General features: G+C 46.7%; 50 protein-coding genes and 2 pseudogenes (1 of these 52 running past the window's edge). 38 read left to right on the plus strand and 14 right to left on the minus strand.

What is annotated here, in order from left to right; translation table 11 throughout:
* Window positions 1-139: 139 nt before the first annotated feature.
* Window positions 140-592 carry a site-specific integrase gene (locus R2Q26_RS05185; protein ID WP_317535379.1) on the plus strand — a complete coding sequence of 151 codons (453 nt, stop codon included), beginning with the start codon at window positions 140-142 and terminating at the stop codon, window positions 590-592.
* 267 nt (window positions 593-859) lie between these two features.
* Window positions 860-1,153, plus strand: coding sequence for a DUF1840 domain-containing protein (locus tag R2Q26_RS05190; RefSeq protein ID WP_317535380.1), 294 nt, complete (start codon window positions 860-862; stop codon window positions 1,151-1,153).
* Window positions 1,154-1,205: 52 nt separating this feature from the next.
* Here R2Q26_RS05190 and trhA read toward each other — a convergent pair whose 3' ends face one another.
* Window positions 1,206-1,865: a PAQR family membrane homeostasis protein TrhA gene (trhA, locus tag R2Q26_RS05195; protein ID WP_317535296.1), complete on the minus strand. Its 660-nt coding sequence runs from the start codon at window positions 1,863-1,865 to the stop codon at window positions 1,206-1,208.
* Between the two features lie 566 nt (window positions 1,866-2,431).
* On the opposite strand from trhA, the gene R2Q26_RS05200 reads away from it, so the two are divergent.
* Both R2Q26_RS05200 and R2Q26_RS05205 read left to right on the plus strand, forming a co-directional pair.
* Window positions 2,432-2,929: a hypothetical protein gene (locus tag R2Q26_RS05200; RefSeq protein ID WP_317535297.1), complete on the plus strand. Its 498-nt coding sequence runs from the start codon at window positions 2,432-2,434 to the stop codon at window positions 2,927-2,929.
* Between the two features lie 185 nt (window positions 2,930-3,114).
* Window positions 3,115-3,321, plus strand: a pseudogene (locus R2Q26_RS05205) (transposase); the annotation flags it as partial.
* 113 nt (window positions 3,322-3,434) lie between these two features.
* Here the strand turns inward: R2Q26_RS05205 and R2Q26_RS05210 are convergent.
* The gene (locus R2Q26_RS05210; protein WP_317535299.1) at window positions 3,435-3,689 is read right to left on the minus strand and encodes a hypothetical protein; all 255 of its coding nucleotides are present in this window, start codon (window positions 3,687-3,689) and stop codon (window positions 3,435-3,437) included.
* A gap of 22 nt (window positions 3,690-3,711) precedes the next feature.
* On the opposite strand from R2Q26_RS05210, the gene R2Q26_RS05215 reads away from it, so the two are divergent.
* Window positions 3,712-4,908, plus strand: a complete 1,197-nt coding sequence (locus tag R2Q26_RS05215) for an SMP-30/gluconolactonase/LRE family protein (RefSeq protein ID WP_317535300.1) — start codon at window positions 3,712-3,714, stop codon at window positions 4,906-4,908.
* A 30-nt stretch (window positions 4,909-4,938) separates the two neighbouring features.
* On the plus strand, window positions 4,939-5,166 hold the full coding sequence (locus tag R2Q26_RS05220) for a hypothetical protein (RefSeq protein ID WP_317535301.1): 228 nt from the start codon (window positions 4,939-4,941) through the stop codon (window positions 5,164-5,166).
* Window positions 5,167-5,564: 398 nt separating this feature from the next.
* Here R2Q26_RS05220 and R2Q26_RS05225 read toward each other — a convergent pair whose 3' ends face one another.
* On the minus strand, window positions 5,565-6,293 hold the full coding sequence (locus R2Q26_RS05225) for a hypothetical protein (RefSeq protein WP_317535302.1): 729 nt from the start codon (window positions 6,291-6,293) through the stop codon (window positions 5,565-5,567).
* A gap of 230 nt (window positions 6,294-6,523) precedes the next feature.
* Between R2Q26_RS05225 and R2Q26_RS05230 the strand changes: the two genes are divergently transcribed.
* From R2Q26_RS05230 to R2Q26_RS05300, 15 genes and pseudogenes are all read left to right on the plus strand, one after another.
* Window positions 6,524-7,336: a hypothetical protein gene (locus R2Q26_RS05230; protein ID WP_317535303.1), complete on the plus strand. Its 813-nt coding sequence runs from the start codon at window positions 6,524-6,526 to the stop codon at window positions 7,334-7,336.
* 233 nt (window positions 7,337-7,569) lie between these two features.
* Window positions 7,570-9,333, plus strand: coding sequence for a diguanylate cyclase (locus R2Q26_RS05235; protein ID WP_317535304.1), 1,764 nt, complete (start codon window positions 7,570-7,572; stop codon window positions 9,331-9,333).
* Window positions 9,334-9,631: 298 nt separating this feature from the next.
* Window positions 9,632-12,751 (plus strand): bifunctional proline dehydrogenase/L-glutamate gamma-semialdehyde dehydrogenase PutA, encoded by a 3,120-nt coding sequence (gene putA, locus R2Q26_RS05240; protein WP_317535305.1) that lies wholly within the window; start codon window positions 9,632-9,634, stop codon window positions 12,749-12,751.
* 60 nt (window positions 12,752-12,811) lie between these two features.
* Window positions 12,812-12,982 carry a DUF2442 domain-containing protein gene (locus R2Q26_RS15475; RefSeq protein ID WP_411182321.1) on the plus strand — a complete coding sequence of 57 codons (171 nt, stop codon included), beginning with the start codon at window positions 12,812-12,814 and terminating at the stop codon, window positions 12,980-12,982.
* Complete coding sequence (locus R2Q26_RS05245; protein ID WP_317535306.1) at window positions 12,957-13,205, plus strand: DUF2442 domain-containing protein; 249 nt, start codon at window positions 12,957-12,959, stop codon at window positions 13,203-13,205. Before R2Q26_RS15475 ends, R2Q26_RS05245 begins: the two co-directional genes overlap by 26 nt.
* A 398-nt stretch (window positions 13,206-13,603) precedes the next feature.
* Complete coding sequence (locus tag R2Q26_RS05250; protein ID WP_317535307.1) at window positions 13,604-13,861, plus strand: hypothetical protein; 258 nt, start codon at window positions 13,604-13,606, stop codon at window positions 13,859-13,861.
* A gap of 31 nt (window positions 13,862-13,892) precedes the next feature.
* Window positions 13,893-14,786, plus strand: a complete 894-nt coding sequence (locus R2Q26_RS05255) for a hypothetical protein (protein WP_317535308.1) — start codon at window positions 13,893-13,895, stop codon at window positions 14,784-14,786.
* Between the two features lie 1,017 nt (window positions 14,787-15,803).
* Window positions 15,804-16,805 carry a protease SohB gene (gene sohB, locus R2Q26_RS05265; protein ID WP_317535309.1) on the plus strand — a complete coding sequence of 334 codons (1,002 nt, stop codon included), beginning with the start codon at window positions 15,804-15,806 and terminating at the stop codon, window positions 16,803-16,805.
* Between the two features lie 1,074 nt (window positions 16,806-17,879).
* On the plus strand, window positions 17,880-18,692 hold the full coding sequence (locus R2Q26_RS05270; RefSeq protein ID WP_317535310.1) for a hypothetical protein: 813 nt from the start codon (window positions 17,880-17,882) through the stop codon (window positions 18,690-18,692).
* Window positions 18,693-18,703: 11 nt separating this feature from the next.
* Window positions 18,704-19,315, plus strand: coding sequence for a hypothetical protein (locus R2Q26_RS05275; protein ID WP_317535311.1), 612 nt, complete (start codon window positions 18,704-18,706; stop codon window positions 19,313-19,315).
* Window positions 19,316-19,861: 546 nt separating this feature from the next.
* Window positions 19,862-20,053, plus strand: a complete 192-nt coding sequence (locus R2Q26_RS05280; protein WP_317535312.1) for a hypothetical protein — start codon at window positions 19,862-19,864, stop codon at window positions 20,051-20,053.
* A gap of 250 nt (window positions 20,054-20,303) precedes the next feature.
* A pseudogene (locus tag R2Q26_RS05285) lies at window positions 20,304-20,503 on the plus strand (hydrolase); the annotation flags it as partial.
* Between the two features lie 58 nt (window positions 20,504-20,561).
* A complete protein-coding gene (locus tag R2Q26_RS05290) occupies window positions 20,562-21,269 on the plus strand; it encodes a hydrolase (RefSeq protein WP_317535313.1) in 708 nt (235 codons plus the stop codon).
* Between the two features lie 125 nt (window positions 21,270-21,394).
* Window positions 21,395-22,270: a dioxygenase gene (locus R2Q26_RS05295; RefSeq protein WP_317535314.1), complete on the plus strand. Its 876-nt coding sequence runs from the start codon at window positions 21,395-21,397 to the stop codon at window positions 22,268-22,270.
* 10 nt (window positions 22,271-22,280) lie between these two features.
* Window positions 22,281-22,691 carry a lipocalin-like domain-containing protein gene (locus R2Q26_RS05300; protein WP_317535315.1) on the plus strand — a complete coding sequence of 137 codons (411 nt, stop codon included), beginning with the start codon at window positions 22,281-22,283 and terminating at the stop codon, window positions 22,689-22,691.
* A gap of 302 nt (window positions 22,692-22,993) precedes the next feature.
* Here R2Q26_RS05300 and R2Q26_RS05305 read toward each other — a convergent pair whose 3' ends face one another.
* Together R2Q26_RS05305 and R2Q26_RS05310 are read right to left on the minus strand one after the other, a co-directional pair.
* Entirely contained in the window at window positions 22,994-23,542 is a 549-nt protein-coding gene (locus R2Q26_RS05305) for a transposase (protein ID WP_317535316.1), read from the minus strand.
* A gap of 58 nt (window positions 23,543-23,600) precedes the next feature.
* A complete protein-coding gene (locus tag R2Q26_RS05310) occupies window positions 23,601-23,885 on the minus strand; it encodes a hypothetical protein (protein ID WP_317535317.1) in 285 nt (94 codons plus the stop codon).
* Between the two features lie 351 nt (window positions 23,886-24,236).
* Here R2Q26_RS05310 and R2Q26_RS05315 point away from each other — a divergent pair, with 351 nt between their 5' ends.
* Together R2Q26_RS05315 and R2Q26_RS05320 are read left to right on the plus strand one after the other, a co-directional pair.
* Entirely contained in the window at window positions 24,237-25,079 is an 843-nt protein-coding gene (locus R2Q26_RS05315; RefSeq protein ID WP_317535318.1) for a GNAT family protein, read from the plus strand.
* A 26-nt stretch (window positions 25,080-25,105) separates the two neighbouring features.
* A complete protein-coding gene (locus R2Q26_RS05320; RefSeq protein WP_317535319.1) occupies window positions 25,106-27,379 on the plus strand; it encodes a calcium-binding protein in 2,274 nt (757 codons plus the stop codon).
* Window positions 27,380-27,806: 427 nt separating this feature from the next.
* Here R2Q26_RS05320 and R2Q26_RS05325 read toward each other — a convergent pair whose 3' ends face one another.
* Window positions 27,807-28,331: a protein tyrosine phosphatase family protein gene (locus R2Q26_RS05325; protein ID WP_317535320.1), complete on the minus strand. Its 525-nt coding sequence runs from the start codon at window positions 28,329-28,331 to the stop codon at window positions 27,807-27,809.
* A gap of 180 nt (window positions 28,332-28,511) precedes the next feature.
* Between R2Q26_RS05325 and R2Q26_RS05330 the strand changes: the two genes are divergently transcribed.
* Entirely contained in the window at window positions 28,512-31,229 is a 2,718-nt protein-coding gene (locus tag R2Q26_RS05330; RefSeq protein ID WP_411182320.1) for a cation-transporting P-type ATPase, read from the plus strand.
* A gap of 69 nt (window positions 31,230-31,298) precedes the next feature.
* Window positions 31,299-31,817, plus strand: a complete 519-nt coding sequence (locus R2Q26_RS05335; RefSeq protein WP_317535322.1) for an endonuclease V — start codon at window positions 31,299-31,301, stop codon at window positions 31,815-31,817.
* A gap of 69 nt (window positions 31,818-31,886) precedes the next feature.
* On the opposite strand, the gene R2Q26_RS05340 is transcribed toward R2Q26_RS05335, so the two are convergent.
* From R2Q26_RS05340 to R2Q26_RS05355, 4 genes are all read right to left on the minus strand, one after another.
* Window positions 31,887-32,618 (minus strand): hypothetical protein, encoded by a 732-nt coding sequence (locus R2Q26_RS05340; RefSeq protein ID WP_317535323.1) that lies wholly within the window; start codon window positions 32,616-32,618, stop codon window positions 31,887-31,889.
* A 63-nt stretch (window positions 32,619-32,681) separates the two neighbouring features.
* Window positions 32,682-33,305, minus strand: coding sequence for a SagB/ThcOx family dehydrogenase (locus R2Q26_RS05345; RefSeq protein ID WP_317535324.1), 624 nt, complete (start codon window positions 33,303-33,305; stop codon window positions 32,682-32,684).
* A gap of 125 nt (window positions 33,306-33,430) precedes the next feature.
* Window positions 33,431-34,600, minus strand: coding sequence for a DUF819 family protein (locus R2Q26_RS05350; RefSeq protein WP_317535325.1), 1,170 nt, complete (start codon window positions 34,598-34,600; stop codon window positions 33,431-33,433).
* A 79-nt stretch (window positions 34,601-34,679) separates the two neighbouring features.
* Window positions 34,680-35,639 carry a 2-hydroxyacid dehydrogenase gene (locus tag R2Q26_RS05355; RefSeq protein WP_317535326.1) on the minus strand — a complete coding sequence of 320 codons (960 nt, stop codon included), beginning with the start codon at window positions 35,637-35,639 and terminating at the stop codon, window positions 34,680-34,682.
* A gap of 377 nt (window positions 35,640-36,016) precedes the next feature.
* Here R2Q26_RS05355 and R2Q26_RS05360 point away from each other — a divergent pair, with 377 nt between their 5' ends.
* Window positions 36,017-36,940, plus strand: coding sequence for a hypothetical protein (locus R2Q26_RS05360; RefSeq protein ID WP_317535327.1), 924 nt, complete (start codon window positions 36,017-36,019; stop codon window positions 36,938-36,940).
* Between the two features lie 191 nt (window positions 36,941-37,131).
* On the opposite strand, the gene R2Q26_RS05365 is transcribed toward R2Q26_RS05360, so the two are convergent.
* Window positions 37,132-37,314 (minus strand): hypothetical protein, encoded by a 183-nt coding sequence (locus tag R2Q26_RS05365; protein WP_317535328.1) that lies wholly within the window; start codon window positions 37,312-37,314, stop codon window positions 37,132-37,134.
* A gap of 651 nt (window positions 37,315-37,965) precedes the next feature.
* On the opposite strand from R2Q26_RS05365, the gene R2Q26_RS05370 reads away from it, so the two are divergent.
* The 3 genes from R2Q26_RS05370 (at window position 37,966) to R2Q26_RS05380 (ending at window position 38,634) form a co-directional block, all read left to right on the plus strand.
* A complete protein-coding gene (locus tag R2Q26_RS05370) occupies window positions 37,966-38,169 on the plus strand; it encodes a hypothetical protein (RefSeq protein WP_317535329.1) in 204 nt (67 codons plus the stop codon).
* A 6-nt stretch (window positions 38,170-38,175) separates the two neighbouring features.
* A complete protein-coding gene (locus R2Q26_RS05375) occupies window positions 38,176-38,412 on the plus strand; it encodes a hypothetical protein (RefSeq protein WP_317535330.1) in 237 nt (78 codons plus the stop codon).
* Window positions 38,413-38,511: 99 nt separating this feature from the next.
* The gene (locus R2Q26_RS05380; RefSeq protein WP_317535331.1) at window positions 38,512-38,634 is read left to right on the plus strand and encodes a hypothetical protein; all 123 of its coding nucleotides are present in this window, start codon (window positions 38,512-38,514) and stop codon (window positions 38,632-38,634) included.
* Between the two features lie 795 nt (window positions 38,635-39,429).
* Here the strand turns inward: R2Q26_RS05380 and R2Q26_RS05385 are convergent.
* The gene (locus R2Q26_RS05385; protein ID WP_317535332.1) at window positions 39,430-40,467 is read right to left on the minus strand and encodes an IS110 family transposase; all 1,038 of its coding nucleotides are present in this window, start codon (window positions 40,465-40,467) and stop codon (window positions 39,430-39,432) included.
* Between the two features lie 697 nt (window positions 40,468-41,164).
* Between R2Q26_RS05385 and R2Q26_RS05390 the strand changes: the two genes are divergently transcribed.
* Both R2Q26_RS05390 and R2Q26_RS05395 read left to right on the plus strand, forming a co-directional pair.
* Entirely contained in the window at window positions 41,165-41,413 is a 249-nt protein-coding gene (locus tag R2Q26_RS05390; protein ID WP_317535333.1) for an SEC-C metal-binding domain-containing protein, read from the plus strand.
* Window positions 41,414-41,512: 99 nt separating this feature from the next.
* A complete protein-coding gene (locus R2Q26_RS05395) occupies window positions 41,513-42,688 on the plus strand; it encodes a hypothetical protein (RefSeq protein ID WP_317535334.1) in 1,176 nt (391 codons plus the stop codon).
* Window positions 42,689-43,412: 724 nt separating this feature from the next.
* Here the strand turns inward: R2Q26_RS05395 and R2Q26_RS05400 are convergent.
* Window positions 43,413-45,038 (minus strand): formate--tetrahydrofolate ligase, encoded by a 1,626-nt coding sequence (locus R2Q26_RS05400; RefSeq protein WP_317535335.1) that lies wholly within the window; start codon window positions 45,036-45,038, stop codon window positions 43,413-43,415.
* 408 nt (window positions 45,039-45,446) lie between these two features.
* Entirely contained in the window at window positions 45,447-45,878 is a 432-nt protein-coding gene (gene tnpA / locus R2Q26_RS05405) for an IS200/IS605 family transposase (protein ID WP_317535336.1), read from the minus strand.
* Window positions 45,879-46,262: 384 nt separating this feature from the next.
* Between tnpA and R2Q26_RS05410 the strand changes: the two genes are divergently transcribed.
* The 7 genes from R2Q26_RS05410 to R2Q26_RS05440 form a co-directional block, all read left to right on the plus strand.
* Window positions 46,263-46,559 carry a DUF2325 domain-containing protein gene (locus R2Q26_RS05410; RefSeq protein WP_317535337.1) on the plus strand — a complete coding sequence of 99 codons (297 nt, stop codon included), beginning with the start codon at window positions 46,263-46,265 and terminating at the stop codon, window positions 46,557-46,559.
* A gap of 344 nt (window positions 46,560-46,903) precedes the next feature.
* Window positions 46,904-47,413, plus strand: coding sequence for an RNA polymerase factor sigma-70 (locus tag R2Q26_RS05415; RefSeq protein ID WP_317535338.1), 510 nt, complete (start codon window positions 46,904-46,906; stop codon window positions 47,411-47,413).
* A 231-nt stretch (window positions 47,414-47,644) separates the two neighbouring features.
* Complete coding sequence (locus tag R2Q26_RS05420; protein ID WP_317535339.1) at window positions 47,645-47,860, plus strand: MbtH family protein; 216 nt, start codon at window positions 47,645-47,647, stop codon at window positions 47,858-47,860.
* A 12-nt stretch (window positions 47,861-47,872) separates the two neighbouring features.
* Window positions 47,873-48,619, plus strand: coding sequence for a thioesterase II family protein (locus R2Q26_RS05425; protein WP_317535340.1), 747 nt, complete (start codon window positions 47,873-47,875; stop codon window positions 48,617-48,619).
* On the plus strand, window positions 48,588-49,286 hold the full coding sequence (locus tag R2Q26_RS05430) for a 4'-phosphopantetheinyl transferase family protein (RefSeq protein WP_317535341.1): 699 nt from the start codon (window positions 48,588-48,590) through the stop codon (window positions 49,284-49,286). The genes R2Q26_RS05425 and R2Q26_RS05430 overlap by 32 nt, the downstream gene beginning before the upstream one ends.
* Window positions 49,287-49,371: 85 nt before the next feature.
* On the plus strand, window positions 49,372-54,669 hold the full coding sequence (locus R2Q26_RS05435; RefSeq protein WP_317535342.1) for a non-ribosomal peptide synthetase: 5,298 nt from the start codon (window positions 49,372-49,374) through the stop codon (window positions 54,667-54,669).
* Window positions 54,670-54,671: 2 nt separating this feature from the next.
* Window positions 54,672-57,671, plus strand: the 5' portion of a protein-coding gene (locus tag R2Q26_RS05440; protein WP_317535343.1) for a type I polyketide synthase. It continues 1,683 nt past the right edge of the window; 3,000 of the gene's 4,683 nt are visible here — the first part of the coding sequence; the start codon lies at window positions 54,672-54,674; the stop codon falls past the right edge of the window.

Here is a 57,671-nt window from a genome sequence, read left to right on the forward strand (position 1 = left end):
AGCATTCATTACTTATCATAACCAGAATGCCCAACCGTTTAAATGGCGTAGGCCTGAAGTTAAAGGTAGTCAAATAAGAAATACAATAGCTAATTTACGCAATTAGACACTAGCATGAGCGCTTTATTGTATCAGGTGGATCACGCTGACTGCCTGTAGGAGTCCAGAAGCACGCGGAATGACATGGCAAGAAATTGATATCAATACCAAGACTTGGGTGATTCCATCCAGCAAGATGAAAGCAGGGCGAGAACATCGTGTGCCGTTAAACGATGAATGTACGGAGATATTAGCTAGGTTAAATCAATTTAAACCGGCTAGTGAAGATGGCATGGTGTTTCTACATCAACTCAGTGATGTGGCCGTTAGTAAAGCATTGAAGATCGTATCCTATCCTGAAGCTACCGTACATGGCCTGCGAAACTCATTTTGTGATTGGTGTGGAGACAATACTAATTTCCCAAGGGAGGTCTGTGAAGCAGCATTAACCCATGCAGTCGAGAATCAAACTGAAGCAGCCTATAGAAGAAGCGGTTTATTTGAAAAACGTCGTGATCTGATGATGCAGTGGGGAAAGTATTTGCATGGCTAAGCATTCCGGCATATTGATGTGAATTTCATGCGTGCTCATTAAACTATTAAAATTGTACCGGTTCAGTAATTTATAAGCAGTGGAGTGGTGGACTGTTAATCCGACGCTCACAGGTATGAGCCCTGATAGGAGGACCATTTATATGTAAGGCATTGTTTTATATAGAGGTGACTGAGCAGCTCTGATGCGTGAGCCTGAGTGACCGCCGAACTTATACTTTTGATGAATGTAGGGGTAGGCATTTATGATTCATTCGAGGAGGAATATATGCTTGTGACATTTAAAACTGATATTGGCGACATAACCATGTTTGGAGATGTTGCGCTTACCATGATTAAAATGATGGGACACAGCGCAACCATTCCAGGCGCTATTCTGGCGCGAGATGTTCCTATGGCGCTGAGCCGATTAAAAGCTAATATAGACGCAGAAAAGGCCTCACCGGCAGTTGAAGACGAGGATGAGGATGAACCGGTGGTGAGTATGGCTGATAGAGCACTGCCTCTGATTAATCTACTTACTGCTGCAGCAAAAGCTGAGTGTAACGTAATGTGGGAATAAATCGATATCGGAAGAAATAGGCTAAGTGGAAGGTCTATCCGCAGGAGCCATGCTAGGAGACTGCATACCAGAGCACAGCGACGTAATGGCATGAGGTACCCACCATTACAAACAAATGCCAGATGAAGTGACCGTATCGAAGGCGCGAATCTATCATAAAAAAAAACACGCCAACGGTGTAAGCCACGCCTCCTGCAACCAGCCATAGTAGGCCGGATGCAGGTATACGGGTATACAACGGATAAATTGAGATCAGAATGAGCCAACCCATAAGCAGATAAAAACTAACGGAAATGATGGGGTTGTGCATCTTATCAAACGCTTTCAGTACTACCCCGATTGCGGCAAGACTCCAAACGATCACAAGGAGTATCCAGCCCCACGCGTCACGAAGCACACCAAGCATGAACGGCGTGTAGGTGCCGGCGATAAGGAGAAAAATCGCGGAGTGTTCGATAATCTTAAACACACGCTTGGCCTTGCCTCGCGGCAAGGCGTGATAGAGCGTAGAAGCAAGATAAAGCAACACCATCGTTGCCACGAAGAGACTCGCACCGAGGATGAATCCCGTATCTGCGTGCTGCACTGCGTGCATAATAAGAAATGGAGTTGCTACAAGTGCTGCGACCAGCCCTATACCGTGGCTGATGCTGTTGGCGATCTCTTCCCCTCGGGACTGCTCACGTTCGGGTACTGCAAGCAATATGTTCACGATATTCCAATCTACGGTCTAACGCAGGTGTAGAAAACGACTTGATGGGTAAAACAATACCGTTTCCGGGAGGTACTTGAACTTGGTTTTTCGTCGATCGAAGATAATCGAATACACAGCATTTTGAGCTCTGTCGCATTAACCATCTGGTAACAAATTTGATATTCTAAGTTCCTTTCAACAAGGAAGTGTAATTCAATCTGCTCTGTCAATATCCCTGTTTCCATTTACTGTAACCTACATTGCATATTAATCCAATATATTATGCGCCTTACTCACTCATGGTTATTACTTTCCTTTATTTATATTGTCAGAGTTTAACAACCTATCCAGTTTTTTGGGTATCACTTCATTAAGTTCCATACCTGTACCTTAGTACACCTGTACCTTAGTACAATACTAAACATCATAGAGAATGTAGATACTCCGGCAGTAGCAATTTTTTTGCTACTGATTTTTTGCTACTGATTTAGTTTTAATGAATGTATTTTCCTATACGCTGACTGGTGCGTCTGGCATGACGCGGACGCATATAGCAGCATCAACCTTTTTGGAGAGAACGTCATATGAAAACTATCATTGCAAGGAGTTTTGTGGCCAAATTGGGCCGCTTGTGTGTGGCCGGAGGCATTACCGGCGCCGTCCTGCTCACCCCCGCCGCGGTCAATGCCGGTGCACTATTGAAGACGGACCTTCAGCTTGTCGCCGGCGAAAACCCCAGCCTGCCGAAGTGCGATCCGGTGGTAGCGGAGACTTGCGCCGCGGGCGATGCGCGTTTGCTCAATGGGCCGATCGTTAGGGTTACCGTTGGGAACCTGAACCCGAACCACTTCCCGGCGGGTCCCGCGTGCAGCGCGGATATCGTTGCTGGAGGCATCCACGTCACAGGGCTTCATTTGGTTGCGGACGTTGCGCCAGACGGAAGACCCACAACGGCTGCGGACATAAAGAAACCCGGCACCGTCAAAATTGGCGACCCAGTCCACGTGACTATAAAGTGCACCTTTAACAACAAGGCCGGCGTGGTCCAGCACCACCAAACCATATGGGGGGGAACCTTCTAAGTAGCCAAAGCACGTCATTATAAGATGAAACCATGCCGGTGATCGGGATGACCCTCATCGCCGGCAGCATGTAAAATTTATTGATCTTTGCAAAATTCACAATATCGCTTGTATCCGCCGTCCCCGTCTGCGCGAGAATGACGGGGTCAGTTTTGTAGTTGTTAAGATTTACGTAAAGCTCAATAATGACGCCCGCTACCCGCCGATTGCCATTGAGGTTGTGTCCGATTGCGGATGAGCGCCTGGCGCGCAGCCAGGATGGGCAAGTGGTATTGACGCTGAAGACGCCTTATCGGGATGGCACGATCCATATCGTGATGTCGCCACTGGAATTCATGCAACGGCTGGCTGTGCTGGTTCCTCGGCCAAGGCTCAACCTCATTCGCTTCCATGTTCGATCCCGTCTGATTCGTGGCTCATCTTTTTCAGCACACTTCCTGATTAAGCTGACCATTCCGCTTGAGCGTCTTTCGTGTAATTAACAAAAAACGATCAAAAATCAACACTATTGGCTGATGGTATGACACAAATTTTGTGAATTACGGATTAATTGCCGGTATGTATGGTTGACAACCAAATCGCTCCCGAGTACATTCAGCTTTGGTGTAAAAGGGCGTTTATTTTTCCTATACACCGCGCCACCGCGGAATTCAAGTGAGGCGCGGGATAGTCCTTTCGGACTAGGAAACCAGCCGGCCAAGACTATCGAACCTGTCGCAATGCGGGCATAGAGAGCGGAGACGGTGTCGTTTCTCCCCACACCAACTACAAAGGAGGAACCGATGAAGACGAGGAACATCCTGATCGCTTTGCCCCTGCTCTTTTGGGGCGCGCTTTCGATTCCGGCAATGGCCGATGAATTCCCTCGGTCAGCGACCTTCTCCTCTCTGGTCACGACGGACCTCAACATCGAAGGCTTGACGGGGGACGATCGGGGAAATCTCTACACACCAACACGCCCGGCGGGCGGTGATTGCGCGGTGCTTCGTTTCGATAGCAACATCGCAATCCCGCTGCCGGTGACAGTCGGTCGCATTCCCGCGCCGTGTGCGCCCCTGGGTCTTGCTTTCGACCACACCGGCCGACTCTACGTGACGGAACCCAACTCCGGCAAGATTTTCAGCTTCCTTCCCGATGCCAGCACTCCGCCCCTCGCTACGGAGTTCGCCTCCGGCGTGCCGGGTGCCAACGGCGTTGCCTTCGACCGCGATGACAACCTCTGGGTGAGCGACGGTACCACCGGCCAGGGGCGCGTGTGGAAAATCACGCCAGCTGGCGCCGTGACCGAGGAGTTTCGCATTCAGCCCATGGCGAACGACGCCATTCTGGACGCTGCGAACGTTGGTGGTGTCGGCCGTGATGTCCGGACCCTGCCGCCGGGAATGATCACGTTCACGCCGGCGCCCCCTACGGCTCCACACACGGCTACGAACACGGCGGGCTCCCAGCCCCTAGTGGCAAACGGCCTGGCGTTCAACAAGGACGGAGACCTCTTCGTCTCCGACACCGCGCGCGGTGCACTGTGGAAAGTGAAGCTCGACCGCCACGGCAATGTCCAGAGCAGGATGAATTGCGATACCACCTTTACCCCTAATACGCTGTGCCTCGATAACATTTTCGTTGCTCACCCCCTGCTGGAAGGCGCGGACGGGATCGCTCTCGACCGCGCCAGCAATATCTGGGTCGATGCCAACGAGCGTAACGCGGTGATCGTGGTGACGAGCAATGGCAAGGTGATCGAAGTGTTTCGCAACGCGCCCGATACCCTCACGGGCCTGCGCAACACCGGCCCGTTGGAGTTCAACACCAGCCCGGTTCTGTCGGACCGCAGGTTCTGCACGGTCAATCTCGACGCCGCCCGCCGCGACAACTTTCCCAACGACGCCGGAGAAATAAAACCAACGGGTCCGCAGCGCGGCAAGATTTCCTGCATGGACCAGCAGCTGTTCATAGGGGGCGAGCCGTTGCCGGTGCGGTGATCGGATCGCGAATCGAAAAAGGAGGAGCACATGAAAAAGACCCTAGGATTTACTGGAGATGTATTTAAAGCTACTTATGTTGGATCAATAAAAGATATCTCGACAGAAAAAATAATAGTAAATCCAATTAGTTTTCCTGAAGTTCCAATAAGTATTGTTTTTCATTCAGACACTGAAGCAACTATTGATTCATCCGGAGCTTGCCCCACCTGTATCACAATTTTCCCTTTTGGAAAACTTAAAAAAATATTTAAATAAAAGTTATTGAGATGAATTGACAGAAAGCGCAAACACAATTTCTCTGTACAAGCTCTTTTTTGTTACCTACGCTGTTTTTTGGCCGTCAGTGATCAAAATCTCTATGTTTGGAAAAACAAGCTAGACAAAATAGAGTAGGTTTATGGAGTTTACCGGATGCTCAGCAGATCCTACCTTGGGAATGGCGGAAAATAAGGTGATAAGGTTGAAACCTGACTACTTTAGATTTGTAGGTGCAGTAATGAAAAAAAAGGGGTTGTCCGCTTCCTTTTCATCATAGTCTACCTATTTTTCCTACTTCCAGCTTATTCAACTGAAATTCAAAACCAGATTCTGAAAAATTTGGAACCCAACAGTATTACGATCATTGGGGAATCCCATAGACAGCCTGACTCTATCTAGTCAACGATTTCTATTTCTGAGACAAATGACATCGAACTCAGTCCAAAAAGATTTCTCACAGAGAATCGTTCACTAAAGTATATTCTTACCATTGCCCCTATTTTTAGACATTTGACAGCAAAATCAAATAAATCAGGGTCATCCATAACAAAATGGCGGAAACTACTTCCACCGCTTCCCATCTGGATTGTCATGAAATAACTTCTCAATAAATCTTTATTCTCAATCACATTGACTATTCTACCAAACTCAATACCAGAGGATATTTCAGGATCATTGGTATGAATCCTGCCAATAAAATGGGTTTGCTCCAGTGTTTGGTTTTTGTCTACCGGATAGATTGTCACTAATTCGTTAGTTGCAGAACAGGAAAGTAATGCATTTTTTTTGGGTGTTTTGAATTCAAGCACAACATTATTACCAATAAACTTTTCAATCTCTTCATAACGGTCTTTTTCAAAACAAAACTGCCACGGATTAGAAACTAAATTAGGTGGTTGATTGCCAAAACTGACAAAAGTTATGCTGTCATAGCCAAGTAACACCTCACCAATATAGGCATTGTTAAAAGTTCTTTCAAGAGCTACTCTACTCAATCGCCCAGAGGAATAACCTTTCGTATCAATAATTAACAAACTTGCAAAAATCGGTTCAGTGATGAGAGTCAGAATCAGAACCCATAGTAAAAGAAAAGAACGGATATTAAAAAAGTAACATTTTTTCATCAAAATTCTTATGCCAAATGTGCCCAATTAATTGATTTTTTTATCAGAATTTATCTTTATGATCGAAAATAATCGCTGAAAATAAATTTAGTCATGGTGGACTGTTTCAGCCTTTTTAACCAACTGCATAAGCAGTAAGAGCAAGCATCATAACCAAATCGTACACTATTCCTATGATATTTATCTGGATTAAGCTTGCTTCATTCGTTGCATATGATTGAAATGACTTCATGAACCAAGCGAAGTCGACGGCCTTGTATCGGCAACCCAACCCAGTAAACCGAATTATCCTATTAGGTGCCAGTAATTTGACCTTGTCTTTGCCCTTGGTCATTCAGCAAATTCAGCATCATTGTGGTGGACCCAGTGAAGTGCTGGTTGCTGCGGGGCATGGTCGTTCTTATGGTCAGAGCAGTCAAGTGCTGATACGCGAATTGCCGAGTATTATTGCCAGCGGTTTATGGACAGAGCTCGATGCGGGTGAAGCGCGACCTACTTATGCTTTTTTGACAGATATCGGCAACGATATTCTCTACGGATACCTACCTCACCAAATCCTGCAATGGGTCACCTGGTGTGTCGAGCAATTGCAGAAGCAGTCAGCGTATATTGTGATGACCAATCTGCCGATTGTATCGATTGAATCACTGTCAGAATGGCGTTATCAACTTTTTCGGAATCTGTTTTATCCCTCTTGCCAGCTTTCCAGAAATGAAGCGGTTGAGCGGGCAAAGGCAGTCCATCAGGATTTGATTGAGTTGGCAGCACATAAGCAATTTGTGCTTTGTGAACAGAAACCGGAATGGATGAGTGCTGATGGTATTCATTATGCATACTGGAAACGACATACGTTATATCAGCATATTTGTACACATTTCTGCGCGACTCGTGATCAATCAGGTTTTGCTGCGGACAAACAGTCATTTTCTCAGCATTGGCAGCAACGTCCACGATTTGCTTACAAGAAAGTGTTAGGAAAAGAGAAACATTGTCTACAACCCAGTGGATTATTAACAGATAAAACAATCGTTTCCCTGTATTGAGCAAAAAAGCTCATTCTCCATTAAAGGATAGTATATTTTATACTAATCCGATTTGTGCAATCTTTTGCATTTATACAACTTACCTTGTAAGTTATTGGTTATAGCACCAAAGTACAATCGAATCTTCTGAAGTTTGTGCGATGATAACCAAATGCAACCCTGCTCCATGATTGCATGTCAGTACTTTCAGGCGCATACCGAATCTCTTGAGTACATTGGAGTACATTGCAATAATGCAAAATAAATTGGTTATTTTTCCTACACTCATCCAGGTGCTATTATCCAGCCGGTGCCCAATGTCTCGGGCAAACCGTTTGAGTGCTTGCGCGCCTGAATATTTTGTTCGCCTGTTACTTTTGCTGCTGGCTCTGCTACTGGGGCTGTTCGCGCCAGCACAAGCCGATGAACTATTGCTTGAACGTGGACTGAGTGGTGTGGTGATCAACAAGCGGATGGCAGCAGCGACCGATGACACTGCACGACTACCTTGGTCACAAATCCTGGCTGAACCGCAACGCTTTATTCCAGCAAGCGGCTGGAGCGGAGCTGGTTTAGGATCAGAGGCCCACTGGTTGCGGTTAGACTTTCGCCGGACTGAGGTTGAACGCGGTGCACCGTGGTGGCTGGTAGTTGAACCGCTCAATCTCTACGATCTGCGTTTGTACCGCCGCAATGCATTCGGAGAATTCGAGGAACTCGCCTCTGGCGAGCGAGTGCCGTTCGCAGCGGGGCGCGAGCGCGAATGGCGCCAATACGCTTTTATTCTGCCTGAGCAAGGCCCCGTCTATCTACGTGCCTATGACCCCGCTGGTGCAAGCTTTCCAGTAGCATTGTGGCACCAGGATGATCTTGAGGACCATGAGCATTTGGGTGAATTGCTGCTGGGCAGTATCTACGGTGCACTGCTGGCTATGTGCCTCTACAATCTTTTTCTGGCACTGAGTTTGCGCAGCCAAACTTACGGCTGGTATGTTGCAACAACTATAACACTGGGTATTTTCCTGGCCCATCTGCATGGTCACACTGCTCAATGGTGGTGGCGGGACTGGCCACAGTGGGTAGCCATGGGGCGGATTGTGTTGCCCAGTCTGTGGGGGCTGACTCTGACTGGTTTCATTATGAGTTTCTTTCGTACCAGCACGTTTCTCCCTAGCGCCCACCGGTTGTTGCAGGTCATCATGCTGAGTTATCTGCTTATCATCACGATGCGTCTGGCTGGCCTGCAAGCGCTACCATCTGTGGTGCTGACTGCGCTATCGTTACCAGTTGCGGCTTTAGTACTTTATATTGCAATCCGGCGCTGGCATCAGGGCATGGCGGCAGCGCGCTATTTTTTGGCTGCTTACACCTTGCTACTGGCTAGTTCAGTCATTTTTCTGTTACGCAGCAGTGGATGGCTGATGCCTAACCCCCTGACTGAAGTAGCTCTACCAGCGGCGGCCACTTTTGCGAGCCTGATATTCTCTCTGGTGCTGACAGGACGCATCAAGAGCCTTCGTTATGAAAGTGAAGCAGCCTTTACCGACGAATTAACTGGTCTGCCTAACCGTCGCGCGCTCGAACAGCGCTTCAAGCTATATACTGAAAGCGAGACTGATCATGGTTTCAGTCTGTTGACTGTGGATCTAGATAAGTTCAAGCCTGTCAACGATCAATGGGGTCATGCCGAAGGCGATCAGGTACTGCGTGCCTTGGCCCAGCGCATGCAGGCTTGTGTGAGGCAAGAGGATCTGGTGGCGCGTGTGGGTGGTGATGAATTTGTTGTGCTGCTTTCACCGTCGGCCAGTCCGCGCATCGTCACGACTGTAATCAAACGACTGCTGGAAGCAACGCACGAGTCAGTTCATGTCGGCACACGCAGCCACAGCCTATCGGCCAGCGTGGGGCTAGCACACTATCCCGACCATGGTCGCACTCTTTCCGAGCTGAGCCGCCTTGCAGATATGGCTATGTACGAAGCCAAGCGGGCTGGCGGTGATACTTGGCGTGAGGTGTGAATAGTCTGAATGTATTTAATAAGCAAAAATGCAGCTAAATCAATGAGGTTTTGTGTAATGATCAGCAAAGATAACTTTGCTCTAAAGTATTTACCATTGTTCCTGGTTTTGCATTATTCCATTTCCAAATTAAACATGACGCAAGAGCGAGCCGCAGACAGTATAAATAATACGGCAAGGAGAAGACGACAAAATCAGGATTGATTTAGAAATGGAATTACATCGTAGATACATTTCAATTTTATAAAAAGATTGTTTATTTTTGATGCCTCAATAGCACAAAGGGAACCCGACTCTCATGATCCGTGACATCCCCTTTCCATCCTTAACCTCAACTCGATCTGCTCTCAACCGTGCTTATCTCTACGATGAGGCTGAGCAGCTTAATCGCCTGCTTCCACTCGTCCAGCTCCATGAGCGTGAACAGGCGCAAGTAGAGGCGCTGGCGCGGCAGTTGGTGAACATGGTGCGCAGCAAGGAATGGGTGGAGGGTGGCATTGAGGCATTGCTGCATGAATATGACCTCAGTACCCAGGAAGGTGTGTTGCTGATGTCTCTGGCTGAAGCACTGCTGCGTATCCCTGATGCTGCGACCGCTGACCGGCTGATCCAGGATAAACTCTCTAGCGCTGAATGGGAGCGCCACCTTGGGCATAGCTCTTCATTCTTTGTCAATGCTACCACCTGGGGTATGCTGTTGACAGGAAGAATCGTCAGGCTAGAGGAGTCTTCTTCGCTGTTCAGTCGTCTTATCGGTCGCAGCGGCGAGCCAGTAATCCGGTTAGCGATCAAGCAAGCGATGCGCCTCATCGGCCATCAATTCGTCATGGGCAGTACCCTTGACGAAGCACTGAAGCACAGCCGAGAGGATAGTAACAGGCGTTACCACTATTCTTTTGACATGCTCGGTGAGGCGGCGCTCACCGCTGCCGATGCAGAGCGCTATTTTGCTGATTATTATCATGCCATTACTGCGCTGGGCGAACAGATCAGTCCTGACGACTTATTTGACCGTCCTGGCATTTCGGTGAAACTTTCTGCGCTCCATCCTCGGTATGAATACACCAAGCGCGAGCAAGTGCTGGACGAATTGTCACCGCGCTTGCTGGAACTGGCGCTTGCCGCCAAGGCTGCCAACATCAGCATGACCATTGACGCGGAAGAAACAGAACGGCTCGATCTCTCGCTCGATCTATTTGAAACCGTATATCGTAACGAAGCGCTCACCGGTTGGCATGGTTTCGGCCTGGCAGTGCAAGCTTATCAGAAACGAGCCATTCATGTGATCGACTGGCTGACGCAACTGGCCAGCGAGTGCAAACGCCAGATTCCTGTCCGCCTTGTGAAAGGAGCCTACTGGGATACAGAAATTAAACAAGCGCAGGAACGTGGTCTCGTCGGTTATCCGGTATTCACGCGCAAGGTGGCGACCGATATTTCCTATCTGGCTTGTGCTCGCCGGATCCTCGACAGTGGCGAGCTCTTTTATCCTCAATTTGCTACCCATAATGCCCGCACTGTTGCTACCGTCATCGTCATGGCTGGGCAGCAATCTTTCGAGTTCCAGCGTTTGCATGGGATGGGCGAGGCGCTCTATAGCGCCGTATTCGATGAATACCCTCAGATCAAATGCCGCGTTTATGCACCCGTCGGCAACTACCAGGAGCTGTTACCATACCTGGTGCGGCGGCTACTGGAGAATGGTGCTAATAGCTCTTTCGTCAATCAGATTGCTAATGAACAGATCACTGTAGAGGAAATCATTGTTGATCCGGTTAGTGAACTGGAACATCATGCCCAGCGTATCCCTTTGCCACGCCAACTTTACGGTAAAGAACGACTTAACTCCAGTGGCCTCAATCTCGCAGATCTCGATGCACAAATACATCTCGACCAGGCATTGGAAGAAGCATGCAAGCAGTCATGGCATGCCGCACCGATAGTTGATGGCCATATACTTACAGGAAGCGGCCAAACCATTCTCAATCCCGCCGACCATACCGATGTCGTAGGTGAAGTGATTCTCGCTGATAGTAGCGCAGTTGACCAAGCGCTCAATGCTGCTTACGACGCTGCGCCAAAATGGGCCAATAGCAGCGCCAGCGAACGTGCCACCTTGTTGGAGCGAACTGCCGATCTGCTTGAAGCACAGCACGCTGAATTGATGTCGCTCATTATTCGTGAGGGTGGGCGCACCATTCATGACGCGCTTAGTGAAGTGCGCGAAGCCATTGATTTCTGCCGCTATTATGCAGCGCAGGCGCGCCGCCATTTTGCTCATTCCGTTACATTGCCTGGTATCACGGGTGAAAGTAATCAATTACGATTGGCTGGGCGTGGTGTATTCATTTGTATCAGCCCATGGAATTTCCCTGTCTCCATTTTCACTGGCCAGATTACTGCCGCACTTGCTGCGGGCAACAGCGTTATAGCCAAACCCGCAGGTCTTACGCCTTTATGTGGCGCGTACATAGTGCGCCTGCTGCACGAAGCAGGTATTCCTAAAGAAGTGCTCCATTTCATTCCTGGTAGTGGCAGCAAAATTGGCATGAAGCTGGTAAGCGATGCTCGCATTGCTGGTGTCGTTTTCACCGGTTCTACCAGCACCGCGCGCCAGATCAATCAGACTCTGGCTCAAGGTGAGCGCATTCTTCCCTTTATTGCTGAAACCGGCGGCCAGAACTGCATGATCGTCGATAGCTCCGCGTTGCTGGAACAGGTGGTGAAAGATGTTATTACTTCCGCCTTCAACAGTGCTGGGCAACGCTGTTCAGCACTGCGCGTGCTGTTCCTGCAACAGGAAGTGGCGGCGCAGATCATGGAAATGCTCAGCGGCGCCATGGATGAACTGCGTATCGGCAATCCCATGCGCCTCAACACCGACATTGGCCCCATTATCAGTCTTTCAGCCTGCGACGAACTGCAACGACACTGTGAACGGATGGATCAGGAGGCGCATCTGATCAAGGCCATGCCCCTCCCGCAAGGCAGGGAGCAGGGTAGCTACTTCGCTCCGCGTATTTACGAAATCGAAAGGCTCAGCCAACTCCAGCATGAAGTGTTCGGCCCTATCCTTCATATCATTCGCTATCAGGCCAGCCACTTAAATGAAGTAGTCGAAGCTATCAACCACAGCGGCTACGGCCTCACACTCGGCATCCATAGCCGCATCAACTCAACCATCAACTACATTACCCGACACGCCCATTGCGGCAACACCTACGTCAACCGCAACATGATCGGCGCCGTAGTTGGCTCCCAACCCTTCGGTGGTGAAGGACTCTCCGGCACTGGGCCCAAAGCCGGCGGCCCCCACTACCTGCAACGCTTTGCTACCGAACGCGTAGTCACCATCAATACGGCTGCGGTAGGGGGTAATGTGGCATTGTTATCGCAGGGTAGAGTTGATAAAAAATAGAATTTTTATTTTGGATAATCAATAACCAGTATTAAATACAAAGGCGAATACGTTTACCATATCGTATTTGACGACGGTGTTTCAGGTGATATCGATTTTGCAGAATACCTAAATAAAGGACCGATTTTCGAACTACTCAAAAATAAAGAATTATTCGAGAAGGCGACAATAGAAGGAGGTACCATAGCTTGGCCGAACGGCACAGATGTTGCTCCAGAAACACTATATTAATACAAAGATTAAATACAAAGGCGAATACGTTTACCATCTCGTATTTTACGGCGGTGTTTCAGGTGATATCGATTTCGCGGAATACCCAAATAAAGGACCGATTTTCGAACCACTCAAAAATAAAGAGTTATTCGAGAAGGCGACAATAGAAGGAGGTACCATAGCCTGGCCGAATGGCGCAGATGTTGCTCCAGAAACACTATATAAAAAACTTAAGCGCTAATAAAGCGCATCAAGAGCAAAAGATAAGATTGGATCCTTTTATTTACAATGTTTGAAATTGCAGCGTATTTTAATATTCATTACAGTACTGTTAGTCGGTCAATTCGTTCATTTTGCAAGATGCAATGACTGACACCTTTTCTCTTCATTATGGACCCCGCCCCTAGCTCAGGCTCGAGGGAAACTTCTATTTACACTATTTAATAGAAAAAATGGATATTGGAATCTATATAGAGAACTGTAAAGATATAAAACTTACTGGTAATCGATTTCATAACATCGATAGACCAGTAGTTGCTAAAAATACAAAAGGGTTAATGGCTAGAGGCAATGTGGCAACATATGACGAAAATCAGTTTCGACTAAAACCAGTGGTCATTGCAGTTAAGCGAACAATTTATGGATAAGAAAAAGCCAATGTTTGATTTAGAATCTTGTGAAGACGTTGATCTACAGGAAAATAAAACATCTTCTGACTCTTTAGTTAAAGCTAAAAACACAAAGCAATTACGAGCAATCAGAAACGAAACTGGTATTAATGGCACTAAAGCTAATGACGCTATATCTTGGCATAACACTTTATGGGGTAAAGTCATACTGGGCTTATTCATTGGTGGTATCCTGATAGTAGCAAGATTGCTTGTAGAGTCAGCTTAACTTGGGCTATAAGCAAACCATACACACATTCATGGCAAACTTAATTGAGCATGGTAATGTTGTCAGAGGCTCGCATCCGCCGCAACTGGCTTTTAATAGATATGTAGCCGTAATCGATGTCCTTGGGATGAAAGAGTGGTTGACGCGAGCGCCCGCACACGTAATTGCGGAGCAGCTTGACTACGCTCTAGAAGCGAGCGAACAGTCTTCATGCGGTAAGATCGATAACCAGTCTTACGGTCCGTTGATTGGGACAACTCATTTTTCTGATTCATTGCTTGCGTGGTCGCCTGATGACTCATGGGCGAGTCTAGCTGTGCTGTGTGAGGCATTGAAGCTAATTGTAGCGACTGCGCTCGAATCAGGTGTCCCTTTGCGCGGCTCGATCGCACACGGAGAAGCAGTATGCAATAAGCAGATGCTGCGTTTCGTTGGTCAGCCGATAGCAGAAGCATACTTATGGTCTGAAAAAACGCGTCCGTACAGAAGCGTGGGCGTGGATCTGACACCGTGCAGTATAGCTACTGTGCGCCGGAAACTTGTCAATGAACCATTGCCTGCTTGTTGGAGCCATACTCATAACGGGATTTCTCAATCTGTCTTAACGCGATCAGCCTGCATATCCGAAGGGTTAATCTGGTACCGAGACTGCTTATTTGTTAACCACTGGGCACATGGAATTTTCACTGGCGCTGACCCATCCGCGATGTTTCTTCGGAGGGGGCTAAAGGATGGAGAGAATAGCCGCAAAATGCTTGCGGAGATGATGAAATTCTTTGAGTTCGCTCGTGAGGAGCAAAAGCACATGTGGATGGCTGATGATTTTACTACACAGAATTCTCAAGATTTCCAGACTACGTTCAATGAACTTGCCGCACAACTTTTATTTCTTGAACAAGTGCGGAACGACCGTGATCCATTTTGAGGCTGTTCAACGAACGCTGAGGCTAATAATGGGCTTATTGCATCACGGACTTAAACAAAATTCAAAAAGTTGAGCAAAAAAGGCGAGAAATTGGATTTTAGAATATGATTCTAGTACTACGGTTTTACCTGCAACGGGTACTCACCGCCCCCTCGTTTCAGCGCACAGAACATCTTATGAGATATCTTACTATCTTGAACAATAGGCAGCTTCTAGTTTACTTACCATTCATTAAAAAGAGTAAGAGTAAAAAAGGTGTCAGTCATTGTATGGTGCATAAGGTGTATTTATGGTACGTAGCCATAAATGAATATAGAGAAAAATGGTTTTATTAGTGGGTACAAAAACATATTATTTTAAAACAAAGTGATAGTATTCATATTACCAAGCGATCGAAGAAATTGCTCAAGAAATCAATGGTCGAAATTGTTGTCGGCATTACTGATAGAGGAGGGCAATGAATGCAATATACAAAACGGGACATTATCCGATGTTCGAAATTGCAGCGTATTTTAATGTTCATTGCAGTACTGTTAGCCGGTCAATTCGTTCAGTTTGCAATATGCAATGATTGACACCTTTTCTGTAAACTAATTTATGATTCACGAGAGGTATACTGCTTATGTCAACTGACTTAAACAATGGATAGCAAAATTTCATGATGTGGTAACACGTTATCTTGCAAATTACCTGGAATAACATAAATTGCTGGATCGTCTTAGTAAAAATATTACGCCAACTATTTTTTCTTACGTCTCTTGGAAAAATAAGACATTTTCAACAGTTAATGTGACATAGCTTTATTTTTCCTGTGCTCCGCCCGGATTAAATTTGAATATGCAGGTAATTCCATTTCCAAATCAAACATGACGCGAAGGCGAGCCGCAGACAGTATAAATAATACGGCAAGGAGAAGCCGACAATGTCAGGTTTGATTTAGAAATGGAATAAGATAATGGTTCTACCGACATTTGACTAATAATTAACTTCTTTAGCATATAGGGTGGTATTCAGACAATGTCAGAATTCTTTATTAACTACGGATTATTTTTGGCGAAAACCGTAACAATTGTAGTTGCTATTGTAGCGGTGGCACTGTTCTTCGCGTTTATGTCCAGCAGAAAGCGATTAGGCAAAAAAGAGTCTATTGAAATTAAAAAATTGAATAAAAAATATGATGATATGGCGATGGCGATGAACGCCAGCATGTTACATAAAAAGGAATTAAAAAAATATCTAAAAGAGGAAAAAGAAAAACTAAAAGGAATTGTTACAGGTACAAATAATGGCGCCCAAAAAAAGCGCATCTATGTGTTGAATTTTCACGGTGATATTCGTGCTTCGGCCGTATCGTCACTGAGAGAGGAGATTACTGCTATTTTGACGGTGGCTACTGAAAACGATGAGGTGTTTGTGCGATTGGAAAGCGGTGGTGGCATAGTCCATGGGTATGGGCTGGGGGCGTCCCAGCTTATGCGTATTCGGAAGAAAAACATTCCACTCACAGTTTCAGTCGATAAAGTCGCTGCCAGTGGTGGTTATATGATGGCATGTGTCGGGAGTCGTATTATGGCCGCGCCATTTTCTATCATAGGTTCCATTGGCGTAATTGCCCAGATACCCAATTTTAATAAGGTATTGAAAAAGCACGATATTGAATTTGAAAAGTTTACAGCAGGTGAATTTAAAAGAACTGTGACCATGTTTGGTGAAAATACAAATGAAGCGAAGGCTAAATTTCGTGAAGAAATAGAGGATATTCACCTGTTGTTTAAAGATTTTATTGTTCAGCACCGGCCCGAAGTCGACATCGTTCAGGTCTCTACCGGTGAAAGTTGGCCCGGAATACGCGCATTGGAAAAGAAGCTGGTCGATGAGTTGAAAACCAGTGATGACTACTTGCTGGAAAGCAGCAAAGACGCCGAGATTTATGAAATTAAATACGTGAGCAAGAAATCATTGAGTGAAAAAATGGAGCTCCAGATTCAGCGACTTTTCGACAAAGCGCAATATGGTTGATCGTTACGCCAAGTTTGCAATTGAAAATCTGGCATTAGCTGCATCCAGAATTGAATCGACACGAGGCGTAAAATTATTTATTAGACTTTCACGATTTCGTTACGTTATGAATACGGATAAAACGAGTGAGTCTGATAAGCCTCAATTTAGATGGCTCACCGGTTTGGATAAATCTAGCAACTGGAATTTAGTCATCAATGGATGAAATTGTTACCGGCATTACTGATAGAGGAGAGGCAATGAATGCGATATGCAAAACGGGACATCACCCAATGTTTGAAATTGCAGCATATTTTAATGTTCATTACAGTACAGTTAGCCGGTTAATTCGTTCATTTTGCAAGATACAATGACTGACACCTTTTCTTTGACTATTGTCCAATAACCATCTGATTTAAATTGCATTTCACACAAAAGAACGCCTATGCGCCTGCACATTAAGTCATTCATATTGCGATACTATTTATGAATAGAGTGCAGCAATTTCGCGAATGATACGTAGCCATAAATGAATATGGAGAAGGATGGTCTTATGGCACGTCCGATCAGACTGGAATTTTCGAATGGTTTACAAGATACAATGACTGACACCTTTTTTACGATCCTCCGTATCTGTATTTTCAGGTAAGAAAGCAGTGTTCGATTTTCAAGGAAATGTCATTAAAGGAGATTTAGGTTCGCGAGCGACAAACTAAACTTGTACGAGAGTAGATTGATCTTCGTGTTTCAGAATTTGAGGAAGATTGGCGGCTTGCGAGAAGCAGTCGAGAACTCAAAAAATCGAACCGTTACCATAAGTTAAGAAGTATGTGGGACATGAATGACATAACCTGTACTAGCTTAAACTTAATCTGATAGCTTCAAAAATTAACCTGAATTAATTCTGACATTGATTGACTAAATTTGATCCTAACCAGTCGGACAATTTTCTTTGATGCTAGCGTTAAATATCCCAGATTAACCAACATTAATTGCGAGTAATTTGCTGAAATAGACTAAACCTCTCCAATCGAATTATGATATTGGATTTATATGTTTTTTTCGATATTTAACTGAAAAGGATACAAGAAATAAATGTTATCTGCAGTATTGAATGGAAAGCGCCGCGGTACAGGCTTTGCTGGAAAAAAACTGATGCTTGGAGAGACAGATGGCGCAGAAGACGTTCTAACTGCGACTGTATTTGAGCGTATAGCTTATTTACCAAACTCCGTCCTTGAACGCTTTTTTGATACATTATTAGTACTTGATGAACCAATTGGATCGCTAGAGGAAATCATTTTTTGGCCATCCTGGTCACTATCTGATCAACGTATTGAACCAGACGTAATACTGCGCGGATCTGCGCGTACATTGATGGTGGAGGCTAAACGCTACGATGACGGGCTTCAGCAATACGCAAAACAGTTAACTAGAGAGCTACAGGCAGGGCTAGAGGAGGAAATGCTCGGCGATAAACTAGTGTTGCTAACTATTGGTGGTATGTTAGATTACTCCGAATCCACTACTTGTGATTTAAGGGAGCAGGTGAGAGCAGAGTTAGGTCCTGATTTTCCGGATTTCGATCTATTTTGCCGAAGCTGGCATCAGGTGTTTCAAGCGTTAAATTCCTCTATTACAGATGCTGGTGATGATGAGACAAATGGACTTTATCGGCTTGTTAATGACATAGCAGAGGTATATGAATGGCACGGTCTTAGGACAATTCCTTATCGACCACTTGGAGATATAAAATCAATTGGTATTCTTGTAACAAAATTTCCGGTAGATAATTTTAAAATTAATCTGGTTAGCGTACATAAAACCCAGTCCAGCAGGATATCTCATCCGTTATCAGAACTTCAGTCTGCAAGTATTTCGTTTGTATCATTCCCTATCAACACTTAGAGTATCCATTCATGAATCCCACTTTAGAAAATGCATTACTTGACGTTCGCAAGGCATACCGCTTATTAGCTGACTATCAGCAACGTTTGATTGAGCTTCTGGCCTTGATTCGTGAAGAACTGGGGGCATCCTCCTACTATCAGTGTTATCGCAATTCACCACCTCGTGGCTTTGAACGTCTGGAGCGAAGCAATGATGCAGGTTGGCGCTTTCTGTCGATGTCTGACGTGTCGGTATTGTGGATTCGCGATGGCGGTCAGGAAGACCCAATCCACTTTCACAAAACAGGTGATTTACTGATTGATGTGGTTATCCGCAGTGATACTGGAAATGGCCGACATGAGAACAATTACGCACTAGTGGAGGAAAGCAGTAGTGAGCTATGGATCTACTTTTTTTTGTGCAAGACACCACAAAATAAGAGCCACAACTGGTATCAGAAAGTTTGGGATAGAACTAGATATCCGCAACTGAATAAAGCCGAGGTTTGCGAAAATAATCCTGGCTACTATATGTATGGCGAATCGTTACAGTTGAGTGACCTGTCAAACGAGTCTGCAGTCAAGCAAGCAATAAAAACACTTCGTGAAAGGGCAAGCGCAAATCTTGAATATAAGATCTGAGGTGCTTGGATGTGTAAGCCAACAAGATTGCTAAAAAATGACAAGAAAGGCCATTATGGGCTTCTCAATATACCGAAAAGCGGCAGGAGTTTAAAAAAAATAGTGTTAGGTATGACATAAAAACAATTGATCTGCTTTAGGGTAGGTTTGCTTGTAACCATTTCTAGTAACTAGATACAAACTTTATTTGTCCGGCTTGGTCGGAAGTGATCATTTCAATGATACCAATTGTCAGTGCTTATTCAATTCTTTTCCTGAATACGTCAGATTAAATCCAAACTTCTACACATTAACCAGTATTAAATACAAAGGCGAGTACGTTTACCATTCCGTATTTGACGGCGGTGTTTCAGATGATATCGATTTTGCGGAATAGTAAAAGTAAGCTGGCACATTTGATTTACGGAGTTATTAACTACTTTAATCATTCAACACTCGCAATTCAAGACGGTATTTGACTCCATGGGCGCTGCGGAAGGTTCCGTACCTCCTATCTACTATGATCCTAAAAACCGCAGTTGATCGCTTGATTGGAGAACTAAACTCATGACATATAGAGGCATTTTCGAGATTTTCTCATTTACCAAAATGGTGAGACCGCTACGAGGTGCATCATATGACGCTCCAGGCACAAATGCGGCGTTGCTCTTCGTTGCAGAGAACACCCTGCGGCCTCATCGCGCCTTGCCTCGCACCTGGACCACCACACGCTCCACCCCGTCCAACTGCGGCTTTTAGGACGATTTAGCTTTGGACACGGTGCCTTATACCCGCTCGTTTTAGATCGGGATAAAGAGGGGCTGATCGTATCCCTTACTCAATGATTATTAATGCCGGTTGTCGCGCACAAGGAAAAGCTGATTAAGAGGAGCGATTTCCTCATGCACTTATCCCAGGGCGGAGTGGTGCATTTGGAAGCTGCCTCGGTTCTGACGAGAAGAACCAGGTCATCATCTCTTTGTCTAAAATTTATTATTTTAATTCTCGAAAGCTTCCAACGATCCTCACCCCAGTTTTGAGGAAAGCCTAAATGGCCCGCTGGTTCCGGAATTGAAAGCGCTATTCCCCGGGGCGTTGTATACCCCGGCCAGATCAGATCAACGCGTAGGATAGCGAAGATTTCGCCAAAGCAGTGAAGGCGACGCGGGCCGCAAGCAATTTCTCATCGTGGGGGTCGTCACGTATGTGCGTCGTGACGGACGCCTCTGGCACTATTTGTTAACCTCGTTCAAATAAGGAGGAAGTTATGTCTGAAATCACTAATCGGCCAAAGCTCAGCGAAAAAGGGTTGCTGACCCCTCATAATTGCGTCGTCACGCTGATCGATCTTCAACCACAAATGCTATTTGGCGTTACTAACTTTGACCGCCAATCGATCATCAACAATAACCTTGCGCTCGCAAAAGCCGTTAAGGTGTTTGACATCCCCGTCGTTCTCTCCACGGTTGAAACCAAGAGTTTTAGCGGCAATGTCTGGCCGCAGATCCAGGCTGTTTTCCCTGATCGAGTGCCGATCGAGCGCTCTTCCATGAACTCTTGGGATGACAGAAACTTCGTTGCAGCGATCGAGAAAACGGGTCGGAAAAAGATTGTATTGGCCGGCCTGTGGACCGAAACCTGCGTCGCGCTTCCAACGATACAAGCCATACACGACGGCTACGAAGTCTATGTCGTCGAAGACTGCTGCGGCGATGTCAGTCAGCTTGCCCATGAGAATGCGATGAAGCGAGTGATCCAGGCAGGTGCGAAGCCGGTCACCTCGCTGTCTGTGATGCTTGAGTGGCAGCGCGACTGGGCTAACCGTGGCACCTATGACGCAATCATGGATATCGTCAAAAATCATTGTGGAGCATATGGGATGGGCGTTGAATATGCCTACACCATGGTGCACGGTGCCCCGGCAACGCGGTTTCCCGAGTACATCGTTCCGGCCACCGTGCCTGCTCACAAGTAATAGGAATATCCCAATCAACCGATGCAGGAGGTTGACATGACCACCGACACCATCTTTTTAATGGCACCCCATCGGCACACTAGGAGAATGGGTACCGTAGGATTCAGACAATGAGGAGTGAATCTATGGATAACAATATCAATAACAGCACGGACCAAGCGCTCACCGAAAGAGTGCTGAAAGCTTATTCCCGTATCGAGAATCCGCGACTCAAGTCGATCGTCTCGAGCCTGATCAAACACCTGCACGCCTGTGTCCGGGAGATGAAGGTGAACGACGAAGAATGGGAGTTTACTTGGGATTTCATGGCAAGGATGGCAGAGAAAACCGGCCCTGAACGAAACGAGTTCATACTGTTGGCCGATGTCCTCGGTGTGAGCCAACTGATCGAAATGCTCAATCATGAGGAACCGGGGCAGCCCGTGGGATTTGCGCTGGTGGGACCCTTCTTTCGTGCCAATGCGCCTTTCCGCGAGCGCGGTGCTTCCATTGTCAGCGAGGATACGCCAGGTAAGCGTGTCCGGATCTCGGGACGGGTATTCGACTTTGGAGATAAGACTCCTATCGAAGGAGCGATTCTCGATACCTGGCAAGCCGCGACTAATGGGCTGTATGAGAACCAAGATGAGCAGCAGCCGGACTATAACCTGCGCGGCCGTTTCAGAACGGACAAAAATGGGGCCTTTGAACTGATTGCGCTGATGCCGGCCGCCTATCCCGTTCCGACGGACGGCCCCGTCGGTGAATTCTTGCGCGTCGCCAAACGACCACCGAATCGGCCGGCACACATTCATTTCATCGTATCGGCTCCGGGCTATGAAACACTTGTCACCCAGATCTTTGTCAAAGGCGACCCAGTCATCGAAGACGATGCCGTTTTTACGGCAAGCGCAAACATGGTCGGCGATTTCAGGGAAGAAGGGGATCACTTCTGGCTGAGCTATGATTTTCCGCTCAAGCGGGGTGTGTCAACTATACCGAGAGCCCCGATTCCTATCTAGGAGAGCCGACATGGAAGACATCGCGCAGCGGATCGTCGGCACTTGGCAACTGGTTCACTCCATTCGTGTCGATTCGGCAGGAAAGATAGAATACCCCTATGGGGAAGACGCTGTGGGGTATATCTACTACAGCGACACCGGCATCATGGCGGTGCAGATCAGCCGGAAATCCAGAGGTGTGGCCGAAAACCTGGCACGCCTCAAGCACGATTACTTGGCTTACTTCGGCCGCTATGAGATCGACACCGAAAAGCGCGTGGTCCGCCATTTTGTTGAAGGCCAGCTTTTTCCAGGGGATCACCCGGAGGTCCTCGAAAGAGCGTACCAATTCGACGGGGACCGCCTGTTGCTCACGCCGACGGATGGGACCCATCGCGAAATTCTGTGGCAGCGGGTCGGCAAACAAAGCAAAGATGAATAGCGTTGATTACCGGAGTCACCGGGATACTTCGGGTCTGAATACCTCAGCGTATCTCAGGGCCAGGTCTTGCTTTTTGCTGCACTAGGCGAACACCAATAGACAAAAGACAAGACCTCGCATATTGATACTGCCGATGAAAAGCACTGAATAGAGCACTGAATAGTAGTGTTGAATAGACTGAACCGTAAGACACTGACAAGACTTTAGGTGTATGAGCTTGTGGGCTAGATAGGTGTTGCGGTTCATTTCTCGTTCAATTAAACCGAACGGTAACTTAGTTGTCCCTGAAAAACCCGGTTTTTTCAATCACCGAGTTGTAGGTTAGGCCTATTGTCAATCAATAACCGATTAAGATTGATACCGAAACGAGCACACAAAAGTGCCAACTGGCGCAGAATCTTGCGCAAGTTATAGCCAACGCCACACAGTAAGGCATTCATGACATCGTCTGCGACACCTTTGAGAAAGTTTCTCCCCAGATGCCCATCGTTTTTCATGTGCCCGATCACCGGTTCCATCGCACTGCGTCGCTTGAGCTTCTTTTTGATCGCTACTGTCACTTCCTGCTTGACTCCTGTCATCCATACCTTGACCGTATCCGTTACCCCATGTCCTTGATAGCCTCGATCCACATAAACTTCCTTTGACGCAATACCCGTCAGTTTGTGAATTTGTTCCAAGGATGCTGTCAGCGTATGCCCATCGTACGGATTGCCTGGAAACGATTTCATTCCCACGACAAAGCTCTTCTTGCTAGTACTGACTACACCTCCCTTGACTCCAAACTCATAAGATTTGTGCGCCTTGCCCTTGGCAATACATTCAACTTCCGGGGCATGTATGCTGTACACCTTGTTTTTGTCATGTTATTTCTGCACATGAATACTTTTGGCAATTTCCAGCTACTGCTTAAGTCTGGGGTATTCTGCTGATGTTTTCTGATAACTTGCGCTCGATATCGCGAATTACCCGGACGAGGTAAGTCCTGAGCCGCTTTTGTTCACGCACGGCACGCTGCATCTGTCTAGCATGGGCATAGCGCCCATTCATCATGAGCGTGCGTCTGGATAAACGCTCGTAGCGGCAATCCCCATCCGCTTTGCTAGTCTCACCAGCGCACTTCTGGCCTTGTGATACAACCGAGCATCCGTCGGATAGACGATCGCTTTTTTCCTCCAGTAATAATCGTTCCATTCCCAGAAGATAATCTGCCAGAAACAGTCGTATACCGCTAGCTTCGGGCGGTCAAAGACTTTCTGCAAATCCTGACGGGTGTGTGTAAGCATGACATCTCGTTAAAGCTTAATGATACAAACTCACTGCTTGGAGTAAGTTTGACTAAGAATATAGCTTTATGTATATTGCATGATAACAAAAAAGAAAAGCGGCTTATCTTTTTACTGTATACCAAATAAGAACTGACTTGAGCATCACCAATGCGGACAGAATGATGACTGAAACCAGAGAAAGCTAGTTTTTTAGAAATTGGTGATCAAAACATTTCTCTCCATTTTATCAAAATCAAGCCTCAAACTGAATCTGGTCATGCTAAAACTAGATAAGCCAAATTCTGCAGAAGCGCCTGCAAAATCAAACCTGTCTTACTGGCTTTCTCTAGTGGATGAGCAATTCCGGAAAAAGAGCTATACACTTGCGCGTGACTTTATCTTGCGGGGTTTGGTGGATTTCCCGAATCACCCTCTTTTGCTGGATAGGTTATTTATTGTTGATCGCCAATGGAATTTGCCTATTGCGGGAAACAGAATCCATCTTGTGATACCCAAAGAAAGTGATCTCTCATTTTTTCAGCAGTGTTATGCCAATGCTGAATTTATGGACCAGTTTCTACCGATGGGTCGTAAAAATCAAAATGCTGAATCAATACTTTTTGCGCTTAAGAATAGTGAATTTTCGGTCGTTCAATTCAAGACTAAACACTGGGTTATCAAGAAAGAGGAGCGTGAAGGTCTGCCTCAAAATGCTTCAGAGACTAACCTGAAATCCATTGGGCTTGCAAGTTTGGTTGATATCCAGATTGCCCATCGACGGGCTGAATTACTCGTTGGCATTCCAGATAAAGAAGATCGTAAACAAGCTGCCGCAGTAATTGCCACATTGCTCATTTTTGATTTTGCATTCAATCAAATCAGCTTGCATAAATTAACCTCAATAGTGATTGCTAATAACCTTCACTCCCAAAGAAGTACAGAGTCCATTGGATTTATCCAGGAAGGATTGCGCCGGCAACACCTGCGTGATCCAAAGTCGCGTATGTGGTTGGATTGTTATGAAAATGGAATGATTGAAAACAATTTCCGTGAGAACGGAGTGATAGCACGCTTATCGCAACGCCTGCTCGGACGAAATATTACAGTAAAACATTTTTGAAACGCCATTAACTTAATGGAGATTTTATGGTTTTTTATATTGGCACAAATGGCAATGATACTCTGACTGGCGGCGATGGTAATGATACTCTAAAAGGTAGCGCTGGTAATGATTTACTGGATGGCAGCAAGGGTGATGATTGGTTGGATGGTGGTGACGGCGATGATCATTTGTTCGGCGGAACAGGCAATGATGTATTGCAAGGAGGGAAAGGTCTTGACTGGGCTTATTACTTTGACGCACCTTCCGCTGTGACAGTAAACCTTGCTACTGGTACCTCTTCTGGCGGTGCTGGCAATGATACGCTCAACGGAATTGAAGGTGTTATGGGTAGTGCCTTCAGCGATACTCTGACAGGTAGTGCTGGTAATGATTTGCTGAGTGGCGGGGATGGTAATGATTGGTTGGATGGTGGTGACGGCGATGATGACTTGTTCGGCGGAACAGGCAATGATGTATTGCAAGGAGGGAAAGGTCTTGACTGGGCTTATTACCGTGATGCGTCGTCATCTGTAACGGTGAATCTTGCTACTGGCACTTCCTCTGGCGGTGCTGGCAATGATACGCTCAACGGAATTGAAGGTGTTATGGGTAGTGCCTTCAGCGATACTCTGACAGGTAGTGCTGGTAATGATTTGCTGAGTGGCGGGGATGGTAATGATTGGTTGGATGGTGGTGACGGCGATGATGACTTGTTCGGCGGAACAGGCAATGATGTATTGCAAGGAGGGAAAGGTCTTGACTGGGCTTATTACCGTGATGCGTCGTCATCTGTAACGGTGAATCTTGCTACTGGCACTTCCTCTGGCGGTGCTGGCAATGATACGCTCAACGGAATTGAAGGTGTTATGGGTAGTGCCTTCAGCGATACTCTGACAGGTAGTGCTGGTAATGATTTGCTGAGTGGCAAGGATGGTAATGATTGGTTGGATGGTGGTGACGGCGATGATCATTTGTTCGGCGGAACAGGCAATGATGTATTGCAAGGAAGGAAAGGTCTTGACTGGGCTTATTACCGTGATGCGTCGTCATCTGTAACGGTGAATCTTGCTACTGGCACTTCCTCTGGCGGTGCTGGCAATGATACACTCAACGGAATTGAAGGTGTTGTGGGTAGCGCCTTCAACGATACTCTGACAGGTAGTGCTGGTAATGATTTACTGGATGGTGGTGACGGCGATGATCACTTGTTCGGCGGAACAGGTTTTGACCGGGTTTTTTACGATGAAGCGTCGTCATCTGTAACGGTGAATCTTGCTACTGGCACTTCCTCTGGCGGTGCTGGCAAAGATACGCTCAGCGGAATTGAAGGTGTTGTGGGTAGTGCCTTCAACGATACTCTGGCAGGCGATAGTAATAACAATAGCCTGGATGGTGGTGACGGTGATGATCATTTGTTCGGCGGAACAGGCAATGATGTATTGCAAGGCGGAAAAGGTTTTGATTGGGCTTATTACGGTGATGCGTCGTCATCTGTAACGGTGAATCTTGCTACTGGCACTTCCTCTGGCGGTGCTGGCAATGATACGTTCAACGGAATTGAAGGTGTTATGGGTAGTACCTTCAACGATACTCTGACAGGCGATAAGAATGCCAATAACTTGGTTGGAGGCGCTGGTAATGACATACTCAATGGTAAAACTGGAGCCGATACGATGAGCGGCGGACTCGGCAATGACAGATATACTGTTGATAATGCAGGTGATGTTGTCACTGAAAACTCTGGTGAAGGCACCGACAAGGTCAGCAGTAGCGTAACCCACACTCTATCCGCCAATGTTGAGAATCTCACGCTGACAGGTACATCGGCTATTAATGGTACGGGTAATGGTCTAGCTAACGTATTGACGGGCAATTCAGCGGCTAATCAGTTGAATGGAGGCGCTGGTAATGACACGATCAATGGTGGGGGAGGCAACGACACGCTCAATGGTGGAAGAGGTAACGACAAGCTCAATGGCGGTACTGGCACCAATACTCTGACAGGCGGATCAGGTAAAGATATCTTTAAATTCACCACCGCGGGTCATCTTGATAAGATAACCGATTTCACTGTAGTTGATGACACTATTCAGCTTGAAAATTCTGTTTTTACCTCATTAACGTCAACCGGAGTATTAGCTGCCAATCAGTTTAGAATTGGCTCACACGCATTGGATGCAAATGATTTCATCATATACAACAATGCGACCGGTGGATTGCTCTACGATGCTGATGGCAGTGGTGCTGGTGCAGCAGTAAAAATTGCTACAGTTGGTGTTGAGTTGAGCATGACTAATGCAGACATAGTGGTGATTTAGTCATAGGAGCTGATTGCCTGGAAATTGGTGATCAAACAGATTTCCAGGTAATTATATAAAACAACTTCTGAAAATCAGTGTCCAGCCACAAATTAAAATTAGAATCTTTTAGCCTGAATCAGATCAGGGATTGTTGATAGCGCTGAGTTTATATAAATTGCAAATAAAGTCTGGCTATTTTTTGGGTATGATATTGGTCCGATCGTTTGTCACGTGAATGTCTTCTTCCATTTCTAAATCAAACCTAACTTTGTCGGCTTCACCTTGCCGTATTATTGATACTGTCTGCGGCTCGCCTTCGTGTCATCTTTGATTTAGAAATGGAATTCAAAATCTTCCGACCAGGATTTCCATAACCCTGTCGGATTGACAATAAATTCCATGATCAGGTAGAAAACCCTGCTAAGATTACTTGATCAAGCGAGCTTCAGCATAGATTCTTCGCACGACAGGATGCTTTAATTTTTTCTTCCAAATTAGCTTGCATGCCAGCGGTACGACCTTCCTCAAAAGCGATATATGGCGCTATTCCTTTGCTCAGGCGATAAGCTGTCCACATCGCGCCGACGCGATTGCCTTGTGCACAGTGAAGCAGCACGGGCGTGGTAGCTTGTTCAATTACGTTGGTAAAAGTGGCCAGTTGTTCATCGTTAATACCGTCGCGGGTTACCGGGATGTTGATATAACGCATGCCAGCTGCTTCGACAGCCTGTTTTTCTTCAAGTGTGCCTTCAGCTTCGGTACGTAAATCAATAATCGTTTTGAAGCCTTGCGCGGCAAGTTCCTGCACGCCTCCCTCATTCAATTTACCCCCAGTAGCAATTTGTGTGGTAGCACGATTGTAATTAGTAACTGCTTTAATCTGATTGCCAAATGGGACTTGGTTTGCTGCACTGGTAATGGTTGTGAACGACATAAGCAACAATATAATGATGTAATGTGTCGAATTCATATTGAGTTCGTTTAGTAATTCCAAAGTAAGTAATGGCTTAAGGTAGCACAATTTGAAGGATAAATTAACTGTAATTCCATTTCCAAATCAAACCTGACTTAGTCAGCTCCCTTAGCCGTATTATTTATATTGTCTGCGGCTCGCTCTTGCGTCATTGTTGATGTGGAAATGAAATAGGAGGTGAAACAATTGGCAACTTCCCAGCGTAATTTGGATACTGCGTGGCATAACCGAACAGCCGATGAAGCAATGGCAATCCTTCAAACCAGCCGTCATGGTCTTACGCAGACGGAAGCGGAGCAGCGGCTCAAGCAGTATGGATCTAACTGGCTGAAGCCACCGCGAAAACGTAGCGCATGGATGCGTTTCTTACTGCAATTTCACAATGTGCTGATTTATGTGCTGTTGGCTTCAGCGGTGATTACCATGTTGTTAAATCACTGGGTCGATACGGCCGTGATTGTGGGGGTGGTGATCATCAATGCCTTGATTGGCTTCATCCAGGAAGGTAAAGCAGAAAAAGCATTAAACGCAATTCGTCGTATGCTCTCACTGGATGCTATTGTTTTGCGTGATGGCAAACATAGGCAAATCCCCGCAGAAGAATTGGTTCCTGGTGATATTGTATTGTTGCAATCGGGCCATAAAGTACCTGCTGATCTGCGTTTATTCAGCGTCAAAAACTTGCGTATAGAAGAAGCTGCCTTAACCGGAGAATCCGAGGCTATAGAAAAAACAGTCGAAGCAGTGCCAGCGCAGGTGGCAATTGGTGATCGCTTGTGTATGGCCTATTCGAGTACTTTGGTTGTCTTTGGTCAAGGAACAGGGATTGTAGTGGCAACAGGTGATGATACCGAAATAGGACGAATCAGCACCATGCTGGAGCGCGTTGATACCATAGAAACTCCCTTGCTTAGACAGTTGACGGTATTTGGACACTGGCTGAGTGGTGTGATTATCGTTTTAGCCGTTTGCATGCTGATCTATGGTCTGCTTCGGGGTAATTATCATTTAGGCGAAATGTTTCTGGCAGCTGTCAGTATTGCTGTTGCCGCCATTCCAGAAGGGCTGCCTGCCATTATGACTATTACTCTAGCGTTAGGTGTACAAATGATGGCCAGGCGGCATGCCATTATTCGCCGCTTGCCTGCAGTGGAGACTTTGGGTGCAGTAACGGTCATTTGCACCGACAAGACAGGGACGCTCACGCGGAACGAGATGACGGTGCTGCGCGTTATCACAGCTGATTATCAGTTGGAAGTGAGCGGAGTAGGTTATACACCTGTTGGGGGATTTAGAATGCAAGACAGTGAGTTTTTCATGAATGAGCTTGCAGAGATATTTGAACTCTTTCGAGCAGGACTGCTGTGTAATGATGCGCAATTACGTCAACACGAGAACAACTGGGCAATTGAAGGAGATCCAACTGAGGGTGCATTGATCACGCTCGCCTTAAAAGCGGGGCTGGATCCATTATTCGAACATGAATCGCTGCCGCGTACCGATGCCATTCCTTTTGAATCCGAGCACCGCTTTATGGCCACCTTGCATCATGATCATGTGGGGCATGGCTATATTTATCTCAAAGGGGCGCCTGAAGAAGTTTTAGCTGTTTGCACAAAGGAACGGAGCACAGATGGAGATCGTCCGCTAGATAGTAGCTACTGGCACACGAAAATGCAGGAAGCGGCTGCACTAGGGCTACGGCTACTTGCCATTGCGGGCAAGGCTACTGAAAAGGGTCAGATGACGCTGAATTTCGATCATGTTCGTGCTGATTTTACCTTGCTTGGGGTAGTTGGCATTATCGATCCGCCGAGGGAGGAGGCGATTGAAGCTGTGCAACAATGTCGATCAGCGGGAATACGCGTGAAAATGATTACCGGTGATCATAGCGCCACCGCACGGGCAATTGGGATGCAGCTTGGGATTGGGGATGGTCAGATGGCGCTGAGTGGGGTTGAGCTGGATCAGATGAATGATGCGCAACTGCGCGAGGCGGTTAGCAAAACGGATGTTTTTGCGCGCGCCAGTCCAGAGCACAAGCTCAGATTGGTGAAGGCATTGCAGGCTAACGGTGAGATCGTTGCCATGACCGGTGATGGGGTAAATGATGCACCTGCCTTGAAACGAGCGGATATCGGTATAGCGATGGGTAAGAAAGGCACTGAAGTAGCCAAGGAAGCATCTGAAATGGTGATTGCTGATGATAATTTCGCCTCGATCACGCATGCAGTGAAGGAAGGCCGTACGGTTTACGATAACATCAGAAAAACGATTATCTATATTATGCCGACCAGCGGCGGTCAGGCTGGCATGCTGATCATTGCTATTTTACTTGGAATGACACTGCCAATTTCTCCTGTGCAGATTTTATGGGTCAATATGGTTACTGCAGTCACGCTCTCATTGTCACTCGCTTTTGAGAAAGCTGAGCCAGGGATCATGCAGCGTCCCCCTCGTGACCCCAGCGCACCCATCCTGTCACGGTTCATGATATGGCGTATTGCGTTTGTGTCCCTGTTTCTTACTGGCGGTGGGATTGGGTTGTTTTTATGGGAACAAGCGCAAGGTGGCAGTATTGAAGTATGTCGAACTATCGCAGTCAATGCCTTGGTGATGGGAGAGATCTGGTATTTATTCAATTGCCGTTACCTGCTGTCTCCAGTATTACCCTATCAAGGATTGCTGGGAAATCCTTATGTGCTGCTTGCTATTGGTATCCTGGTAGTGATTCAGCTTTTGTTTACTTACAACCCATTGATGCAACAATTGTTCGGTACGGCTGCGATAGATACCGCTGCTTGGACTAAAGTGGTGTCATTTGGTGTGCTGCTTTTTCTGGTAATCGAGGTTGAGAAGTATTTGGTTAGTCGTTATAGAACTGCTCGGGTGTAATGTTCTTATCAGCAGCTTTTATCTTAGCAATGCGATGAAAGTCCATTCATTGTTTGACAATAGACAACTTTGATATTAGCTATAGACATCCATTACGACAATCATAATGGCCTAGTTGCAGGAGTTGCCTTTAAAAGCTGGGTTGATGTTGATCCAGACAATATTTACGTCACTAAGATCAAGCAGGTTGGTGATTATGTTCCTGGGCAGTTTTATAAACGGGAGCTCCCTGGTATTCTCAAACTATTGCACGAATATGATTTGAAACCCGAGTGTATCGTGATTGATGGCTATGTTTATTTAGATGGTTGTTCCAAACCGGGGTTGGGTAAGCATTTGTATGATGCATTGCATGGCAATGTAAAAGTTATTGGCGTGGCAAAGAAACCATTTGCTGGCATTAGCAAAGCATATGCGATATATAGAGGGTCTAGCAAGCAACCACTCTATATTACAAGTGCTGGTGAAGCACTCTCTACCGCAAAATTGCACATTCTTTCCATGTATGGCATATATAGAATGCCAACTATGCTAAAAAAAGTTGATCAATTAAGCCGTTTAAACGGATCAGCGCATCTGCCTCAATAAAATACTCTCTGATTACTTATTAAACGCAGAGCTTGGGCTTCACTGGGTAATCTGGTTGTATGCTCCTTTTTATCTCAACCACTGCTGCCTGATTTCAAGCAATAATTCGCCCAACTGCCTGGTACGTACGGGTTTGTGAATATGATGGTGTTGCTCAAAGTAAATAGAGTCATTTTCTATCTTCAGAAAGCGGATGCCAGCATCTTCCACATCGTGACGCAGTTTCTCCAATGCGGCATCGGTAGTTACGGCAGGTTGAGCTGGAGATTCTATGAGTAAATAAATTATCTGCAATACTGCAGGTAAATCAAGGCGCTTGGTGTGTGAAGCAATCACGGCCAGTGCTTTCCATAGCGCATCATGCCGCTCATGGTGATGCAATGGATGTGCGTCGAGTGTTCCGTGCAGCAATGAAGTAATATGATTTAGCCATGAGGCAGGTGGCGACACTGTTTCGAATGCTTTCATCGGTTCATGGGCAATATGTATGCCAAATTCATCGCCGCGCTGGATTTCCGCCAACACAAGGAGCGCGAGGCCTCTTGCCAAATCATAACGTGGCAATACGTCATTCAAACGTGTATCACTTATGGCATATAGATCGATAAGCAAATCTGCTAGTGGTGGGGTGGTTAACCACAATGTTTGCGCCAGTCGTGTGGTCGGTTGTGGTCCACGCAGGGTGTGCCAATGGGCTTCACAAAGCTCAACTAGCGCAACCTGCAGGGCAAGACAATGCGGCTCGGGTAATCGCTTGACCAGCTCCTGGGCTTCTGTTTCAATAAGTGAAAGACTTGTCATGGCAATATTTTTGGATTAAGTATGAACTCAAGCTGAGTGCAACAACGACAGGTATCAGTAAAATTACTGTTTCCTGCCAATCGGCATCAGGATAAGCGACTGTTCCTGCACTGGTAAGCCCAATACATTAGCAATCTCCTCATCATCAAAGTCACCAACTATCACTGTGATCAAATCCAGCGCGCCTGCCTGTAAGAACAGGTTCTGCGCCGCGTGTCCAGCTTCCATATGCACATAACGTTTCCCGCTCTCCCCATACTTTCGAGTAGTACGATTATAATCTGCGGCAAATACTACGATGGCGGCCGCATTGGCCAGCCAGTCCTGACCGAAAGCAGCGCTCGCTAATAAATTGCGCCGATCGCCCCCTTGTATCAATACCAAATGATGCCGATCAGGATGATAACCATACACACCGGGAGTGAGATCCTGCACCGTTCCAACAACCAGATACAACTGCAGGGGATACAAGGTACCGGCCGATGGCGCAGTACGATAACCTTGCGGGTGAGTAATACCTTGTGCCGCCCATAATAATTGTCCGATTTCGGTTAACTGCAGTGTAGTAGTCGGATATTCACAGATGGAACGACGATTTGCTAATAACTGTTCAAGAGAAGTAGAGCCAGTTAAAGCAGGTTGTGGTAAGGCAATGGTTTCACTTTGTTGCGCTCCTTGTTGTGCCATAACGCCTCCGGTTATAAAACAAATTAACAGTAACAGTAAATATGATCGGAGGAGTATCCTATTAATTCCTGTTTCTACTTTGCTTAATCGGTTTGAATTGCCATTTTCTGCTCGGAAAGTACGAATCAACTTGTAACCCAGGACCAGAACTGATACATCGCAGTACCGGCAAAGGTTCCTAGCGCATAACCAAAAACACCTATCAGCACGCCGGGTGTGATCAGATCACGCCACCCTTTGGCGGCGGCCAGGGCAGGTGCAGTGGTTGCACCGAGCACCGTCGCATTTGATGCCGTGATCAGCTCTGGCAGTGAAAATCCAAGCAATTTGCCGAAGCCAAAAGTAATCAACGCGTGCACGGTCAACAAAATAACTACCACCAAAATCAACAGCGGTGCAATTTGGATCATGGCCAATACGTTGGCTCCTGCAGCGATGGCTGCGAAGAATATCAACGACAAGAGTATGCCCAGTTCAAAATCGCCATGCAGTCGTGCCATCTGCTTAGGAAACAAGGTGGCAATAATGACAGCCAGCAGCGTGATCATTGCGTAGCGCCAGTCTGGAGTATTTAACCAGGCGGCCAGTGCATCTCCAGTTGCCACAGTCAGCAGCGCAAGCGTTAGTGACATTGCTAAAGTCAATGGAGTAGGGTGCCCCAGCTCCGGATTATGAGTGGCTAAATCGTGATTGCAGGGGAGGTAGCGTCGTACAAGCCAGCTCCAGCTTGGCAGTACTGCTAACATGGCCAGGTACAACGCGCTGAACAAATTGTCCGTAGCCGTGGCCGCCGAAAAAAACGAAGCATCCTCACGCAGCCTGGTGATTTCTCCCAGGGCTGCATAATTTACTGCACCACCGATGTAGGTGGAGGTAAACAGTCCGGCGATTGCGGGTTCACGCAAAGAAGCATCGATTGCCGCTCCTGTGCCCAGTGAGGACAGATCAAGCAACAGCACGGCTACGATCGCACCGATGATGGTTCCTATGCATGCAAGTAAAAACGCCATAGTCATGCGCGTGGTTTCAAAGAAGAGCCGCCTGATGTCAGCCTTGAACAAAAAGAGCGGGAGCAGCACAGGAACAAAATATTCGAATACAAAATCATAAACGGGGGCTGCATGCGGAATGATATTGACATTCGCTGCGATAATGGCAGCAAGTATTGCGATATTGGCGCTGGTTAGTTGTGCACCGATGCGGGTTCTTTCTGTGAGTATGGCGAGAGTAGCAATTGCAAAAAGCGCAGCCATGATCGCGAAATGATTATCAGCAGAAATCAAAGAAATAAGCATACTCCCATCAGGATATTGTTGACTTTATACTTAGAAATACCCCATTTAATCATGCATATTGCGTGAGATTAATGCATTCTTAATCTGATTTAATCTGATTAAACGGTTTGTTCTGGAAAAAATTCTGAATATTATCCGCAACCTGATTGAGTAAACGCTGTCTGGATTCTCTGCTGGCCCAGGCAATATGCGGTGTGATAATCAAATTTGGCTGTGGGTATTCCAATAATAAATTGCCCTCAACAGGTGGTTCCTTTTGCAAAACATCAGTGGCTGCACCGGCAATGCGACCAGAAGACAGGCTCTCTAGCAGGTCAGCTTCGTTTACTAAGCCACCGCGCGCAGTATTAACGAGATAGGCCGAAGGTTTCATCAGCTCGAATTCTCTTCGACTGATCAAGTTACGGGTTTCGTCTGAAAGCGGGCAGTGCAAGGTAATAAAATCTGCCTGGCTAATGACTTCATCAAATGCTATCCGCCCAGGGCGGGGAGGCTGTCCCTTATGCTCAGCGACCAACGATCGCATCCCAAATGCCTTGGCTATTTCTGCCACTGCTTGACCCAACGCACCATAGCCGATTATCCCGAGCGATTTGCCTAATAGCTCTTCTATACCGAAATCAAGAGGGCAAAAATGAGTGCTTCTTTGCCAGCCACCATCCTTTACCAGTTGCTGATATTCCACAAAACGACGCGAAAGATTGAGTATTAGCATGAAAACATGCTGCACAACAGAAGGTGTAGCATAGCTCCGCACATTACAGACTGGGATATTGTAATCAGCCGCTGCTGTGAGATCGATATTGTTATAACCAGTTGCGGCAATGCAGACTAATTTCAGGCGGTTAGCCGAAGATAATGTCGCCCGATCAAGCAGCGCTTTATTGATGACAACCACCTCTGCATCTCTGATTCTTTCTGTGACTTGATCAGCGGCGGTATCTTCATAATAGCGCCAAGGCGAGATAGCTCGTTCTAGCGCCGTGCAGTCCATATCGCCACGTGTGACAGAACCAAAATCAAGAAAAACTGCGCGCATACAATTGCCTTTGTTGAAGGTAGGAGTAATTCATACTGTGATTGGGATATATTGAAAGCCTGGTGTGTTGTCAAATACCTTGAGAGATTAGGAAATAAGTATACGGAATAATTTACTTTGATCCTCACTAAATTAGCATCATTGAAATGGTTGCTTTCGGCCAAAATCATCCAGTCAATTTCTCTCTATAAATCTCCGATAATCTAGCTAAATAATATCAAATAGCCAATACTTTCATGATCTGCAGAACTGCATAACGCTCATTTAGGATGATATATAGATTAGCTAATCTGACAAACATAACAATTTTGTTGCTGTTAATTTCAATAGCATGGAAGATATACTAAAACCATATAATTACTTGTCAGGCCTCAGCAATGAGCACTGATGCCGAAAAGCCCGAATCAGAATGCGTGGTCCACGACCACCCGGTGCCGTCGAGCGAGTTGGCGCGATACAGCGTAGATCGCGACCCACACTCCGAGCGCGACATCGCGAACTACGTAGAAGGTCAAGCTCGCGACGAGATCGTCCACCACGTGGAGCGCGTGAAACGGGAGATCGTGCTCGGGGAGGTATATGACATTTGGGACGTGACGACCCATAAGGACAGGTGGTGGGTGATCACGAACCTCACCAATCTCTACTCGCAGAAGTATTTTCCTAGCCTAGACTACACCCTCTCGTTTCATATTGGTCTGATGACGCGGTTGCGCAGTAGGTCCGGGCGAATTGCCCCTCAAGATCCGTCGCCCTTCGATGAGGTTATCCGAAGAGCCGACCAAGCCCAGGCGCGCCACGACGCTGCCGTCGAAGTCGAAGACTACCAGGCGGTCGGTATGCTGCTTCGCGAGAGCTTGATTTCCCTCATTTCCGCCCTGCGTCGGCGGGTACCGATTAGTGAGGGCATTGAGAAGCCGCAGGAAGCGAACTTCGTCGGGTGGAGTGATGTGCTGATGAACGAGCTCTGTCGTGGTGGAAGCAGAAAGGAACTGCGGCAGCACCTGAAGAATACGGCAAAGGAAGCCTGGCAGCTGGCAAACTGGCTCACGCATACCCGTAGCGCTACGTGGACTGCTTCGTCAATCGCGATACATTCATGCCAGACCGTAATTGGCCACTACATCCAGATTCTCGAGGGTGGGCGAGCGGACAAGGTCGGAGAGTGTCCCGTCTGCAAGTCTCGGGACATTCGAAGCCACTTCGATATAGGGATCCCACCCGATGGTGACTACTACACGAGCTGCGGCGTATGCGAGTGGACGGACCATCCTGCCGGGTCCGGTGAGGCAGAGGCCTAACATGACGATCAACACGGACGTCCTATCGGCGGGCTTCGCCCACCTACTGTCCGCCGGTCCTCTCCAACATTAAAAAGGTGTCAGTCATTGCATCTTGCAAAATGAACGAATTAACCGACTAACAGTAATGTAATAAACATTATATTTGAGATAGATTTGCCTTTGATATTTCTAGCAAAAGATGATAGTGATTATTCATAAGGCAGTAGGCATAGCATAGTACATATTGTTTCATAGCATGTTATCAGATCTGCTAATAAATCAAGAAACTGTTGTTTATCCTCATCTTCATCAAAAATAGCTTCTCCACCGTTATCCCTTGACATGACATGGTACAAACCATTCGAGAATTCCAGTCTGATTGGACGTGCCATAAAACCATTCCTCCCTATATCCATTTAGGGCTACATATCATAAATGCACTTCATGCACTATACAATGACTGACACCTTTTTCACAAAGAGTAGGTAGATCAAAATTTAGATTCTTTGAAGGAGTGTTAACACCAACTCTAATCCTGATGTTCTTTGTAAATATCTGCATATATTCTCCAGGATTATTTACGGTTTTACCCATTTGTTGGATTGTGGAGCGAACCTTGCCTGGCTGGGGAATTTCAGGCGATTATCCAAGGATTATGAGATTCGAATTCGCAGCTCTGAAAACATGGTGCGTATCGCAATGCTAAGGCTGACTGTGGCTAAATGTATATGTTTTTCAAGACAGCTTCTGAGTCCTGAGCCTAGTATATAGTCAGAACTGTCCCTAATCGTATTTTCTCGTCGTTCCTGAAATTGTAGTCAATTGCATTATTGTTTGTTTATTTGGTAGTTTTTAGAATTAATTATGCAATAAAACTAGATTGATTTGACATATTGCTTCAACTTAAGAGTAATGAAGTGGTCCCGCAAAACTGAACAGAAAATAATATTAATTATCAATCTACGACAGTTTTAACCTCTAAATTTTTGCTTCATAAAAAAGGTTAAAGTTTATACATAACTATTCTAAAGACGGGATATCTCATGATAATTAAAATCCAAGCACAGAATGTATCTGAACAATACGAACTTGACTCTGCCTTAGTCGATAGTGCGCTTTCGAGTTTTCAAATGGTGCTGGATTTGCCGATTACTGCTGATCGGATTAATAAATGGATATCTGTTAGTGAGAATGGTCAGATTATCGACGCAATATTTTCCCATACTGGTCGAAATGGGATAGGCTAAATAAAGATGATTACTATCGAGTTAGCTTCAAGACAGAAACGCCACAAGGATATCAGACCCGAATCAGAGTTAATTTTACTGCCCAAGTTGGTTGGGAGTATAAAAAACCGAACTTACCGAGTTATTACTCCGTCAGAATCATTGACAAGTCGGCTTGTCGGTAGCGCGACCCTTCAGGGTTTGCAGACCGGGTTGGATCCTTTTGACATCGGTATAGGCCTGGCTCGTGCTCCCCAGATCTAACCATGTGATAGTTCTTTGATAGATCAACCCGACAGAGGGGCAGCATTTGGTATTCCCAAAATTTGGGCAACATATTTTTTCTTATAAAAGGAGATAAAAATGTTGAATATTATCAAAAAGATCATTGTTCTAGTTGGCTTGATAATTTTGACTGTACCGATCAATAGTATTATCCATTCGGTGATATTGCTTTTGGGGCTGTCGACTCCAGTTATCGAATAAATTTAGTTAAATGAGGTAATCTCTCGGCTATGCTGGTATAGCTGAGGGAATCGAAGAGAACGATCATTGGCGTGGTCGACATTTCCTTTCCGATTCTTGTGGTTATGGCTTCTAGAGAAAGGTGTCAGTCATTGCATCTTGCAAAATGAACAAATTAACCGACTAACAGTACTGTAATAAACATTATATTTGAGATAGATTTACCTTTGGTGTTTCTAGCAAAAAATGATAGTGATCATCCATAAGGCACTAGGCATAGTATATTGTTTCATAGCGTGTTATTAGCTCTGCTAATAAATCAAGAAACTGCTGTCTATCCCCATCTTCATCAAAAATAGTTTCTCCACCGTCCCCCTTGACATAATATGGAATAAACCATTCGAGAATTCCAGCCTGATCGGACGCGCCATAAAACCATTCTTCTCTATATTCATTTATGGCTACGTATCATAAATGAATATAGAGAAGAATGGCTGTATTAGTGAGGTACAAAAACATACATGGACGCCCACTTTTTGCCAAGCCTTCAACTAATGATTTTGAGTAGATAAAGATTGCAGCCATACATCCGGACTTTGTATGAGGTATATTACCTCTGCCCCTGATGGAATTCGCTGAGTAGCGCCTTATCATATTAGCGTGCTCGATGCACTGTTTTTTGTTCAGGTTTAGCCACTCACGGTCTAACCAGTCTCGCCATCATGTCATGATTGCCTGTGCAATCGGTAGTTATCTTTCTCCTTAAGCTCATTTTTAATGCAGCATTACCAATACGCCCCTATTCAACCGTCGCGATCAGCGAGCTGCAGTTGCTACTATAGTGTGATCAGAATGAAATGTAGCTTTTTTGGTAAGCAATACCCAGATGATGCGAGCATTCTTGTTTGCCAGGGCAACAGCAGCAACGTTTTTATTGCGTCGCGCTATCAGCTTGCACAGCCAGCTTCCGGGCTCGGCCTTTTTCTCGGCAATGCGGATGACTGCTCTTGCTCCGTGGATCAGCAGGGTACGAAGATAAGTATCGCCACGTTTGCTGATACCGAGCAATAACTGCTTGCCTCCGCTTGCATGCTGCTTGGGCACCAACCCTAGCCATGCCGCTAATTGTCTGCTGTCCTTAAATTCCGTCGCGTTTCCTACTGTTGCCACAATGGCGCTCGCTGTAATCGGGCCAACACCAGGAATGGCTTCCAATCTTTGGCTGGCCTCACTCTCCTTGTGCCAGAGCTTGATTTGTAACTCTAATTCGTCCACTTGACGATCCAGTTCCTTAAGGTGGTCATTCAGTCTTTCCAGCAATCGGCGCATTGTTCCTGGCAAACCATTTTCGCCATCTTCCAGAATGTCAGGCATACATTTGCCAATCGATTGGATGCCCTGAGGGATGACGATACCAAACTCAGAGAGGAGGCCGCGTATCTGATTTGCCTGGGCGGTTCTGGCCTTGACAAAACCCTGTCTGGTACGATGCACTGATAGCATGGCTTGTTGCTCAACAGTCTTGATCGGTACAAAACGCATATTGGGTCGACTCACCGCTTCGCAGATCGCTTCCGCATCCGCCATATCATGCTTGTTAGTTTTGACATAAGGTTTGACAAACTGAGGAGACATGAGCTTGACGGTGTGCCCAAATTCACCCAGCTTCCTTGCCCAATGGTGTGAACTACCACAGGCTTCCATGCCTATCAAGCAGGGCTCTAGATTGGCGAAATACTTCGCCATCTCGCTGCGGCGCAATTGCTTGCGCAACACAGTCTTACCATGCATATCTACACCGTGAATCTGAAATACTTCTTTTGCTAAATCAATTCCTATTGTTGTAATCTTCATGTCGGACGCTCCTATCTGGTTTAGTGGTTATTACACCATTACTTTGGCACTTTGATGCCGTTTAGGGTAGTGGGCGTCCATTCCATTATATTAGTTTGAAACAAAGTGATAGTATTCATATTACCAAGCGATCAAAGAAATAAATCGCTCAAGAAACCAATGGACGAAATTATTGCCGGCATTACTGATAGAGGAGAGGCAATGAATGCGATATACAAAACGGGACATTACACAATGTTTGAAATCGCAGCATATTTTTATATTCATTACAGTACTGTTAGTCGGTTAATTCGTTCATTTAAATTATATAATTACATGTTAGAGCTCATCTCCGGCCATGCACACTCGCACGCCTCCTCAAATCGACAAGCACATCGGGCGGTTGGCTGCACGTGTCGGGGCTGGGCAACAGCTCGTTTACCTCGACGTAGTAGCGGCGCCAGGTGCTATTCCCGGTGAGTGTTTCGCTAACGTTGCTGCGAAGGCTCAGAGCGAGGGCGGCAGCATCGTCTATGGGTGGCAACTTTGGGAGTGGCCACACGTCCTCGTTGAAGCGGAGTTTCACGCGGTTTGGCGGGCCCCTGACGGTACGTTGCACGAGATCACTCCGAAACACGATGGGGATGAACGAATACTCTTTGTGCCGGACCCAAGGCGGACGTACAACGGGACGCCCATCGATAATGTGAGAGTCGCGGTGCGGGACGATCTGCTTGTCCATGACTTCATCGCGGTGGCAGAAGAAATGGTGCGGGTCCGAATTCGCAGCGGAAGGGAAGATCGCCCGGGCTACATCTCTATGCCTGCTCACGAGATCGAACCCTTGATGGAACTGCAATCCCTCATAGGACACATGCTCTTGCAGGGGAAGCGCGCCAACGACCTGTGTGCGTGCGGCAGCGGTAACAAGTACAAGCGATGCCACGGCAAGATCCTGGGCAAATGAGCTCTAACATGGCAATCGACGCGGACGTCCTATCGGCGGGTGTTCGCCCGCCTACTGCTGTTCGCCGATCATTTCTACGCTAAGTTTTTGGAGTGACGAGTGTCCCGAGCCGTAACTGCTGATCATGTATTGTTTGATGAATGTATCGATTCTTTTCGCAGGGAGCGAGATGATTATCGCCCTTACGATACAGGCGAAAGTTATTCCTTTTTGTTGACGCCATTTCAATTGAGTGAAGAGTGGGATTTGGAACTATGTAAGATATCTTCTTCGATCAGAGTTACCTTACCTGGAGCTTACTCAGCATTCATTAGCAAAGTTAAAAATCCTGATTGGGTAGGCACTCATAACTCACACCTTTTTGGGATAGCTTTATCGACAATCGTTTCATCAGTAACTCTCAAGTTGTCTAAGTCTACTAGGGATGATTATTTGTGCAGGCACAATGAATTATCAGAACACGATATTTATCAGCTTGCCATCGTTCACCCAGTATTAGTCGCTGATCCAGGAGCCGTAAATTCAATTCTTTCCAAGTCGAAACAAGATCAGATGAGGGAGGAGATTTCAAACCTTATTAATATTTTGTGTTCTCTCGACTATGAGATGTACCGCACTGTAATGCAAAGCCTTAGACTTATACATCTCTCTTTGCTAACAAAGAGAGATGATTTTGGGCTTGCTTACTTTCTAGTCGTTTCGGCCATTGAGTCAATCGCTCAAAAGGCAATCAAGAGAGATAAAGTCAAGAAGAAGCATCCCGAAGAGGCTTTGTGGAAAGAAAAAGCCGAAGAAGATCCGATGTTTGAAGCACTTCTTGATGCTTATCTTGAATCAAGAGGAAAAAATGAATATTTGCGAGAACGATTTGTAAAATTCATAGAAAAATATGCCCCCGTTGAGAAATGGGAACAGTATATTGAACATCCAATGCAAGATATGGTTGATTCAATAAAAGAAGTGAATCCTTTGCACAATTTAGAGCACATAACTGGCAAACATTGGTTTGAGAAATATCCAAATGACTTGACTAAAGATGAGATCGATTTGATCTTGTCAGATGTTTATGTGCATCGTTCATGCTTTGTTCACCGTGGTGAACAACCTCCTCACACTAATCCTAACCCTTCTTTAAATCGCTTTTTCCAAGAAGTTAGAGAGTACGATGACTATAATATAAAGGAATTAATCCTTCCCAATTATGAGTTATTATTAGGTCTTGCGAAAAACTCAATATATAACTGGGCATCAGAAAAACTTAACAAAGCATTGTAGTGGACAAGCCACTGAATGCGGCGCTAAGCCTTGGAAGGAGGCGCATGAAGTCAGAAACGCAAGTCACAGGAAATATTGGCATGTACTATGCATGCTATAGGCTTTCTCGCATGAGCTTGAACGTAATGCCGATTGCACACAATGCGAGAAGTATCGACATAATCGCCTACAAACAAGAGCGGAACGGAGTTCATTAGAGTGCAAGTGAAGGTGTTAACCAAACAGAATCTAGTGCTGCTAGGAAATAGCCTTGATAAGATCATGGGAGACTACTGGTTAATCATCAACAACGTGGGCAAAGAACCTAACGCATATGTAATGAAGCCTGAGGAAATTAGGTCTCTCGCACATCGAGGGAAGAAAAATGGGATCGTCTCTTACTGGCTTCAGTCAACTTCCTACGACACACCGGAGTTCAGGGAGGCGTGGCATAGTACCGGGAACGGGAATAATATGGCCTAACCATCGACTCTGAGCGATCCGCAAAAGCGGCACGAGTTTCGGTGGGACGTTTCCGGCACTGGTGTGCGGCTTTTGCGGTTGCCTGAGCCGTAGCGCTATCACCGTTAAAAACCAATTTTGCCCTACCTCACTGTCTGGTTTGAGTCGAATTCAGTCGATAAATGTCAGATTAAATGGAGGCTAATTCAACTACTGTTTGGCAATATGCACCTCCTCGGCTGAGAAAACGGATTTTTCAGGATTGCATAACAAGACAGGGCGGTCAAATGCCCACAATCTCCCCATCATCGGACAGATCAATTCTGTGTGCAGCCGGATCATGCGGTAAGCCGGGCATGGTGACGATGTCGCCAGTCAGTACCAGTAAGTAACCAGCACCGGCGGCAATGCGTACCGATTCAACTGGAAGTACAAACTCACTGAGACGGCCTACTTGGGCTGGGTCACTGCTGAGTGACAGGTGAGTCTTGGCAATACAGATGGGAAGCCGCTCGTAACCCAGTGAGCGAACCCGTTCAAGATCTTTTTTTGCAATACGGCTGAATTCGAGATCGCTGGCGCCGTAGATAATGCGAGCGACAGCAGCAATTTTCTCCTCAGGAGGTGACTCCAAATCATAAAGATAACGCACTGGCGGTGCCGGCTGAGCAGCGGCAGCGGTGACCGCATGCGCTAACGCTTCAGCTCCAGCGCCTCCATCGGTAAAACCGGTAAAAAGGGCGGTAGTCAGCCCAAGTTTGGCGCATCCTTTCTCCATAACAGTCAATTCTTGTTTAGTGTCGCCCTCAAAGCAATTGATAGCGATGACCGGCTCAAAACCAAAGGCGCGTACGCTGCGAACATGATGCTCCAGGTGTTCCAAACCACGTTCGATTTCTTGGATGGGACCAGGGGAGGTGAGGTCGCCGCCACCATGGATTCTTAATGCTCTGGCAGTTACCACCAGTACGACCACACTGGGCCATAGGCCAGAGCTGCGGCATTTTATGTCAAAAAATTTCTCGGCGCCTAGATCAAAGCCAAAACCCGCTTCTGTCACAGCAAAATCTGCACAGGTAGCGGCGATCTTAGTGGCGATCACACTATTGCAGCCATGAGCGATGTTGCCAAATGGGCCTCCATGCACAAAAGCTGGCACGCCTTCGGTGGATTGCACCAGATTCGGTAGAATCGCATCCTGTAGCAGAGCCGCCATTGCGCCTGTTGCCTTAAGACTCTGTGCCGTTACCGAGTTACCAGAGCGGTCAAACCCAACTAGGATGCGCCCCAGCCGAGCTTTTAGATCAGCGAGGTCCTCTGATAGACAAAGGATTGCCATTATTTCTGAAGCTGCAGTGATGTCAAAGCCGCTTTCACGCGGTACACCATTAAGATGCCCGCCAAGTCCAATCACGGTCTGACGCAGCGCGCGGTCATTCACATCCAGTACACGGCGCCAAAAGACTTGACGGTGTTCCAGGTCTAGTTCACTGCGAAAATGAATGGCATTGTCCAGCAAGGCGGCCAATAGATTGTGCGCTGCACCGATGGCGTGCAGATCCCCCGTGAAATGCATATTGATGCGAGTTGAAGGCTCGAGCTGGCAGCAGCCGCCACCAGTACCACCGCCCTTGACGCCAAAGATGGGGCCGAGCGAAGGTTCGCGTAAAGCAAGTGCTGTGCGCTGACCAATGCGGGCAAGACCTTGCGCTAGACCGATAGAAACAGTGGTTTTTCCTTCACCACTACGTGTGGGATTAATCGCCGAAACCAGTACGATTTTTCCTTTTGGCTTAGCTTCTTCCTTTGGCAAGGCGCTCAACCGAAGCTTTGCCATATACTCGCCATAGCACATCAGTGCATTTGGTTGCAGATCAAGTGCTGCGGCGATATTCAGTATGGGGCGCATTATAAAAACTTCAGGCGAGAAGAATAAGTATATGTGAGAGCTTTAATATATTGTATGTCCAACATTTTCCGGTTTTTATTACATTATAGAGTCTCGGTGGCACGGGTGCGGGTACTGCAAAACATAAGAGTGGAATTAATTCTAACATTCCAACACTCATCCCGAGTATTTTGTTGGAATCACCGCTTTTCCGCTTAAAGTGATTTCTGGTTACTCACAAACCTACTAGAGGAGGGTATAAGCTGTGTTGCTTTTCAAGACTTTGTTTTATGCAAGATTTTACAGAAAAGGTTACGTGTATTGTACGCACTGTGCAGCTCCTGAAGTTAAATTACCTCCGGCAAAGCCGGAGGCTTATTTCTGTTAGCCCCTCAAAGGGGCAAGAATTGGCGCCACCTAAAGGTGGCATCACATACCAAGCTTGAGCTGATCATAATGTTCATCCTCCTTCTCTTGATGTCGGATATATTCTCTAACCATCTCTTCATCTAACCCTACGGTCGATACAAAATAACCACGCGCCCAAAAATTTTCACCTGTGAAATTCCTCGATTTCCCCATAAACTTTCGTGCTATCAATATTGCACTTTTCCCCTTGATATACCCTACTACATAAGACACTGAGTACTTCGGCGGAATACTAATGCACATGTGTACATGATCAGGCATCAAATGTCCTTCCACTATCTGGCACTCTTTCTGCTCTGCTAACTCGTGCAATACCTTCCCAAGGTGCTTTCGTATTACTCCAAATATCACCTTTTTCCTTCTCTTCGGAATAAATACAACGTGGTACTTACAGTCCCATGTTGTATGGGCCAAACTCTGATAATCTCTCATTTGATTCTCCTAGCTCTTGATCAAGCTAAAAGAATCAAGGTGACCGTATCACACGGTCAAACCTTTAATAGTCCCCCGGCAAAGCCGGGGGATTACCTCGTTTATTTATTTTTAGGAAAATAAGCGATAGATATTATTTACATTGCAAATAATAATAATTATTATTTACATATCATAAAGAGTCATTTGAATTTGATGTCAATGTCAATTGTGATCTGAAAATCAAAGTGGTGCGAGCATTCATATATCATTACTGCCACCATCTTATTGATTCTTCATTAAAACGAAATTACATTTAGCCAGCCACAAAGCGCATGATGCTTGTCAGCCAGCCATTACTTCAATAACTAGGAGATGGCTTTGTGTATAAAAAATTAGGGCTGGTTGAGAGCAGAGGGTGCCACTTCTCACAAATTTCAAGTTCATTTCTGGCAACATGCGCTTTCTCGTTTGCCAGAAATGATCAACAGTGCTGATGCAGCTATCTGCCCTACAGATTGCGTCAGCCATGCCGCTTATTATCAGTTAAAACGTCTTTGCAAACGTCATGGTAAGCCTTGTTTGCTATTCAAGGGAAAAGGCATTGCTAGCTTTGCGTCTGCACTTACCCACTTATCATTATGCCAAGTGAGTTTGAATGCTAGTACTTTTGAATTGCCGGAGGAAAGCATCGAGAAATGACTATTAAATTGAATTAAATTTTATCCATCTAGCCAATTTAATTTCATTGCACGTTAACTGATGTTTCATTGTGGAACAATAGTCATATAAGAGATTAAAGAAGCAAAAATGTATATGTAGAAAAAGGACGGTAACAACGGCTTACATATACCTAATCAGGTATTAATTTTAAATAATCAATATCTTAATCGAGAGAATATTCTGTTAAATAAGGAGGCGTTGCTAGAAACGGCGATGCTTTGGAATAAATACCGAATGATTATCAGAATCATTTTTATTAAAAATGATGAATGATTATCAGAATCATTTTTATTCATATTGTTACAATAAAAATATAAAAACTTATGATGTTATCAGTAGAAGAATGGACTCAGGAATTAGATACAACGTTTATCGCGAATCGTACCCAATTACTCCGGGTAGCTTATAAAATTTTAGGTGACTGGGAACGATCAGATGATGTGGTGCAAGACGCTTATATCAAGATCACAGAGATGGAGGCTGCACAGAAAGTTAGGCAGCCATTGGCTTATTTATTTCAGATCGTACGCAATTTGGCTATCGATCACTATAGGCGTGTTGTATTCGAGTCAGAGCTTTTTGGAGTAGACGAAGAGGGATTGCAAGTTCCAACTCTGGCAGGAACACCGGAGACTCATGCAATCAATCGTCAGCACCTTGAGTTAGTTGCAGAAGCATTAGCCAAGCTGCCTGATCGCACAAAACGGGTTTTTGAGCTTTACCGGATACATGGATATACACACCGGATGATTGCAGATGAATTGGGTATTTCTCCTTCTTTGGCAAACATTCTCATTCATGAAGCAACAAATCACTGCAGGAATGCTCTTTAATCTAAATAGCCAGTAGATTCAAGAGATTCTCTGGCTATTTCCTAATCATAAACAGAGCACAGTTACTTGTGGTGATCATTTAATTCCATTTCTAAATCAAACCTGACTTTGTCGGCTTCTTTTTGACATTTTTTGTATTCTCAATAAGCCGGTTCGTCTAGTATGAATAAGAAGCGTTCTTATTAAGAAGAATTAAAAATCCTATTCATTTGTAAATCTGAGGGATGTGCTATGACGAGTTGCTTTGATCGCGAAGATGGTGTTTTTCGCGTTTTAGTTAATCATGAAGAACAATACTCTATTTGGCCGGAATGGAAAGTGATTCCCGGTGGCTGGCGGGATACAGGTGTACTAGGCGACAAAAAGACCTGTCTCGATCATATTGAGAAAGTCTGGACTGATATGCGTCCACTCAGCTTGCGGCGTTTCATGGATAACCAGGTTTAGGGCAACATATTTATGCTCAAACCATTAACCCTGCTCTGTTTGCCGTGTGCAGGCGCGAGTGGCACCATGTACCTCCGCTGGCGACGGTTACTACCTTCCTGGATAACGGTGCAGCCTATCGAGTTGCCAGGGCGTGGTAGCCGAACAGATGAGCTCCCTCAGGAAAGCTATCTAGCACTGATTGAAAGCTTAGGCGATGAGCTTGTATCCATATTGCCTGAACAATACGCCTTTTTTGGGCACAGCATGGGTGCCTTGTTGGCTTATGGAATTACCCATCACTTGTCTGCTCGGAAATTACCGCTTCCCACTGCATTGGTCGTTTCAGGCTGTGCAGCACCCAATCGTCAGGATAGCGAACGCTATAGCAAAATACAGGGTGAGGCAGCATTGATCGCGGAGCTAAGGAAGCAGGCTGGTACACCGGAAAAAGTGTTCGATCACTCGGAACTATTGGCGATGACACTGGATTTATTAGCGATAGATTACCGACTATGTGGGAGCTTCCAGCATGTGGAGTTACCGCCTCTGCCCATTCCCATCCATGTTTTTGGCGGGCGTGCGGATGAGATTGAAGCGGCAAAGCTGAATGATTGGCAGCTGGCAGGTACTCAAGCATTTACCTTGGATTGGTTTGAGGGTGGTCATTTCTTTCTTCGTCAATCTGAAGAAGTATTTCTGCACACTCTGGTAAAGCGTCTGACGGAAAGTCTAATTGGAGTCCCTTATGAAGTACCTGAATCGCCTGCAACTGCCTGAAACGCTACCTGTTGGCATCGAAGTTTGGTTGCTCGAGTTCGATTTCGATTCGAATCAGCTTGCTGATGACTGGACATTGCTGAGCGCAGAAGAAAAAGCGCGCGCACTTCGCTTTCATCAACTGCGGGACCGAGTGCGCTTTATTGCGACACGGGCGGCGCTCCGCCGTTTGCTAGCGGAATGTGTGATGGTGTCACCTCAGGCATTACGCATTGTAACGAACAGCTTTGGTAAGCCGCACTTGCATGCGCATTCTGGTATCGCGTTCAGCGTTTCCCACGCCGGTAATTTTGCTTTGATTGCGTTATCTACTCAGGGAGAAGTGGGCGTCGACATTGAGCAGTGCCATCGGGATGTTGCTAATCTGGAGGCGCATGTGCTTTCTCCGGTAGAGCGGGCGTGGAAGATCTGGTCAAGCAAGAATTTCATCGAGCTGTGGGTAGTGAAAGAATCAGTATTGAAAGCACTGGGATTTGGTATCGCCGAATATCTGCCAGCTATAACCGTTCTGCCAAATCATGATGGCAGCTATTGCATTATCCACGATCAAACCGAATGGGCGAAAGTCAACGCCTGGTCGATTAGTGCACCCATTCACTACGCGGCAGCATTAGCGCTGACACATCAAAGTCAATCGCTAGCAAAGCGTCAGCCTTTTCTATCCTAATTAATCCCAGAAGCAATGAAGTACGCAATACCAGGCTGGGTTAAAAATTTTTCAGTAAAGCATGCATTTATTTTAAGTGTTAATCATGAATACAAGACTGATTCCTTCTCGCAGTTATCCTGACAATATTGTGATCCATCTGCAAACGCTCGCGCGTGAGAGAGCGGCAGACCCTGCTTTGATCGTAGTAAGTGCGAACGGAGATACGCTCATTGACAAACAGTTTGATTATGTTTTGCTCGATTTGTATGTCAGGGCCGTTGCCGCAGTTTTACAGGATCGATTCAAGCAAGGTGATCGAGTGCTATTGTTGATGGATAACGATGAGCATTACGTGATCGGTTTTCTTGCCTGTCTTTATGCAGGGATGATCGCGGTACCCGTTTTTCCACCCGAATCGATACGGGAGCAACATCTGACAAGGCTGTTCGCGATTGCAACCGATGCAAAGGCGCGATGCATTCTGACGACCAGCGAAATTGTACCGCTGATCAGCGAGGCAGAGATTACGCAATTGGCGGACGCTGATATTCTGGCGGTCGACACGATCATGCAAGATAATGCGCTAAGTAAGGCATCCGCATGGCATGAGCGCATGCCGGAGAAAGATGAGATCGCTTTTCTGCAATATACCTCTGGGTCGACTTCTACACCCAAAGGCGTGATGGTCAGTCATCATAACCTGATGTTCAATGCCCGAGCCTTCGAAGAAGGCATGTCGATCGGCGCGGACGATATCTTTGTCAGTTGGCTGCCGCTTTACCATGATATGGGATTGATTGGCGGGCTATTGCAGCCGTTACATCGGGGAATTCCGGCAATACTCATGTCGCCGCAGTTTTTCATCGAACGCCCTGTACGCTGGCTAGAAGTCATTTCACGCTATCGCGCCACAGTAAGTGGCGCACCCAATTTCGCTTTTCAGTTATGCGTCGAGCGTGTGAGAAGCTCGCAATTACAGGGGATCGATTTATCGACCTGGCGCGTTGCCTTCTCGGGTGCAGAGCCTGTGCGCAGAGACACAATGCGTGCTTTTGTCGAGCGTTTCAGTGCAATTGGATTTCCAGCCGGTACCATTTATCCCTGCTATGGTTTGGCTGAAGCGACACTGTTCGTGACGGGCGGCGTGCGTGGAGAAGGTATGAAAGTGCATGAATTTTCAGCCGACAAGCTTGCGCAAGGTCAAGCAGAGGTAGTGACGCAAGGTATCCCGATTGTTGCCTGTGGTTTTCCTGCTTCCAATCATTCGGTAAAAATCATGGACCCTGAAAAGCAGATTTTGCTGGCAGATGGCTACGTCGGCGAAATTTGGACGGATGGACTCAGTCTCGCACAGGGTTACTGGCAGCGTCCCCAGGAAACCGCAGAAACCTTTACTGATCACAAAGGTGCACGCTGGTTACGTACCGGTGATTTGGGCTTTATCCATGCACACCAGTTATACATCATGGGGCGACTCAAGGATCTCATCATTATCCGTGGACAAAATATTTACCCCCAGGATATTGAGTTAGTTATTGAGGAAGAGGTCGAAGCCGTGCGTAAAGGACGGGTTGCGGCATTTTCAGTTGAGCGAGAAGAAGGGGAAGGGATCGGTGTTGCAGTGGAGGTGTCGCGCAACATGCAGAAACTTGTTTCGGCTGAAGCCCTAGTGACAGCGCTTAGCGAGGTGGTGAGTACCAGTTGTCATGAATCTTTGTCCGTGGTGGTGCTGTTGAACCCCGGCGCACTTCCCAAAACATCGAGTGGCAAGTTGCAACGGACAGCCTGCCGTCAAGGTTGGCGTGAACGTACACTGGATGCTTACGCCATCTGCGAATATGGTCAATTTGTGCTCGGTGGCAGCAAACCGCTCCCCCACCTGTTGGAAGATGAAACAGAACTTGCTTTGGCAGCTATTTGGGAGGCTGTGTTGCATCGCACGGGATTGAGACGGGAAGATCATTTCTTTGCGATAGGCGGCAATTCACTGACGGCTGTACAAGTTGTGGCGCGCATTTCAGATCGCTGGCAGATTCCATTCCTTCCGCGCAATCTGTTTCAGTGCCCACGACTGCATGAGTGTGCGACGGAAATTAAGCGTTTGGCGTCCTTGAAGACGGCCTCCCGGGAAACCGATATGTGTCGCCTTATGCCTATGCAGGATGACCACCATTGCCTGCCATTGTCCTATGGCCAACAGCGCCTTTGGTTACTTTGGCAACTCGATCCTGACAGCACGGCCTATCACGTTCAGCATGCTCTGCGGTTGTCAGGTATGTTGGATAAACAGGCGTTTCTTGCGAGCTTTCAGGCATTGATCGAACGGCATGAATCATTACGCACACTATTTCGTATCAGTACGGCAGGCGTGATCGAGCAAGTGATACAACCGATATCGCCATTCGCAATAACGGATATCGATTTGCTGGATTGGGATGTTTTGCAGCGTGAAGAACAAGCCGCTGCGGAAGCACAACGCATCATTTCGATGCCCTTTGATTTGACGAAAGGCCCTTTGCTGCGGGTGGCGTTGATTCGGGTGACGGAGCACGAATATATCCTCGTCATTGTCATGCACCATATTATTGCCGATGGTGTCTCCATGCAAATCATGTTGAACGAGTTTGCAGCTTATTATCAGGCGTATATCCAAGGAAAGCCAGCTCAGCTCGCTCAATTGCCCATCCAGTATGTGGACTACACGGTTTGGCAACAAAGGTGGCTTGAAGCAGGCGAAAAGGAAAGGCAGCTCGCTTACTGGCGAAGTTACTTAGGTGAATCACATTCGGTTTTAACACTGCCAACTGATCGCGTACGGCAACCTGTAACGAGCTACCCGGCAGCACGCCATAGTTTCGATCTGCAGCAAGCAGTGCTGGTAAAACTTCGCCAATTGACGCTTGATCGCGGAGCAACACTGTTTATGGCGCTACTGGCCGCGTTTCAGGTATTGTTATTTCGTCATACAGGACAACAGGTTATTCGCGTCGGTGTACCCGTTGCTAATCGTCACCGTATCGAAACAATGAGCTTGATCGGTTTCTTCGTCAATACGCAGGTCTTGCAAAGTCAATTGCATGGGCGTATGTCGCTTGTCGAGCTTCTAGATCAGGTGCGGGAGGATGCGATCAATGCCCAGGCTTACCAGGATTTGCCCTTCGGACAACTGGTCGAAGCACTGCATCCTCAGCGAGATTTGCGTCATAGTCCACTGTTTCAAACTACCCTCAATTATTTACAGAAAGACTACCGTAGCTTGCAGCAATACTCTGGACTGGCAGTTGCCGATTACATCCTCCCCGAGCAGGCAGGCCAGTTGGAACTGAGACTTGAAACCGTTGAATTGCCCGATGGAAGTGTGTCCGCCAGCTTCATTTATGCGTCTAACCTGTTCGATCCTGTTCTGATTGAACGTCTGGCGCGCCACTATCTACAGATTTTGCAGGATCTGTCAATCCAACCAACCATTGCCATCGGTGACATCGATTTGCTGGATGAAACTGATAAACAGCAACTCACAGTATGGGGTGGCCATAGGCAAATCTCATCGATCAATCAACCGGTTCACCATCTGATAGAACGCCAGGCAGATATATATCCGCACATGACTGCGGTAATCTCAGGTGATATCGAGCTGAGTTATGCCGAGCTCAATCGCCGGGCGAATAGGCTCGCCCATCGGCTCATCAGCTTGGGTGTCAAACCCGAAATGCGCGTAGGTATTGCGCTCGAACGAAGTTCCGTCGAATTGATTATAGGGCTTATGGCTATTCTGAAAGCAGGGGCTGGTTATATACCGCTTGATCCTGAGTATCCTAATGAACGTCTTACTTATATGATTGAAGACAGTGGCACCCGACTGTTGTTAACTCAATCTCATCTTAGCGAACGACTGCCTTATCGCGAAGGAGTGCAGATCCTTGAACTTGATACGCTCGATCTGAGTTCAGCCAGTGAAATTAATCCTGATGTCGCCTTGCATAGCGACAATCTCGCTTATGTGATTTATACCTCGGGGTCGACTGGTCGGCCCAAGGGAGTGACTGTTTCTCATGGCCCGCTTGCCATGCATTTGGCAGCTATCAAAAAAATCTATGCTGTTCAGCCGGGTGATCGTGAATTGATGTTTTTCTCAATGAATTTCGATGCGGCAGCAGAACAATGGATAGCGCCGTTGACCGAAGGGGCGACGTTGGCACTTTCTTCGGTCCATGATTTGACTGGAGAGGGTTTCATTGAGTTGATCGAACGCCACAAGATCACGATTCTGCATCTTCCTCCTGCTTATTTGCGCATGTTACTGCCACAGATCAAGCGTGATCGGCAATGGATTCGTACCTGTATTGCCGGCGGTGAAGCCTGGTATGCCACTGACGTGATGGCTACCCGGGCACTATTTCAGCATGCTCGTTTAGTGAATGCTTATGGTCCAACTGAAACAGTGATTACGCCGACAGCGTGGGTTGATGAGCCTCATGAGAAAGCGTCAATGCTAGTGATGGGCGAATTCGCGCCGATCGGTCGGTCGGTTGGTGAACGCACTCTCTATGTGCTCGATGCTGAGCTCAATCTTGTGCCTCCAGGCACAGTCGGTGAACTCTATATTGGCGGGACAGGATTGGCACGCGGCTATCTCGATCGCCCCGCCTTGACAAGCGAGCGCTTTGTAGCTGACCCGTTTGATCAAGCGGGGGGCCGTCTTTATCGGACAGGTGATAGGGTGCGTTGGCGTGATGATGGACAACTCGAGTATCTCGGCCGCCTCGATGATCAGATCAAACTGCGTGGCTTCCGTATCGAATTGGGTGAAATTGAAGCGCGCTTGCTCGCTCAGGCAGGAGTGCGTGAAGCTGCAGTAATTGCTCAGGAAGGGCATCACGGTTTCCGGTTGGTTGCCTATGTCGCTCCCCATGATGAGACGCAACTAAGCGCATCGCTATTAAAAACAGCACTGGCCACTACGCTGCCTGATTATATGATCCCCAGCCTGTTTATTTTCCTGGATACGTTACCTCTTAATCCGAACGGCAAGCTAGACCGGAAGGCGCTACCTTCCCCTGAACAGTATGACAAGCCCAATTACGATCCACCAGTCAATGTGATGGAGAGAACGATTGCGGAAATCTGGGCTGAAGCCCTCGAAATGCCTCAAGTTGGCTTGCACAACAACTTTTTTGATTTGGGAGGGCATTCGCTGCTGTTGATCAAAATCAAGCAAAAGCTGGAAGCACATTTAGCTAGGCAGATTGCCATGGTCGATTTGTTCAAATACACCACTGTTGCCAGCCTGGCGAAATTTCTGAGTCAAGGGAAGGCAGATGCCGCTTCCTTGTCACGCCACCAGGCGCGTGCGCAGCGGCAACGTGGCGCTTTCATTCAACGGAAACACGAGAGGATATAGTGATGGATAATCCTGAAGAAATACTGGAAGATGCAGAACTTGATATCGCAATCATTGGAATGGCATGCCGTTTCCCCGGCGCGAACGAGATCGAGTCTTTTTGGCGCAATCTGCGAGAGGGCGTCGAGTCCATTACTTTTTTGAGCGATGAAGAACTGCGTGCACGCGGTGTGCCAGCTGAGGTATTGAATGATCCTCACTACATAAAAGCAGTTGCTCAGCTGGATGATATCGATTGCTTCGATGCGTCTTTTTTTGGTTATACCCCGCGGGAAGCTGCGGAGACCGATCCGCAGCACCGGCTTTTTCTGGAAGTGGCATGGCAAGCTTTAGAGGACGCCGGCTATGATCCTTCGCGGTATACCGATCCAATCGGCGTATATGCCGGATGTGGCGTGAATACTTATTTACTGCTTAATTTGCTATCGAGTGGGCGCAGAATGGACAAGCAGGATATTTCTTCGCTGCAGGGGCTGATGAATGGTAATAATAAGGATTCCATGACGACGACTGTCGCGTATAAGCTCAACTTACGCGGACCTGGGATTACCGTCCAAACCGCGTGTTCCACTTCACTTGCCGCAACGCATGTCGCTTGCCGTGCTCTGCTTAATCATGAGACCGACATCGCCATTGCAGGTGGCGCTTGGGTTAACTTGCTGCATGAAGATGGTTATCACTATCAACCCGGCGCCATTCTTTCACCAGATGGGCATTGCCGAGCGTTTGACGCCAAGGCTGCAGGAACAGTAATTGGCAGTGGAGTCGGCATCGTAGTATTGAAGCGGCTGACGGATGCATTAACAGACGGGGACACCATTCATGCGGTGATCAAGGGATCGGCGATCAATAACGATGGCTCAGCCAAGGCGGGTTACACCGCCCCGAGTATAGAAGGGCAAGCAGAAGTGATCCTCGCTGCTCAGGCCATTGCTGGCATTTCTGCCGATACGATCAGTTATGTGGAGACGCACGGGACTGGCACCACGCTCGGTGACCCGATCGAGATCGCAGCTTTGACACAGGCGTTTCGTGAAAGTACTGATCAGCGCGGGTTTTGTGCCATCGGCTCGGTCAAGACCAATGTGGGGCATCTCGATTCGGCTGCTGGGGTAGCTGGTCTGATCAAGACAACCCTTGCATTGAAACATCGGATGCTGCCTCCGAGCTTGAATTTTGAGCAACCCAATCCGCAAATCGATTTTGCATCCAGTCCTTTTTACGTCAATACCGAATGCAGAATTTGGCCAGAACATTCGACACCGCGCCGTGCAGGAGTCAGCTCGTTCGGTATCGGTGGCACCAATGTGCATATGATTGTCGAGGAAGCGCCCGGCCGTGTACCTTCGAGTGCATCGCGTGATTGGCAGCTGCTCATGTTGTCGGCGCGTAGTCAGGAAGCATTGGAACGAGCCGTAAATCGATTGCAGCAACATCTTGAAAGCCATACGGAGCAGCCATTAGCCGATGTCGCTTATACGTTGCAGGTCGGAAGAAAACAGTTTGCTCAGCGAGCAATTGTGCTTTGTCATGATCACGAGGATGCCATTACACTGTTGCAAAACAGGCAAAACAGGCAAAACAGGCAAAACAGGCAAAACAGGCAAAACAGGCAAAACAGGCAAAACAGGCAAAATAGGGAGAGCGACCGCTTTCTTGTTCAACACAATGTAGTCGAGCACCGGCCTGTAACATTTTTATTTCCAGGGCAAGGTGCGCAACACATCGAAATGGCGCGGGATCTTTATCAGCAGGAACCTGTCTTCCGCCAGCAATTCGATCACTGTCTGCAATTGTTGCGACCGCACCTTGATTTTGACCTCCTTGCCATCCTGTACCCAGGCGCAGATGAAGCCAATAGATTGGCAGCTTCATCACGGCTCGAACAGACCGAAGTCACGCAACCTGCTTTGTTCGTTATTGAATATGCATTAGCACAATTGTGGATGTCATGGGGTATTCAGCCTGCATCAATGATTGGTCATAGCGTGGGCGAATATGTAGCTGCTTGTTTAGCAGGTGTATTTTCTTTGCAGGATGCGCTGTGTTTGGTAGCCTTGCGCGGGCGTTTGTTACAGCAAATGGAAACGGGTGCCATGTTGGCTGTCATGCTGTCCGAAGCAGAACTTGCATCCTACCAGTTCGAGGGATGTGATCTGGCAGCCATCAACGGACCGGCACTTTGTGTATTGTCCGGTTCACTTGCGGCGATCGAAGCAGCTGAAAAAAATTTGGCTGCGCATGACGTCGACTACCGAAGACTGCATGTCTCACATGCCTTTCATTCGCACATGGTAGAACCCCTCCTACCAGCTTTTATTGAGCAGGTGGCCAAGGTTAAGCGTCAACCGCCTAAAATTCCTTTTTTCTCTAACTTGAGCGGTGATTGGATTACATCTCAGGAAGCGACGGATGCGCACTACTGGGGGCAGCATGTGCGTGGGACGGTGCGCTTTAATAATGGTCTGCGCACATTGCTGGCTGATCCAACGCAAGTATTAGTTGAGGTTGGACCGGGAGAAACGCTGACAACGCTCGCACAACGTCATCCGTTGGCAAAACCCGAGCAACTTATCTTGTCATCCTTACCCCATCCCAATAAAAAGCAATCGGCGCAGAAGCACTTATATCTTGCGCTTGGTAAGTTATGGTTAAACGGGTTGACTATCGACTGGAAGCATTTTTATGCGCATGAACGTCGATATCGCGTACCGTTACCGACCTATCCTTTTGAGCGCCAATCCTACTGGATCAAAGCCGATGATGAGCAATCCGAATCAAAAGTCGGTGTGCAGCAGACTTTAGCAGCAAAGAGACGGGAACAAACTGATGCATGTTCAATAAATGAATGGCTCTACGTACCATCCTGGCAGCGCGCTGAGCAAATTGAGCAAATTGAGCAAATTGACTTTGACAGTTTTCATCCGGAACAAGCCGATGCTTATTTGATATTTAGCAATGAACATTTAGTAGGGGAAGCGCTGGCTAGTCATTTGCGTTTG

It is taken from the genome of Nitrosomonas sp. Is37, from assembly GCF_033063275.1.
In the GTDB taxonomy this organism is placed as follows: domain Bacteria; phylum Pseudomonadota; class Gammaproteobacteria; order Burkholderiales; family Nitrosomonadaceae; genus Nitrosomonas.

Excerpts from the sequence above, each read along its gene's own strand:
- R2Q26_RS05190 (WP_317535380.1), top strand. The coding sequence starts at position 860 with ATGCTTGTGACATTTAAAACTGATATTGGCGACATAACCATGTTTGGA.
- R2Q26_RS05200 (WP_317535297.1), top strand. The coding sequence starts at position 2,432 with ATGAAAACTATCATTGCAAGGAGTTTTGTGGCCAAATTGGGCCGCTTG.
- R2Q26_RS05215 (WP_317535300.1), top strand. The coding sequence starts at position 3,712 with ATGAAGACGAGGAACATCCTGATCGCTTTGCCCCTGCTCTTTTGGGGC.
- R2Q26_RS05220 (WP_317535301.1), top strand. The coding sequence starts at position 4,939 with ATGAAAAAGACCCTAGGATTTACTGGAGATGTATTTAAAGCTACTTAT.
- R2Q26_RS05225 (WP_317535302.1), bottom strand. The coding sequence starts at position 6,293 with ATGAAAAAATGTTACTTTTTTAATATCCGTTCTTTTCTTTTACTATGG.
- R2Q26_RS05230 (WP_317535303.1), top strand. The coding sequence starts at position 6,524 with ATGAACCAAGCGAAGTCGACGGCCTTGTATCGGCAACCCAACCCAGTA.
- R2Q26_RS05235 (WP_317535304.1), top strand. The coding sequence starts at position 7,570 with ATGCAAAATAAATTGGTTATTTTTCCTACACTCATCCAGGTGCTATTA.
- putA (WP_317535305.1), top strand. The coding sequence starts at position 9,632 with ATGATCCGTGACATCCCCTTTCCATCCTTAACCTCAACTCGATCTGCT.
- R2Q26_RS05245 (WP_317535306.1), top strand. The coding sequence starts at position 12,957 with ATGTTGCTCCAGAAACACTATATTAATACAAAGATTAAATACAAAGGC.
- R2Q26_RS05250 (WP_317535307.1), top strand. The coding sequence starts at position 13,604 with ATGGATAAGAAAAAGCCAATGTTTGATTTAGAATCTTGTGAAGACGTT.
- R2Q26_RS05255 (WP_317535308.1), top strand. The coding sequence starts at position 13,893 with ATGGCAAACTTAATTGAGCATGGTAATGTTGTCAGAGGCTCGCATCCG.
- sohB (WP_317535309.1), top strand. The coding sequence starts at position 15,804 with ATGTCAGAATTCTTTATTAACTACGGATTATTTTTGGCGAAAACCGTA.
- R2Q26_RS05270 (WP_317535310.1), top strand. The coding sequence starts at position 17,880 with ATGTTATCTGCAGTATTGAATGGAAAGCGCCGCGGTACAGGCTTTGCT.
- R2Q26_RS05275 (WP_317535311.1), top strand. The coding sequence starts at position 18,704 with ATGAATCCCACTTTAGAAAATGCATTACTTGACGTTCGCAAGGCATAC.
- R2Q26_RS05280 (WP_317535312.1), top strand. The coding sequence starts at position 19,862 with ATGACATATAGAGGCATTTTCGAGATTTTCTCATTTACCAAAATGGTG.
- R2Q26_RS05290 (WP_317535313.1), top strand. The coding sequence starts at position 20,562 with ATGTCTGAAATCACTAATCGGCCAAAGCTCAGCGAAAAAGGGTTGCTG.
- R2Q26_RS05295 (WP_317535314.1), top strand. The coding sequence starts at position 21,395 with ATGGATAACAATATCAATAACAGCACGGACCAAGCGCTCACCGAAAGA.
- R2Q26_RS05300 (WP_317535315.1), top strand. The coding sequence starts at position 22,281 with ATGGAAGACATCGCGCAGCGGATCGTCGGCACTTGGCAACTGGTTCAC.
- R2Q26_RS05310 (WP_317535317.1), bottom strand. The coding sequence starts at position 23,885 with ATGGAACGATTATTACTGGAGGAAAAAAGCGATCGTCTATCCGACGGA.
- R2Q26_RS05315 (WP_317535318.1), top strand. The coding sequence starts at position 24,237 with ATGCTAAAACTAGATAAGCCAAATTCTGCAGAAGCGCCTGCAAAATCA.
- R2Q26_RS05320 (WP_317535319.1), top strand. The coding sequence starts at position 25,106 with ATGGTTTTTTATATTGGCACAAATGGCAATGATACTCTGACTGGCGGC.
- R2Q26_RS05325 (WP_317535320.1), bottom strand. The coding sequence starts at position 28,331 with ATGAATTCGACACATTACATCATTATATTGTTGCTTATGTCGTTCACA.
- R2Q26_RS05340 (WP_317535323.1), bottom strand. The coding sequence starts at position 32,618 with ATGACAAGTCTTTCACTTATTGAAACAGAAGCCCAGGAGCTGGTCAAG.
- R2Q26_RS05345 (WP_317535324.1), bottom strand. The coding sequence starts at position 33,305 with ATGGCACAACAAGGAGCGCAACAAAGTGAAACCATTGCCTTACCACAA.
- R2Q26_RS05350 (WP_317535325.1), bottom strand. The coding sequence starts at position 34,600 with ATGCTTATTTCTTTGATTTCTGCTGATAATCATTTCGCGATCATGGCT.
- R2Q26_RS05355 (WP_317535326.1), bottom strand. The coding sequence starts at position 35,639 with ATGCGCGCAGTTTTTCTTGATTTTGGTTCTGTCACACGTGGCGATATG.
- R2Q26_RS05360 (WP_317535327.1), top strand. The coding sequence starts at position 36,017 with ATGAGCACTGATGCCGAAAAGCCCGAATCAGAATGCGTGGTCCACGAC.
- R2Q26_RS05365 (WP_317535328.1), bottom strand. The coding sequence starts at position 37,314 with ATGGCACGTCCAATCAGACTGGAATTCTCGAATGGTTTGTACCATGTC.
- R2Q26_RS05370 (WP_317535329.1), top strand. The coding sequence starts at position 37,966 with ATGATAATTAAAATCCAAGCACAGAATGTATCTGAACAATACGAACTT.
- R2Q26_RS05375 (WP_317535330.1), top strand. The coding sequence starts at position 38,176 with ATGATTACTATCGAGTTAGCTTCAAGACAGAAACGCCACAAGGATATC.
- R2Q26_RS05380 (WP_317535331.1), top strand. The coding sequence starts at position 38,512 with ATGTTGAATATTATCAAAAAGATCATTGTTCTAGTTGGCTTGATAATT.
- R2Q26_RS05385 (WP_317535332.1), bottom strand. The coding sequence starts at position 40,467 with ATGAAGATTACAACAATAGGAATTGATTTAGCAAAAGAAGTATTTCAG.
- R2Q26_RS05400 (WP_317535335.1), bottom strand. The coding sequence starts at position 45,038 with ATGCGCCCCATACTGAATATCGCCGCAGCACTTGATCTGCAACCAAAT.
- tnpA (WP_317535336.1), bottom strand. The coding sequence starts at position 45,878 with ATGAGAGATTATCAGAGTTTGGCCCATACAACATGGGACTGTAAGTAC.
- R2Q26_RS05415 (WP_317535338.1), top strand. The coding sequence starts at position 46,904 with ATGATGTTATCAGTAGAAGAATGGACTCAGGAATTAGATACAACGTTT.
- R2Q26_RS05420 (WP_317535339.1), top strand. The coding sequence starts at position 47,645 with ATGACGAGTTGCTTTGATCGCGAAGATGGTGTTTTTCGCGTTTTAGTT.
- R2Q26_RS05425 (WP_317535340.1), top strand. The coding sequence starts at position 47,873 with ATGCTCAAACCATTAACCCTGCTCTGTTTGCCGTGTGCAGGCGCGAGT.
- R2Q26_RS05430 (WP_317535341.1), top strand. The coding sequence starts at position 48,588 with ATGAAGTACCTGAATCGCCTGCAACTGCCTGAAACGCTACCTGTTGGC.
- R2Q26_RS05435 (WP_317535342.1), top strand. The coding sequence starts at position 49,372 with ATGAATACAAGACTGATTCCTTCTCGCAGTTATCCTGACAATATTGTG.